Source organism: Streptomyces sp. BRA346 (assembly GCF_052851135.1).
This window is the reverse complement of the sequence record NZ_JAIWIH010000023.1, coordinates 144,847-191,967: the sequence shown is the minus strand read 5'-3', so window position 1 is coordinate 191,967 and position 47,121 is coordinate 144,847. Positions and strand designations below refer to the sequence as shown.

Genomic DNA, 47,121 nt, shown 5'->3' with positions numbered 1-47,121 from the left:
GGGAAACCGGGGCATGGCAGGACTCCTATTCTGCCCCCGCATAACCCACCGGATACGAGCCCTCTGGCTCGGCCCGAAAGGGAGCTGACGTGGGTCAGGTGAGCCTTGAAGACTCACGTGCAAAGAAACCGGAACCGAAGGACAAGTTAGGCGCTGGGGGGAAAGATGGGAACTCAGGCCACGGTCGAGAACCCGAACGCTCCGGTGAACGGACCGGAGGACCAGTCCATCGACTGGCACAGCATCGACTGGGCCAGTTGCGAGGATGAGGTACGGCGACTGAGGCGTAGGATCTTCAGGGCGTCGCAGGAAGGGGACCTCAAGAAGGTCCGCAACCTGCAAAAGCTCATGTTGCGCAGCCGCAGCAACACGCTGGTCAGCGTGAAGCGTGTCGCGCAGCAGAGCGCTGGGCGCAAGACGGCAGGCGTCGATAAGGAAATCGCTCTGACGCCGAAGGCGCGGGGCGAGTTGGCATCCCAGACCCACTGGGCGTCGACTCCTTGGCGGGCAATGCCGGTCAAGCGCGTGTACATTCCGAAGAGCAATGGGAAACAGCGACCACTCGGCATCCCGGTCATCCGTGACCGGGTACTCCAGGCCCGCGTGAAGAACGCGCTGGAACCCGAGTGGGAGGCCCGGTTCGAGGCGAGGTCGTACGGCTTCCGCCCCGGTCGGGGGTGCCACGACGCCATTGAGGCCATCTTCGGCGCGACCGCCCGCAAGGACGCTAAGCGCCTGTGGGTCCTCGACGCGGACCTGGCAGCAGCATTCGACCGCATCAGTCACGACCACCTGCTCGACGCTGTCGGCGAGTTCCCCGGAAGGGAACTCATCCGAGGATGGCTGAAGGCCGGGGTCATGGACTACGGGCGATTCGCTCCTACTGAAGAGGGGACCCCGCAAGGCGGGGTCATCAGTCCCTTGCTGCTGAACATTGCACTGCACGGGATGGAGGAAGCCGCCGGGTGCCGATACCAAAGCGCAGGGAAGGGGAAACCTCCTGTTGCGGCGAAGGGCACTCCCATCCTGATTCGTTACGCGGACGATTTCGTTGCCTTGTGTCATGACGAAAGCGAAGTGGAGCAAGTCAGGAAGGCGCTCGGAAACTGGCTGGCCCCAAGAGGTCTTCGATTCAATGAGGAGAAGACCAGGGTCGTGCACCTCTCGCAGGGGTTCGACTTCCTGGGGTTCAACGTCAGGCGCTACGGGAGCAAGACTCTCGTCAAACCGAGCAAGGACGCGGTCAAGAGGATCCGGGCCAGGATGAAGGCAGAAATCGTGACCCTCAACGGGGCCAACGAACAGGCTGTCGTCCTGAAGCTGACCCCCATCGTGAGAGGGTGGTCGGCTTACTACCGGACGGTGGTGTCCAGCAGGACTTTCGCCTTGCTGGATCATTACGTTTTCAAGCTCACCTACCGGTGGGCGAAACGTCAGCACCCGAAGAAGCCGAAGAATTGGATCGTCAAGAGATACTTCGGCAAGTTCAACAAGTCCAGGAATGACAACTGGGTCTTCGGTGACCGCAGCAGCGGCGCCTACCTGCCCAAGTTCGCCTGGACCGGCATCGTCCGCCACACACTGACCAAGTACCGAGCGTCCCTGGACGACCCGGCGCTGATCGGATATTGGGAGACTCGCCGCCGCAAGAAGACGCCGCCGCCGATGGACAAGGTCAGCCTGTCCCTGGCGTACCGGCAGAAGGGGCTCTGCCCACTCTGCTGTCAGGCGCTCATCCCAGGTGCCGAGTACGAACCGGAGAGCCCACGCGAGTGGATTGCATGGTTCGCCGCCTCCAAGAAGGCGCTGAACAAGCACCATTTCGTCTACCGGCGCGATGGGGGAACGGACGAACGCACGAATCTTCGCCTCGTACACGCCGACTGTCACCGACAGCACCATGCTCATGACGGCAGACGGACCAGACAGCAGGAACCTGCGACGCCCGTAGGGCTTGCTTGAGCCGTGTGCGGTGTGAATCGCATGCACGGTTCTGAGGGGGCCGGGACGCAGCAATGCGTCCCGGCTACCCGACTGTATGTGGAAGACCTCGCGGTGTCCGGTCTCGCGCGGACCCGGCTGGCCAAGTCCGTGCATGACGCCGGATGGTCGGCGTTCGTGAACATGCTGGAATACAAGGCCATCAAGCACGGCCGGTACTTCGGGAAGATCGGACGGTTCGAGCCAACCTCGCAAGTCTGCTCCGAGTGCGGAGTCAAGGACGGCCCCAAACCCCTCCACGTCCGCCAATGGACATGCGCAGGGTGCGGGGCCGTCCACGACCGCGACGACAACGCTTCCCGGAACACCCTGGCCGCCGGACGGGCGGACAGGCCAAACGCCTCGCAGAGCGCAGGTAAGACCAGGGCGAAAGTCCTGGCGCAGCGCGTTGAAGCAGGAAGCCACCCAGACGGTCACCCGACCGTGGCAGGAATTCCCGGACTTCAGGCCGGGGAGCACGTCAATCGTGGGAGCTGATCACGCCGCCGGAGCTGAGCACGATGGAGCTGCCGTTGGCGTCGAGCCCGGCGTCCTTCTTGTTCGCCTCGATCGTGGCGGCCTCGCCCTCGAAGCCGTAGATCTTCGCACGGTAGTGGAGTTCGCCGACCTTCGTGACCTTGGCCGTCCAACCGCCCGCGAGCTTGAAGGTGCCCGGTCCCTGGTGTTCGCCGCCCATCCAGGAGCGGACCTCGCCGCCCGCCGTGAGCACGACGTACATGCCGTTGGCGTCGAGCCCGGCGTCGCCCTCCTTCGCCTCCATCGTGGCCAGTTCGGAGCCATCGTTGACGATCTTGAGGCGGTAGTGCTGTTCGCCGAGCTCGTAGATCTCTGCCGTGCTGCCGTCCACCAGCTTCTGGGTGTGGGACGGCGACGTCGCCTTGCCTGCCTTGGTGTCGACCTTGGCGTCGGAGCCCTGGGCCCCGGCGGAGGCGGACGAGGCGGCGGCTGCGGGCTTCGGGCCGGCGGTGTCCGAGCCCGAGCAGGCGGTCAGGCTGAGGCCGGCGGCGGCGATCAGGGCCGCGGCGGCAACGCGCAGGGTGTGGCGGCGAGTGGTGCGGACGGTGGTGTTGGAGCTCATTTGGGGTCCCCCCGTGGCAGTCGGTGTCGTGGTCTCCTCGGTACGACAACCACTCTGGTCGGGGCCGCTACCGCAAAACTGCCGCCCCGCTAACAGGACTCCCGCCCCTGCTAACTTCCGGCTAACGCGGGTGTGGGCAGTCACGACGACTCCGCCGCCTCCGAGGGCGCAGGATGGCCATGTGGTTCGGTGTCGCCGCCGTCGTCGTACGCGGGCAGGCGCTCGCCCCGGCTCTCGGCGACTCGTAGGACATCGCGTAGCGCCTCGGTCAGCCGGGTGGCCAGGAAGCGCAGTTCCCCGGCGCTCGCCTTTCGGTCGTCGAGTAAAGCGCGCGCATGGGCGAGGAGCTGAGCCCCCATGCTCAGCTGTAGGGCCTCGACTTCGTCGGCCCGTCGGCTCAGAGGGCTATTGCCGTCGCCGGGGGCCAGATAGCACGGCTTGCCGTCCGGGCTGGACCACGGCAGCAGGCGCAGGGCAGTTCCCGCCGGGGTTCCAGGTGACTTGGTGAACACGTCACGGCTCCTTCGATGAAGTTCGGTCCCGTGACGTGACGCCAAGTTCGCTCTGAGTAGCCGATCAATGGCACTTTCGTCTGCGGGGTCGGGGAAGTACCCCCCAGCGTCACAGCGGGACCCCGAGCGCGTCCGCCATGCTCTGCATCTCGGGGGTCATGGTCCTCCGCTTGGCGATGATGTCGCCGAGGATGTCCCGCGCGTAGTGCTGGTTGGGCAGCCATTCCGGGGCATCGGCCCAGACGCCTTGCAGCACCCCGAAGGCATCGGCGTGCCGCCGCTTCATCACGTGAGCCCTGGCCACGTCCAGCAGATGACGGTTTCGGTTGTTCGACGTCGGACGGAGACCTCCGGCGGGGATGCGTGCCGCCAGGCTCAGGACGCGCTCGGGCTCCTCCGCGACCATCGCGTTCTCCGCCCGCTTGAGGGCGACGGTCACAGGGCCGAAAGCTCGGAGGAAGTCCCCGTCGGGGGCGAACTCGCGGCCCATGGCGACGGCGGCCGAGTGGGCGAGCCGCAGAGCGTCCGTAGCGACGTCGGACTCGTTGTCCCGCACCGCGGCGGCGGACGCGCGCAGGAGCAGCCAACCCCAAGCGCTCAGTTCAGCGGGCGTGGCGCGGGACAGGCGCGGCTCCGCGTCGTCTGCCTCGCGCTCGGCCACGGCGCGAGCCTGCGCGAGTTGGCCTTGACGCAGCAGCAGCCAGCAGCGCGTGCTCGCGATGGCGGCACCGTCGAGGCGGTCCGCGGCATCCTCCGCGGCCCGGTCGAGGGCTTTCTCGGCGGCGTCGAACTGGCGCGTCTGCACCATCAGCCACCCGGTGAGCTGCATCAGCCGACCGCGCAGACGTCGACCGCGCGGGTCGAGTTCGGCGAGGGCGTCGACATCGCGCAGCAGCGGGGGGAGAACGGGGCGGAGGTCGGCGAAGCGATCGCCGGAGAAGAACGGAAGGGCGGCCGTGAGGGCCTCGTCGACCCCCTTGAGGGTGGGTTCCTGCCCCGAACCGGCGTGGGGCATCGGGGCGCACAGGGCTTGGCGTACCGGCTCCCAGCGTGCCATCGTCAGGTCGTCCGCGCTGTCCTCGCGGTGCTCGGCGATGAGCCGCGTGGTGGACACCCCCAACGCTGCCGCCAGTTTTCGGGCGGTCTCGAGGCGGGTGTCCTGCTGCTCGCCCTGTTCCAGCTTCCTGATCCACGACAGGGAAACCCCGGACGCCTCCGACAACCCGCGCTGGGTGAGCCGCCGTCGCTTCCGGATTTCGCGCAGTCGCGCGCCGATGTGGTCCTGACCGTTGTCGGGCATACGGAACCCCCTTCTGGCCGTGACACGATGAACGGTACCCCCGGGCAAACCTGCGGAAATCCGGCCTGGTTACCCCGCGGCGGTGCTCGGACTTCGTCCCCATGTCGTGGCCGCCGCTCCGGCCTGTCAAAAATCATGCAAGCATGCTTGATTGTTTCCTGTCGCGCTGCCACGCTCACTCCCGACGCTCCGCACCGCCGCATCACGACCGGGAGTCCCGCGTGTCCGATACGGAAGCCCTGCTCGGCGATCTGCGCGCCGAGAGCGAGGAGTTGGACGGTCTGGTGGCCGGGCTGCCCGCTGAGCAATGGCGTACGCCGACACCGGCCGTCGGGTGGAGCATCGCGCACCAGATCGCCCACCTCGCCTGGACCGACGCGCGGGCGGTGCAGGCGGCCGAGGACCCCGAGGGGTTCGCCGAGGAGGTGCGGAAGGCCTTTGCCGCGCCGGAGCGGTTCGTGGACGAGGGTGCGGAGCGCGGCGCGGCCGAGCCGCCTGCCGTGCTGCTGGAGCGGTGGCGGGAGGGGCGGGAGCGGCTGGTGCGGGTGCTCGCCGCGCAGCCGCCCGGCGCCCGGCTGCCGTGGTACGGGCCGCCGATGAGCGTCATGTCGATGGTGACGGCGCGGCTGATGGAGACCTGGGCGCACGGCCAGGACGTGGCCGACGCGCTGGGCGTGGGCCGCACCCCCACCGCCCGGCTGCGGCACGTGGCCCGCATCGGCGTACGGGCCCGGGGGTACGCCTACGCGGTGCGCGGTCTGGAGCCGCCCGCCGAGGAGTTCCGCGTCGAACTCACCGCACCGGGTGGCGAGGTGTGGACGTACGGCCCCGAGGACGCGGCCCAACGCGTCACGGGCCCCGCGCTCGACTTCTGCCTGCTGGTCACGCAACGCGCCCACCGCGACGACCTGGCCGTACGGGCCGAGGGCCCCGACGCGGACCACTGGCTGGACATCGCCCAGGCCTTCGCGGGCCCCCCGGGGCAAGGGCGACGGCCGGGCGGAGGTGCGGCTGGTGGACCGGCTGTGCCCGGCACGGCCGCCCCGCCCGCTGGCGGAGCCCGCCCTGCCGGTACGGCACCCGCCGACGAGCACGCACCCGGTCAACCGGCCGCGCCCGGCGGTGACGCTACGTCCGGCGGAGGCCCCGCGCCCACCGGGGGCACCCCGCCCGGCGGTGACGCATTCACGGGTGGCCCCGCGCCCACCGGGGGTGTCGCGTCCGCAAGCGGCCCCGCACCCGGTGGGGGCGCGCCCACCGGCGGCCCCGCGTTCGGCGACGGCACCCCGCCCGGTGGCGGTACCGCACCTGCCCGAGGTGCCATGCCCGGCGGGGGCGTCACCGACGGCACCGCACCCACCCGGGGCACCGCGCCCACCGACGGCCCCGCACCCGGCGGGGGTGCCGCGTGACCATCACCGGACCCAACGCGCCGGAACCCCTCCGCATCGGCAACGCCTCCGGGTTCTACGGGGACCGCTTCGACGCGCTGCGCGAGATGCTCACCGACGGGCCGCTCGATGTCCTGACCGGGGACTATCTCGCCGAGTTGACCATGCTGATCCTCGGGCGGGACCGGGCCAAGGATCCCTCCCGCGGTTACGCCGCCACCTTCCTCCGTCAGCTGGAGGACACCCTCGGGCTCGCCGTCGAGCGGGGCGTGCGGATCGTCGCCAACGCGGGTGGGCTGAATCCGGGCGGGTTGGCCGACGCCATCCGGGGGCTCGCGGAGCGGCTCGGGATCGGGTGCCGGGTCGCGCACGTGGAGGGCGACGATCTGCTGGGGGCGCGGGACTGGGGGCCGGGGGTGGTCAGCGCCAACGCGTACCTCGGGGGCGGCGGGATCGCCGCGTGTCTACGAGGCGGGGCGGACGTCGTGGTCACCGGGCGGGTCACCGACGCCGCGCTCGTCACCGGGCCCGCCGCCGCGCACTTCGGGTGGGCGGCGGACGACTGGGACGCGCTGGCCGGGGCCGTGGTCGCCGGGCATGTGCTGGAGTGCGGGACGCAGGCGACCGGCGGGAACTACGCGTTCTTCACCGAGATCGACGACCTGCGCCGCCCCGGCTTCCCGCTCGCCGAGATCCACCCGGACGGGTCGGCCGTCATCACCAAGCACCCGGGTACCGGCGGTGCCGTCACCGTCGGCACCGTCACGGCCCAGCTGCTGTACGAGACGGCGGGCGCCCGCTACCCCGGGCCGGACGTGACGGCCCGGCTGGACTCCGTACGGCTCACCCAGGACGGCACCGACCGGGTGAGGATCCACGGCGTACGGGGCGAGGCGCCGCCGCCGACCCTGAAGGCCGGGCTGACGCGGCTCGGCGGGTACCGCAACGAAATCGTCTTCGTCCTCACCGGGCTCGACATCGATGCCAAGGCCGCCCTCGTACGGGACCAGATGGAGGCGGCCCTCGCCAAGCGCCGCCCCGCCGAGGTCCGCTGGACGCTGGCCCGCACCGACCGCCCCGACGCGGACGTGCAGGAGGAGGCGAGCGCGCTGCTGCGGCTCGTCGTCCGGGACCGCGACCCGGACACCGTGGGGCGGGCGGTCAGCGGCGCGGCCGTGGAACTGGCCCTCGCCAGCCTGCCCGGCTTCCACGTCACCGCCCCGCCCGGCAAGGCCGCCCCGTACGGGGTGTTCGAGGCGGCGTACGTCCCGCACGACGCAGTTCCGCACATCGCCGTCCTGCCGGACGGCACGCGGACCGCGATCGCCCCGGCTCCGGACACCCGGCACCTCATGCCCGTCGACGAGCCCCCGCTGCCGCAGCCGATCAGCGGCCCCACGCGCCGGGCGCCCCTCGGCGCGGTCGCCGGGGCCCGCAGCGGCGACAAGGGCGGGAGCGCCAACATCGGCGTGTGGGTGCGTACCGACGACGCCTGGCGCTGGCTGGTCCACACCCTCACCCCCGCCCGGCTCCGCGAACTCCTCCCGGAGACCGCCGATCTGCCGATCACCCGCCACCAACTCCCGCGTCTGCGCGCCCTCAACTTCACCGTCGACGGCCTGCTCGGCGAGGGCGTCGCGGCGCAGGCCCGCTTCGACCCGCAGGCCAAGGCGGTCGGCGAATGGCTGCGCTCGCGCCACCTCGACATACCGGAGGTACTGCTTTGACCGTGCTCGCGTCCGCGCTCGACCCCGCAGGCGCCGACTACACGGCCCATCGCGAGGCGATGCTCGCCAAGCTGACCGAACTGGAGGCGGAACACGCCAAGGCGCTCGCGGGCGGCGGCGAGAAGTACGTCGAGCGCCACCGCAAGCGCGGGAAGCTCCTCGTCCGGGAGCGCATCGAACTCCTCCTGGACCCCGATACGCCCTTCCTGGAGCTGTCCCCGCTCGCCGCCTGGGGCAGCGACTACCCGGTCGGCGCCTCGGTCGTCACCGGCATCGGCGTGATCTCCGGCGTCGAGTGCCTGATCAGCGCCAACGATCCGACCGTGCGGGGCGGTGCCAGCAATCCGTGGACGCTGAAGAAGATCCTGCGCGCGCATGAGATCGCCCGCGTCAACCGCCTCCCGGTCGTCAGCCTCGTCGAGTCCGGCGGCGCCGATCTCCCCTCCCAGAAGGAGATCTTCATCCCCGGCGGCGCCCTCTTCCGGGACCTCACCCGGCTGTCGGCCGACGGCATCCCCACCGTCGCCGTGGTCTTCGGCAACTCCACCGCCGGAGGCGCGTACATCCCGGGGATGTCCGACCACGTGATCATGGTCAAGGAGCGGTCCAAGGTCTTCCTGGGCGGTCCGCCGCTGGTCAAGATGGCCACCGGCGAGGAGAGCGACGACGAATCCCTCGGCGGCGCCGACATGCACGCCCGCACCTCCGGGCTCGCCGACTACTTCGCCACCGACGAGCCCGACGCCCTCCACCAGGCGCGCCGCGTCGTCGCCCGCCTCAACTGGCGCAAGGCCCACCCCGACCCGGGCCCGGCCGAGCCGCCGAAGTACGACGCCGACGAGCTGCTCGGCATCGTCCCCGGCGACCTCAAGGTGCCCTTCGACCCCCGGGAGGTCATCGCCCGCATCGTCGACGGCTCCGACTTCGACGAGTTCAAGCCGCTGTACGGGGCCAGCCTCGCCACCGGCTGGGCCACCCTCCACGGCTATCCCGTCGGCATCCTGGCCAACGCCCAGGGGGTGCTGTTCAGCGAGGAGTCGCAGAAGGCCGCGCAGTTCATCCAGCTCGCCAACCAGCGCGACATCCCCCTCCTCTTCCTCCACAACACCACCGGCTACATGGTCGGCCGCGCCTACGAACAGGGCGGGATCATCAAGCACGGCGCCATGATGATCAACGCGGTTTCCAACTCCCGCGTCCCCCACCTCTCCGTCCTCATCGGCGCCTCCTACGGCGCGGGCCACTACGGCATGTGCGGCCGCGCGTACGACCCGCGCTTCCTCTTCGCCTGGCCCAGCGCCAAGTCCGCCGTCATGGGCCCGCAGCAGCTCGCCGGGGTGCTGTCGATCGTCGCCCGCCAGTCCGCCGCCGCCAAGGGGCAGCCGTACGACGACGACGGCGACGCCGCCCTGCGCGCCATGGTCGAGCAGCAGATCGAGTCCGAGTCGCTGCCGCACTTCCTCTCCGGGCGGCTGTACGACGACGGCGTCATCGACCCGCGCGACACCCGCACCGTCCTCGGCCTCTGTCTCTCCGCCGTCCACACCGCGCCCGTCGAGGGGGCGCGCGGTGGCTTCGGCGTCTTCCGGATGTGAGGAAAACCCCGCCGTGATGTCCGTGATCCGAACCCTCCTCATCGCCAACCGCGGCGAGATCGCCCGCCGCGTCATCCGCAGTTGCCGGGAACTCGGCATCGCCACCGTCGCCGTCCACTCCGACGCGGACGCCGACGCCCCGCACGTCCGGGAGGCCGACACGGCCGTACGGCTGCCGGGTGACGCCCCCGCCGACACCTACCTCCGCGGCGACGTGCTGACCAAGGCCGCCCTGGCGGCGGGCGCCGACGCCGTCCACCCCGGCTACGGCTTCCTCTCCGAGGACGCCGCCTTCGCCCAGGCCGTACGCGACGCGGGGCTGCTGTGGGTCGGGCCGCCGCCCGCGGCGATGCAGGCCATGGCCTCCAAGACCCGCGCCAAACGGCTCCTGCGCGACGCGGGCGTCCCCCTCCTCGACTCCCTCGACCCCGACCGGGTCGCCGCGGACGACCTGCCCGTCCTCATCAAGGCCGCGGCGGGCGGCGGCGGCCGCGGCATGCGCGTCGTCCGCGAGGCGCCCGCGCTCGCCGCCGAACTGACCTCCGCCCGCGCGGAGGCGGCGTCCGCCTTCGGGGACGGCGAGGTGTTCGTCGAGCCGTACGTCGAGGGCGCCCGCCACGTCGAGGTCCAGGTGCTGGCCGACACCCACGGCACCGTCTGGTCCCTCGGCACCCGCGACTGCTCCCTCCAGCGCCGCCACCAGAAGGTCGTCGAAGAGGCCCCGGCCCCGGGCCTCGGCCACGAACTGCGCGGCCTGCTGGAGGAGTCGGCGGTGAACGCGGCCCGGGCCATCGGGTACGAGGGCGCGGGCACCGTCGAGTTCCTGGTCTCGTCGGCGGGCCGGGCGTACTTCCTGGAGATGAACACCCGCCTCCAGGTCGAGCACCCGGTGACGGAGGAGGTGTACGGGCTGGACCTGGTGGCCCTCCAACTGCGGGTGGCCGAGGGCCGACCCCTGGACCCCGAGCCCCCCTCCCCGCGCGGCCACGCGGTCGAGGCGCGGCTGTACGCGGAGGACCCGGGGCGGGGATGGCAGCCGCAGGCGGGCGTGATGCGGCGGCTGGACCTCCCCGGACTGCGCGTCGACTCCGGCATCGCGGACGGGGACGTGATCGGCGTCCACTACGACCCCCTGCTGGCCAAGGTCATCGCCTGGGCGCCCACCCGCGCCGAGGCGCTGCGGCGGCTGGCCCACGGGCTGGAGCGCGCCCGGATCCACGGCCCGGTCACCAACCGCGACCTGCTGGTACGGGCCCTGCGGCACCCGGAGTTCGAGGCCGGACGCATGGACACCGGTTTCCTCGAACGCCACCTCGACGCCCTCACCGAGGACGACGGGGAGGGCCTGGCCCCGGCCGCCCTCGCCGCCGCGCTGGCCGACGCATCGGATCGGCCCGCGACGGTGGCGGGGCGGCTCGGGGGCTGGCGGAACGTGCCGTCCCAGCCGCAGATCAAGACGTACCGCGCAGCGGACGGCACCGAGCACGAGGTCCGCTACCGGCTCACCCGCGACGGCCTCGTCGCGGAGGGCTTCCCGGACCTCCGGCTGCTCCGGGCGACGCCGCACCATGTCGTCCTCGAAGTCGACGGCATCAGGCGGAAGTTCGACGTTTCACGCCACGACGACCGCATATACGTCGACGCGCCCCTCGGATCGCACACCCTCACCCCCCTGTCCCGCTTCCCCGACCCCACCGCCCGCACCGCGCCGGGCTCCCTGCTGGCCCCCATGCCCGGCACGGTGGTGCGGATCGCCGACGTCGCCGTGGGCGACCCCGTGGAGGCGGGCCGACCGCTGCTGTGGCTGGAGGCGATGAAGATGGAGCACCGCGTCACGGCCCCCACCGCCGGGGTGCTCACCGCGCTGCACGCCGCCGAGGGCCGTCAGGTCGAGGTCGGCGCGCTGCTCGCGGTCGTCACGCCCCACGACGAAACAGGTGCGCACGACGAAACAGCCGCGCACGACGAAACAGCCGCGCACGACGAAACAGCCGCGCACGACGAAACAGCCACCAAAGCCGAGGCAGCCACCCCGCACCAGCCATCCCCCCAGGACGACGGACGGAGCCGCACATGAGCCAGGCCCGGGCGCACACGCCCATCGACACCCCGGAACAGGCCGACCTCCGCGCCGCGGTCGCGTCCTTCGGCCGGGACAACCTCGACACCGCCACCCGCGACCTCTGGGCTGAGGCGGGCAAGCTCGGCTACCTCGGCGTCAACCTCCCCGAGGCGTACGGCGGCGGTGGGGGCGGCATAGCCGAGTTGTCCATCGTGCTCGAAGAGCTGGGCGCGGCGGGCTGTCCGCTGCTGATGCTCGTCGTGTCGCCCGCGATCTGCGGCACGGTGATCGCCCGGTACGGCACGGACGCGCAGAAGTCCCGCTGGCTGCCGGGGTTGGCGGACGGCAGCGTGACGATGGCGTTCGGCATCACGGAGCCGGACGCCGGATCGAACTCGCACCGCATCACCACCACCGCGCGCCGCGAGGGCACGGAGTGGGTGCTCACCGGCCGCAAGGTCTTCATCTCCGGCGTGGACATCGCCGACGCGACCCTGATCGTGGGCCGCACGGAGGACGCGCGTACGGGGAAGCTCAAGCCCTGCCTGTTCATCGTCCCGGGCGGCACCCCCGGCTTCTCGTACCACCACATCCCCATGGAACTGGCCGCGAACGAGAAGCAGTTCGAGGTCGTCATGGACGACGTACGGCTCCCGGCGGACGCGCTGGTGGGGGACGAGGACGCGGGTCTTGCGCAGCTGTTCGCGGGGCTCAACCCTGAGCGCATCATGACGGCGGCGTTCGCCCTCGGGATGGGCCGTCACGCGCTGGCGAAGGCGGTGGACTACGCGCGCACCCGCCAGGTGTGGAAGGAGCCGATCGGCGCGCACCAGGCGATCGCACACCCCCTCGCCCAGGCGCACATCGAGGTGGAGCTGGCCCGGCTGATGATGGCGAAGGCGGCGTACCTGTACGACGCGGGGGAGGACGCGGCCGCGGGGGAGGCGGCCAACATGGCGAAGTACGCGGCCGGGGAGGCGGCCGTGAAGGCGGTGGACCAGGCGGTGCACACGCTGGGCGGGAACGGCCTGACGGAGGAATACGGGCTGGCGAAGCTGATCACGGCGGCGCGGGTGGCGCGGATCGCGCCGGTCAGCCGGGAGATGATCCTCAACTTTGTCTCGCATCAGACGCTGGGGCTGCCGAAGTCGTACTGACGGTCGTACCGACGCGACGAGCGGGGCAGAACGGACGGGAAGGCGCACAGGCAAGGCAACTGGCAGGCACAGTGACCCGAGGGGAGCGGCCATGGCGCTGCGCAGCGAGTTTCCCGATGTCCCGCCCGTCGATCTGCCCATTCACGACGCGGTGCTGGGCCGCGCGGCGAAGGAGTTCGGGGACCGTACGGCGCTGATCGACGGCGTGACGGGGGAGAGCGTCGGCTACGCGGCGCTGGACCACGCCTCGCGCCGGATCGCCGCGGAGCTGGCGGCGGCGGGGGTGCACAAGGGGGAGGTGGTGGCGCTGCACAGCCCCAACTCGCTGATGTATCCCATGGCGTTCTACGGGGTGACGCGCACGGGCGCGGCGGTCACCACGGTGCATCCCCTGTCGACGGCCGAGGAGTTCGCCCAGCAGCTGCGGGACGCGGCGGCGACGTGGATCGTGACGGTATCGCCGCTGCTGGGAGTGGCGCGGCAGGCGGCGGAGCAGGCGGGCGGGGTGCGGGAGATCTTCGTGTGCGACGAGGCGGGCGGGCATCGTTCGCTGCGCGACATGCTGGAGGGCACGGCGCCGGAGCCGGCGGTGGAGATCGACCCGGCGGAGGACGTGGCGGTGCTGCCGTACTCGTCGGGGACGACGGGCAGCCCGAAGGGCGTGATGCTGACGCACCGCAGCGTCGCGACCAATCTGGCGCAGGTCGAGGCGCTGGTCCCGGCGCGGCCGGGCGAACGGGTGCTCGCGGTGCTGCCGTTCTTCCACGCGTACGGGCTGACGGCGCTCATGAACGCCCCGCTGCGGGCCGGTGCCACGGTGATCGTGCTGCCGCGCTTCGATCTGGACCAGTTTCTGACCGCGATCGAGCGGTACGAGGCGCAGGCGCTGTACGTGGCGCCGCCGATCGTGCTGGCGCTCGCCAAGCACCCGGCGGTGGCGGAGCACGACCTGTCGTCGGTGCGGTACGTGCTGAGCGCGGCGGCGCCGCTGGACACGCGGCTGGCGGAGGCGTGCGCGCGGCGGCTGGGCGTACCGCCGCTGCTCCAGGGGTTCGGGATGACGGAGCTGTCACCGTGCTGCCATCTGGTGCCCCGGGAGGCGGAGGGCGTTCCGCCGGGGACGGTGGGGAAGCTGCTGCCGAGCACCGAGATGCGCATCGTGGGGAGGGACGGCGGCTCTCGTGACGGCCGGGATGTGGGGCCCGGCGAGGACGGGGAGATCCTGATCCGGGGCCCGCAGGTGATGAAGGGCTACCTGGGGCGGCCCGACGACACGGCGGCCATGGTCGACGCGGACGGCTGGCTGCACACCGGCGACATCGGCCATGTGGACGCGGACGGCTGGCTGTTCGTGGTGGACCGGCTGAAGGAGCTGATCAAGTACAAGGGCTACCAGGTCGCCCCGGCCGATCTGGAGGCCGTGCTGATCGCGCACGAGGCCGTCGCCGACGCCGCCGTGATCGGCGTGACGGACGGGGACGGCAACGAGATCCCGAAGGCGTACGTGGTGCGCGGGCCCGGTGCCCGGATCTCGGAGGACGAGCTGATCGCGTACGTTGCCGGGCAGGTGGCCCCGTACAAGAAGGTCCGCCGCGTGGAGTTCACGGAGAGCGTGCCGCGCTCGGCCGCCGGGAAGATCCTGCGCCGCGAACTGCGCGCCAGGGAGAGGAGTTCGACCACCCCATGACCGACAACCACGCCGACGCTCCCTTGGTGCGCTCGTCCGACGACCACGGCATCAGGACGCTCACGCTGGACTCGCCGCACAACCGCAACGCCCTCTCCGCCCGCCTGGTCGCCGAGCTGCGCGCCGGGCTGGCGGCGGCCGAGGCGGACCCGGAGGTCCGGGCGGTGCTGCTCGCGCACACCGGCAACACGTTCTGCGCGGGCGCGGATCTGCGCGAACCCCCGGCCGTGTCGGGCGCGCAGGGGCTGGTCGCGCTGTTGCGCGCCCTCGTGGAGCTGCCCAAGCCGGTGGTCGCGCGGGTCACCGGGCATGTGCGGGCCGGTGGTCTCGGGCTGCTCGGGGCGTGCGACATCTCGGCGGCGGGGCGGGGCGCGAGCTTCGCGTTCACCGAGGCGCGGCTCGGGCTGGCCCCGGCGGTCATATCGATGCCGCTGCTGCCCCGCCTGGACGCCCGCGCGGCGGCCCGCTACTACCTCACGGGGGAACGGTTCGACGCCGCCGAGGCGGCCCGGATCGGCCTGGTGACGGTGGCGGACCCGGAGGGCGAAGCGGACGGGGTGCTCGCGCCCGTACTGGACGGGCTGCGCCGCGGTTCCCCGCAGGGCCTGGCGGAGTCCAAGCGGCTGGTGACGGCCGAGGTGCGGCGGGCGTTCGACCGGGACGGGGAGGGGCTCGCGGAGCTGTCGGCGCGGCTGTTCGCGTCGGCGGAGGCACGGGAGGGGATGACGGCGTTCCGGGAGCGGCGGGATCCGGCGTGGGTGACGGGGGCCGGGAAGTGAGCCCGGGTACCCGTACGCCTCCGCGCGACCCCAAGCAGGACCGCAGCCGCGCGACCCGGCAGCGGCTGCTGGAGGCCGCCGTGGCGTGCCTGGCCGAGTACGGCTGGGCGGGGTCGACGGTGTCGGTGGTCGCGGAGCGCGCCGGGGTGTCCCGGGGCGCGGCCCAGCATCACTTCCCGACCCGGGAGGACCTGTTCACGGCCGCGGTCGAGCACGTCGCGGACCAGCGTTCGGCGGAGCTGCGGACCCTCGCCCCGGCGGGCGAGGGCACGGCCCGCACCCACGCGGTCGTCACCGAGCTGGTCGACCTGTACACCGGCCCGCTGTTCCGGGCCGCGCTCCAGCTGTGGGTCGCGGCGTCGTACGAACCCCAGCTGGGCGCCCGGGTGACCGTCCTGGAGTCCCGCATCGGCCGCGAGACGCACCGCATGGCGGTGGAGCTGCTGGGCGCCGACGAGACGGTGCCGGGGGTCCGGGAGGCCATTCAGGGGTTCCTCGACATGGGCCGCGGCCTGGGCCTGGCCAATCTGCTGACGGACGACAGCGCGCGCCGGGAGCGGGTGGTGGCGCAGTGGGCGCGGATCCTGGACGGGGCGCTGGGCGCGGACGGCGGGTAGGGAGCGGGGGCGGCCCAGGTAGGGAGCGGGGGCGGCCCGCCCCCGCTCGCGCTGCCCGCTACCGCGAGATGTCCCCGTACCCGTCGATCTCCTGCGGGCCGCGGGTGCCCGGCCCGACGTAGCGCGCCGAGGGGCGGACGAGGCGGCCCGTCCGCTTCTGCTCCAGGATGTGCGCGCTCCACCCGGCGGTCCGCGCGCAGGTGAACATCGACGTGAACATGGGCGCGGGGACCTCCGCGAAGTCCAGCGTGATCGCCGCCCAGAACTCGACGTTGGTGGCCAGCACCCGGTCCGGCCGCCGGTTGTGCAGCTCCTCCAGGGCGGCACGCTCCAGCGCCTCCGCGACCTCGTAGCGCGGCGCGCCCAGCTCCTTGGCGGTGCGCCGCAGCACCCGCGCCCGCGGGTCCTCGGCGCGGTAGACCCGGTGCCCGAAGCCCATCAGCCGCTCGCCCCGGTCGAGGGCCTTCTTGACGTACGCCGTGGCGTCGCCGGTGCGCTCGATCTCCTCGATCATGCCCAGCACCCGCGAGGGCGCGCCCCCGTGCAGCGGCCCGGACATGGCCCCGACCGCGCCGGAGAGCGCGGCGGCGACGTCGGCGCCGGTGGAGGCGATGACGCGGGCGGTGAAGGTGGAGGCGTTCATGCCGTGCTCGGCGGCGGAGGTCCAGTACGCGTCGACGGCGGCGACGTGCTTGGGGTCGGGCTCGCCCCGCCAGCGGCGCATGAAGCGCTCGACGATGGTCTCGGCCTTGTCGATCTCCCGCTGCGGCACCATCGGGCGGCCCTGGCCGCGCGCCGACTGGGCGACGTACGACAGCGCCATGACGGCCGCGCGGGCGAGGTCGTCGCGGGCCTGGGCCTCGTCGATGTCGAGGAGCGGTTCGAGGCCCCAGACGGGCGCGAGCATGGCCAGCGCGGACTGCACGTCGACCCGGACGTCGCCGGAGTGCACCGGGATGGGGAAGGGCTCGGCGGCGGGCAGCCCAGGGTTGAAGGCGCCGTCGACCAGCAGGCCCCAGACGTTCCCGAAGGACACATGGCCCACCAGGTCCTCGATGTCGACGCCGCGGTAGCGGAGCGCGCCGCCCTCCTTGTCGGGTTCGGCGATCTCCGTCTCGAACGCGACGACTCCCTCGAGTCCGGGTACGAAGTCGGACATCGGGCGGCTCCTCATGTGTGGGCGACGGGTGGACGAACGGCTGGTGCGGCTGGTGCGGGGCGGTGCGGAAGGTGCGGGCTGGTGCGGGAGGTGCGGTGTGGTGCGGAACGTACGGGCTGGTGCGGATGAAACGTCAGAGGGGCGGAGAACGGTGTCATCGGGGGTCGTCCGGCCCCGGGACGGCTCCACGGCCGACGGCTCGCGGTCCGTACCGATACCCGGTGGTGTGCCCCGTGCGCGCGGTGGTCACCCAGCGGGGGCGAAAACCGGTGCCGGGGCACCGCGCTGACAGGCGCATGTTCGGCCACGGCGCGGTGGCCGCGCCAGTCACGGGAGCGCGTGAGAAGTGGCACACCCCTTGTGCGGCGGGGGAGGGTTACGGACCCCCGACGCGGGGGAGGGGGAGCATCGCTCTTTCGGGGTAACCCGTGCGGTGGACCGATGATGTTGCAAGATATGCGCGTGCCTCACGTTGACCCGGAGCCCCCGGCTTCCCCCTCGGCTTACTCCGCGCGCACGTACGACCCGGCCGCCATGCGCGAGCACTACCGCGCGGTGGGCGTTGACGAGGCGGCCCTCGGGAGCACCCCGTTCCAGCAGTTCACGCGGTGGTTCGAGGAGGCGGTGGGCAGCGGTATCTACGAGCCGAACGCGATGGTCGTCGCCACGGCGGACGCGGCCGGGCGCCCCAGCTCCCGTACGGTCCTGATGAAGAGCTTCGACGAGCGCGGCTTCGTCTTCTACACCAACTACGGGTCGCGGAAGGGCCGGGAACTGGCCGAGAACCCCCAGGTCTCGCTGCTCTTCCCCTGGCACCCCATCGCCCGCCAGGTGATCGTGACGGGTGTCGCGCATCGCACCGGGCGGGACGAGACGGCCGCGTACTTCCGGACCCGCCCGCACGGCTCGCAGCTGGGGGCATGGGCCAGCGCGCAGTCGTCGGTGGTCGGCGCGCGGGAGGAGCTGGACCGGGCGTACGCGGAGCTGGCGGACCGCTATCCGCCGGGGGAGCAGGTGCCGGCGCCGCCGGAGTGGGGCGGGTTCCGGGTGGTGCCGGAGGCGGTGGAGTTCTGGCAGGGCCGGGAGAACCGGCTGCACGACCGGCTGCGGTACGTGCGGACGCCGGGCGAGGAGGGCTGGCGGATCGAGCGCCTGTCGCCGTGAGGCGTGCGGGACGTCCGGCGGCCCCTCGGCGCCCGGTCCCGGCGCGGGGAGCGCAGAGCACTCGGGGCCTCGGCACACAGCCGGAGACGCAGACGACCCGCGGGTCTGTCCCCTGGCGCCGGTGAGGGCGCCTGGGGGCCGGTCGGACGTACCGGCGACCCGCGGGCCGGGTGACTGCTTGGGATTGGCCGGCTGCGCACATCTTGCGTGCGCCAGTCCGGCGAATGCGCAGAGCGCGACGACGGACTGCTAGCCCGCAGCCACCTCACGCGTCCGGATTTGATACATCTGCCGAACCACCTCCCTTCTCGTGTGCTCCACACCTTAGGAACGCCCTCGCGCCGCACACAAGCAAATTTCCGAGAGGCAACGATTTCGCGGAATCCGGTGTGGCGCGCGTCACGTTCGAGTTCAATGTTCCGACGTGCACCACCACAGGCAGCCACGTCCGCCACGTCCCGCAGGGGGTGTCCGGTGACCGCTCCGCAGCGCTCCGAACCCGCGCGTCCCGCACGTCCCGTCCCGGCGCAGTCGGCGGCCGTGCCCGCGCCCGCGACCAGTCCCGGCCGGGATGACTCCGACCTGCTCGCCGCGCTCCTCGACGGCATGGACGCCGCGCTGTGCGCGTTCGATGCCGACGGCACCGTCACCCACTGGAACCGCGAGGCCGAGCGCATCCTCGGCTGGCCCGCGGCCGAGGCCGTGGGGCGCAAGGGGCTGGCGGGCTGGGCGACCCGCGCGGAGGACGCGCGGGACGTCGAGGCGCGGCTGATGGAGGCCCTGGACGCCACCGGGCGCCGGGTGCACGAGTTCGCGCTGCTGACCAAGGACGGCGGCCGGGTCCTGGTCCGCACCCAGTCGTCCGCCGTGCTGGGCGCGGACGGCCGCCCGGCCGGGGTGTACTGCGCGTTCAGCGAGGTGCACGCGCAGCTGGACCTGGAGCGGTCGATCGCGCTGAGCGAAGCGCTGCTGGCGGACGCGTCCTGGAGCGTCGTCCTCGTCGACGCCGACCTGCGGGTGGCGATCCTCAACGGCAACGCGGCGGGCGCCCTGCGCACCGGCCGCACCGCCGCGCTCGGGCGGCCGCTGGGCGAGTTCCTCGAGCAGGGCGTGGACGAGGCCGAGAACGCGCTCCAGCACGTCCTCGCCGAGGGCGCGCCCCCGGCGCCCACCGAACTGTGGGTGACGCTGCGCGAGGCGGCCGACGAGGCCCCGGAGGACGGGCCCCCGGCCCGCCGCTGCTGGCGCAGCGGCTTCCTGCGGCTGGCCTCGCCGCTCACCGAGGAGCCGGTGCCGCTCGGGGTGGCCTGGATCTTCCAGGACGTGACGGAGACGAAGGAGCACGAGCAGGAGAGCGCGCGGCTCCGCTTCCGCGGCAACCAGCTGCACCGGGCGGCACGGGCGGCGGCCGAGTGCGAGGACCCGATGGAGGCGGCCTCGGTCCACCTGGACTTCGCGCTCGCGGGCTTCGCCGACCACGCCCTGATCGACCTGGTCGTGGAGCGCCGTACGGAGGCGGCGCCGCCGGAGGCGCTGTCGTCCGGCGCTCCGGAGCCGATCCGGCTCTTCCGGGCGGCGGCCACGCCGTGCGGCACCGCGGGCCCGTGCTCCCCGATCGCCCCGGGCGGCATCCCGGTGACCTATCTGGAGGGCCACCCGGCGCTCCAGGCGGCCGAGCGCAGCGGTTCGGTGCGGGCGAGTGCGACGCGTACGGACGAGAAGGCGGCGGCGCGGTGGGCGGCGGCCCGCAAGTGGCCGGAGGGCTCGGTGCACGCCCTGTGCGCGGTGCTGCGCAGCCGCGGCCGCACCCTGGGCGTCCTGACGTTCCTCCGCGGCCCGGCCCGCCGCCCCTTCGACCGCCAGGACACGGCGTACGCGGAGGACGTGGCGGCCCGGGTCGCGGCCGCGGTGGACCTGGCCCGCTGACAACGGGACCGGATCTCCTACCGCCGGTAGAAGATCCGGTCCCCGTACTCCGTCATCACCTGGCTGTTCCACTCGTGGCCGCCGTCCACGTTGCCCGACCGCAGCAGGGGCGGCCGTACGCCGCGGGCCACCAGCTCCTCCACCCCCGCCGCCACCACGGCCTGCATCAGCGCGCTCGTCACCACGGTCGACGCGGGGGCGAAGGGCGCCCCGACGCCCTCCGCCGTCAGCTCCGCGTCGCCGACCGCGACCTTGCTGTCGAGGACCAGATCGCAATGGTCCTTGAGGAAGGTCCCCGACGCGTTACGGGACCTGGTCGTCGCCGCGTACGCCACGGAGGTCACGCCGACCACCGTGGCCCCGCGCTCCCGCGCGCCCGTCGCCATCTCCACCGGCAGCGTGTTCCGGCCGGACAGCGAGATGATGAACAGCAGATCGCCGGTGCGCAGCGGCCCCGTCTCCAGGACGGCCGTGGCCAGTCCCTCGACCCCCTCCAGCGCGCTGCCCAGCGTCGCGGGCACGATGTCCACGCCGACCACCCCCGGCACCGGGAGCAGGTTCACCAGGGCCAGCCCGCCCGCGCGATACACGACGTCCTGGGCGGGCAGGGAGGAGTGGCCCGCGCCGAAGACGAAGATCCGGCCGCCGCCGGTGACCGCGTCCGCGATCAGGCCGCCCGCCGCGGCGATGCGGTCGGCCTCCTCGTCCCGCACCCTGTGCAGCAGCCCGATCGCGGCGTCGATAAAGCGCCCTGCCGGCTTGCTCTGGCTCATCGCCGAGGCCCTTCGTGTCGGTGTTAACTTGGGTCCACATCCCCGTGGCGCGGATCACGTTGCGTTGTGGATCATGAAGCTGTCAATACCACCTCCGCCCAGCGCTACGGCAGTGGCCGATCCGGCTCTCTTGTCGGTGGGATGCGTCAGAATTGGGTTCAGGGCCACCGCACGACACCTCAAGGGGCACGCATGTCCGGATTGATCGACACCACGGAGATGTATCTCCGCACCATCCTCGAACTCGAGGAGGAGGGCGTGGTCCCCATGCGCGCCCGGATCGCGGAGCGGCTCGATCAGAGCGGCCCCACCGTCAGCCAGACCGTCGCGCGCATGGAGCGCGACGGGCTGGTGACGGTCGCGGGCGACCGTCACCTGGAGCTGACGGAGGAGGGCCGCCGGCTGGCCACGCGCGTGATGCGCAAGCACCGGCTCGCCGAATGCCTGCTCGTCGATGTGATCGGCCTGGAGTGGGAGCAGGTCCACGCCGAGGCGTGCCGCTGGGAGCACGTGATGAGCGAGGCGGTGGAGCGCCGGGTGCTCGACCTGCTGCGCCACCCCACCGAGTCGCCGTACGGCAACCCGATCCCCGGCCTGGACGAGCTGGGCGAGAAGGGCGAGGCCGACCCGTTCCTTGACGACAGCATGGTGAGCCTGCGCGAGCTGGCGCCCGGCACCGAGGGCAAGACGGTGGTCGTGCGCCGCATCGGCGAGCCGATCCAGATGGACGCCCAGCTGATGTACACGCTGCGCAGGGCCGGGGTCCAGCCGGGCTCGGTGGTGAGCGTGACGGAGTCCCCGGGCGGCGTCCTGGTGGGCAGCAGCGGCGAAGCGGCCGAGCTGGAGGCGGACATCGCCTCCCACGTCTTCGTGGGCTCCCGACGCCGCGGTGACATCAGCCGCTGCCGCGGCGGGCGGCATCTCGCGGCCCCGCGCTCGTCGCTCCCCCAGCTACCGCTGGGCGGTGCCCCCTGCGCCCCAGCTACCGCTGGGCGGTGCCCCCTGACGCCGCTCGCTGATCCGGCCTGATCGACAAGACACCCCTGGGCGCTTCTCACACCTCCTCCCACACCCTCCTGCGGCGTGTGCGCTACCTGCGGTGACGGTTTTTGTCTGGACCGGAGTTCGGGGAAATCGAGCGGGCGGGGGCGACCCGTGCAACCCTGTCGCTGACGCATATGCACAAGCGTGCTCGCGGTCAGGGGAGGGGGCTCCTATGGGCCCGGCGGGCGGCAGCGATGCCGAGCGGGCGTTCGCATACGAGGGCCCCGGTGCCATGAGGCGCCGGGGCCCTGCTTCCCCATGTCCCCCCGAAGGGCCCCGGGTCGTACGGGCCGCGCGAACGCGGCCGTTACGACCCGGGGCCGTAGCGACCCGGAGCCCCGAGCTCCCAGGGTCATCCCCCGCGGACTTCCTTCCCCGAGTAGTCCGCCTCCCGCTAGCTGTCTCCCCTCGGCGGAGGCGACCAATCCTTGAGGGCGGTCACTCGAATGAGGGGTGTTGCCCGGCACTTGCGGTGCGTTCGAATATGAGTTCGATACTGTGGGGTGGTGGGGGTTGCTCGGGAGAGGGATGGAGGTGCCAGACGACATGGTGCGACGCATCGACGTGACCGGAGCCGGCGGTGTGCGGCTCGCGGCCTGGGAGTTCACGGACCCGCCCAAGGCCGGAGGCCACGCGGGGGCGCGCGGCGGCCCCGGGGTGCTGCTGCTCCACGGGCTGATGGGCCGCGCCGCGCACTGGGCGGAGACCGCCCGCTGGCTCGCCACCCGGCACCGGGCCGTCGCCCTCGACCAGCGCGGCCACGGCCGCAGCGAGAAGCCCGCCGAAGGGCCGTTCGACCGCGGCACGTACGTGGACGACGCCGAGGCGGCCATCGAGCAGCTCGGATTGGGCCCGGTCGCCCTCATCGGCCACTCCATGGGCGCCCTGACGGCCTGGCAGCTGGCCGCCCGCCGCCCCGACTTGGTGCGGGCCCTCGTCATCTGCGACATGCGGGCCTCGGCGCTCGGCGGTGCCTCCCAGCGCGAATGGAGCGACTGGTTCCGGTCCTGGCCGGTGCCGTTCGCGACCCTGGCGGACGTCCGTCGGTGGTTCGGCGAGGACGATCCGCTGCTGGAGCGCCCGAACCCCGCCCGGGGGGACTTCTTCGCCGAGGTCATGGCCGAGCGTTCGGACGGCTGGCGCCCCGTCTTCTCCCGCCGCCAGATGCTGAAGGCGCGTGCGGCCTGGGCGCATGACGCGCACTGGGAGGAGCTGGCCCTGGTGGAGTGCCCGACCCTGGTCGTCCGCGGGCTGGACGGCGAGCTGGGCCGCGCCGAGGCCCAGGAGATGGTCCGCGTCCTCCCCCGCGGTGAGTACGCGGAGGTGGCCGACGCGGGCCACCTGGTCCACTACGACCGGCCGGACGGCTGGCGCCGCGCGGTGGAGCCGTTCCTCGCGGCGGCCCTCCCCGCGCAGCCCGGACCGGTGTAGTCCGGACGAGCTGGGAGTAGTTCGCGGATCAGCGGCGCGCGGGGAACTTCCAGACGAACGGCTTGCCGCCGATCTCGGTCCAGGCGATCTCCAGCCGCTTCGTGTCCGCCGGGATGAGGAAGGTGTTGCAGAGGGTGTAGCTCTGGCCGTCCTTCCAGTTCTTGATGTCGTCCGAGTCGGCGCAGCCCTTCGGTGCGTCACCGCCGATGACCTTCGCGCCGCGCTGCCCGTCCGCGTACACATCCGCGTAGTCGCCGACCCGCGGCCATTCCTCGACGGTGTCACCGGCCATATGCCGGTACGTCACATAACCGGTTGCGGGGACCTTGCCCCGGGCGTCCTTCGGGTTGGAGACCAGGGACTTGGCGTCGTCGGCGGTTCCGACGTCGACGCGCCGCGCGGTGATCGAGTAATACGGCTTGACGCCGGTGTCCTCTTTGAATGCCCGTGACGCGGACTGCCCGGGTTTCAGCACGGCCTTCGCCGCCGTACTCGCACCGCGCTCGCCGTTCTTGTGCGCGCTGAAGCGGGAATGCGGCTTGTTCTTATGGGACGTGGACGTGTGGCTCTTTTTCCCAGGAGATCCGCAGGCGGTGAGAGCCAGGGCCAGTACGGCAACGGGCGTAGCGATGCGCGGCCACGTTGTCTTGTTCAGCAAGTCGATCTCCCCAGCGTGATCCTTCTCGGATCGATGATCCTAGGGGCTCGAATTCCGTATCCGGGTCGTCAACTGTGTGCGTACTGTGACGGCCTGAGTGCGAGTGTGTGGAAGTAGCGGGGCGATGGAGGAGGGCGGGCTGCGGGGGGTGGCGGATGCCGCCACGGCGGGCGGCGGTGGCCGGATCCGGGCCCTGCCGCGGTGCGGACGAAAGTATTCCCATCCGGAATTCAACCTTCGTGGCATCAATGGCGTCTCCCGGTACGGCGCTTGCGGATTGGCTGCTGCTACGCTCAGCAACGCGCCATCGCGCATTAGCACAAGAACTAGGGGAATCACTGATCTCGGGGGGAGATCGCGTGAAACGTAAACATCAAGCCTCGATGGTCGTGCTCTCGGCGGTGCTCATGCTGGGCGGCTCGATCGCGATGGCACCCACGGCATCCGCCGTGGGTTCGTCGGCATGCCGGTTCAATTCGCCGGACGTCAATTTCAAGGTCGTCACGAGTGGTGCGAGATTCCGTTCCGGACCGGGAAGCAGGTACCACGCGAAAGGGACGCTGTACCGGGGAGACTCCTTCCGGTACTTCTGCCGTACCGGCGGTCTGGGCGGATTCATGAAGAGCTGGTCCTACGGAAAGATCCTCAAGCGGACCACCTCGGGCATCAAGCCCGGGACCCGGGGCTGGGTCTACAGCAAGTACCTGGACTAGCCGCCGAAGGCGCGCGAAGACGTGCAGATACGTTCCGTCAAGACGTACGGCGCACGAGGGGGGAACGGCGCGGGAGCGGGACCTGACCAGTCCCGCTCCCGCGCCGCTCGTTCAGCTCATGCGGAGGGGCGCTCAGCCCTTGCTCACCGCCGCCAGGATCTCCGGCAGCCGCCCCGCCGTCCGCGGCGCGGCCAGTCGCAGACCGGTCTCCGCGATCGCCGCGCCGTACACCACGCCCAGCGGCAGCAGCACCCACAGCAGGCTGTGCATCCCGCTCGTGTGCAGCCAGATCGTCAGGCCCAGCAGCGGCGCGCACAGCAGGGTGCCCGCGATCATGCCGCCGAAGAGGCTCATCCAGGCGAGCGAACCCTGCCCCGGTGCCACGTTCTTGGCGCTGTCCTGCGGGATGGAGTACGGGCGCAGCGCCGAGGCCATCGCGCCGGTCGCCAGCAGCGTGCCGAGCAGGCCGAAGGCGAGCCCGAGCGCTTCGGGGACGGCCGCCGGCTTCTTCAGGAAGGCGGCCGAGCCCACCACCGCCAGGAGCACGTACGGCACCCCGACCAGCGCCACCGCGAACGCCCGTCCGCGCAGTTCCAGATAGGCGTCACGCGGGGAGGAGATGGTCTGCGCGACCATCCAGAAGGCGGAGGAGTCCTGCCCGAATTGGTTGTACATCTGCATGCCCAGCATCCCGGCGGCCCAGCACGACCAGTAGATGCTGCCGTTGCCCTGGACGGAGGTGAGGAACGGCATCAGCAGGCCGACCCCCAGCGAGCTGACCCAGCTGGCCTTGGCCTTGGGGTCGCGCACCGCGTACCGCAGGGTCCGCAGCATGACCGTGCCGGTGCGCCCCGCGGGCAGCAGTCGGCCGAGCGCACCGCGCTCGGCGGCGGACGAGCCCGCCGCGTCGTCGCCCCGCCGGGGCTTCTCCTGCTGGATCGTGGAGCTGTCCGGCGCGGTCATCAGATGCGTCAGGCTGCGCGACCACCACCACATCAGCAGCGCCAGCGCGACCGCGCTCAGGGCGAACTGGGCGGCGGCGGGCCCGTACGCGCCCTCGCTCACGCCCCGCACGGCGTCGATCGCCGACGCGGGCGGCACCCAGCGCAGGATGTCCGCGGTGGGCCGCAGCACGCCGAGCCCGCCCTGGCCGGACAGCTTCTGCACGCCCATGTTCACGAACTGCACGCCGATCGCCACGAACAGACCGCTCAGCAGCGCCAGATCGCGGCCCTTGCGGCTGCTCAGCAGCCGGGTGTTGGCGGTCGCGACCGCCCGCGCCAGCGCCACGCACGTCAGCACGGCCAGCACGCCCGCCAGGACGGCGGCCGCCGCGGCGGCCGCCCCGTGCGCGATCGCGACCAGCGAACCCACCACCAGGGTCAGCGTGAACAGCGGGCCGACGCCGATCAGCGAGGACACCAGCAGTGCGCCGATCAGCGGCCGGGGCCGCAGCGGCAGCATCACCAGCCGGGTGGGGTCCAGGGTTTCGTCACCGCTGGGGAAGAAGAGCGGCATCACGGCCCAGCCCAGCGCGAGGACCGCGGTGAGCACGGTGACCAGCGCGTCCGCGTCGTCGACCCCGCGCAGCAGCACCAGGCCGAGCAGTTGGAGGGCGGCGAAGAGGACGGTGATGACGAGCGAGGTGATGTACGCGGCGCGGCGGCCCGCGGACTGCCGCAGCCCGTTGCGCATCAGCGACAGCTTCAGCTGGACGAAGACGGGCAGCAGCGAGCCGGTGGGCACCGGCGGGGGAGCGGGCGCCGTGGTGTCGAGCGGGCCCTTGGCGTCGAGGGGGTCGGTGAGCGTCATCGGGCGCCGCCGCCGAGCCAGTCGAGGTTGTCCCCGGAGCCCTGCTCGCGGGCGCCCACCAGCTCCAGGAACGCGTTCTGGAGGGACGGCGCGTCGCCCCGTACGTCGGCCAGCGCACCCTGCGCCCGGATCTTGCCGCGCGCCATCACCGCGACCCAGTCGCACAGCGACTCGACCAGCTCCATGACATGGCTGGAGAAGACGACCGTCGCGCCGGAGCGGGTGTAGCGCTCCAGCACGCCGCGGATGGTCTGCGCGGAGACCGGGTCGACGCCCTCGAAGGGCTCGTCGAGGAAGAGGACTTCCGGGTTGTGGAGCAGCGCGGCGGCCAGGCCGATCTTCTTCCGCATACCGGTCGAGTAGTCCACGACCAGCTTGTTCTGCGCACCGGCCAGGTCCAGGACGTCCAGCAGCTGGGTCGCGCGCTTGTCGACCTCGTCGCCGGGCAGTCCGCGCAGCCGCCCGGTGTACGCGAGGAGTTCGCGTCCCGAGAGCCGCTCGAACAGCCGCAGCCCCTCCGGCAGTACGCCGATCCGCGCCTTGACCTCGGCCGGGTCCTGCCAGACGTCGTGCCCGCCGATCTCGACGGTGCCGGAGTCGGGGCGCAGCAGACCGGTGATCATCGAGAGGGTCGTGGTCTTGCCCGCGCCGTTGGGGCCGACGAGCCCGATGAACTGCCCGGCGGGCAGTTCGAGATCGATGCCCTGGACCGCGATCTGCTCCCCGTACCGCTTCCACAGACCCCGCACCTGCACGGCCGGCCGCCGATGTGGCGCGGCGGGATCGGCCACCGCCTCGGCGGGTGTGTGTACGTCTGCGTCCGTGTGTGCGTCCGGCACTGGAATCCCCGTCTCCCGACATCAGGCTCGTCCGGGGACTGGTCGTGTCCCCGTCCGCGCCCACGATACGGGGGGCCTGTGACGGCGCCCAGAGGCGTCAGGCGCGCCGTGGCGCGTCAGCGCCCCGGGACGACCGGGGCGCGCGCCCGCGGGGCTCCCGGCCGCCGCGTCCCTGGGTCTCGCGTCCGCCGGTGTGGCGGCCGGGGGTCTCGCGTCCACCGGACTCCCGCCCACCGGTGTCGCGTCCGCGGGTCTCCCGCCCGCACGCGTAGGCGAGCGTGCTCACCAGCTCCTCGGCGTCCGGCAGCCAGCGGTTGGCGGCGGTCGGCCGACGGGCCCACTGGGTCGGGCCGTGCCGTCCGACCCGGGTCGGGGGCGCGACCACGTAGTCCCCGTCGCCGCGGGCGGCCAGGTCGACCGAGGACGGCGGCCAGCCCAGGTTCCGCAGCAGGTCCGGGATCTTCGCGGCGGCGCCGGGGAGCACGAAGAAGAGCATCCTGCGGTCCGGGGTGGAAGTGACCGGGCCGAGGTCGACGTTGCGGCGCTCCATCCGGGCCAGCGCCAGACAGCCCGCCGACTCCGGTACGTCCAGGGCGTCGAAGGTGCGGCCGGTCGGCAGCAGGATCGACGCGCCCGGGGTGCGGGCCCACATCCGCCGGACCACGACCGGGCTGCCGGTCGCCTGGTTCACCCAGTCCGGGGCGGTCGGATGGGCGCCGGGGGCCGGGCAGTCGGCCTGTCCGCAGGAGCAGCGCTGGAGGCCCTTCACGGTGTCCAGCCAGGCGCCGGCGAGCACGTCCCAGTGCCGTTCCTCCGCGTAGCGCACCGCGGCGTCGAGCAGCCGTTCCCCGCGCTGCTTCGGAATATGTGGTGTGCCTGTCACGTCCATGGTCTCTTCCACGACCAAGACAACTTCCGGCGTCAACAAGGGTTACGGCCGAGGCCACGGACCCGCGCGCATGGCCGCGCCCCAGGGCGCGCGGTGACGGCACGCCGGGGCGCATGGGTGCATGACCGGGGGCGCGTATGGGGTTCCGGCTGTGTAAGCGGGTAGCCACCATGCGTGACAGGCGTACGAGGGCGTTTTGGCGCGGCCGTACGCACGTACGTGAACCAAGCGGTCTATGTGGTCAATACGGGCAAGTTCCGCATTCGCCGTATACCTGCGATACCCGCGGGGAACTGATCAACAGGGACGGCATCCGCCGAGAACGCACAGCAGTCACTGGGGGTAAAACCATGGCCGCTAGGCCGCTTGTGGCGCGACAGCCGAACGAACGGCTGCAAGCGCTCATTCAGGAAGCCGCGTGCTCCAATGCCGGTTTGGCCCGCAGGGTCAACATGTGCGGTGCCGAGCACGGTCTCGATCTGCGCTACGACAAGACGTCGGTCGCCCGGTGGCTGCGCGGTCAGCAGCCCCGGGGCCGCGCACCGGGCATCATCGCCGAGGCGCTCGGCCGCAAGCTCGGTCGTACGGTCACGATCGACGAGATCGGCATGGCCAACGGCAAGAACCTGGCGTCGGGCGTGGGGCTTCAGTTCTCGCCGACCGTCCTCGGCGCGATAGAGCAGGTCTGCGAGTTGTGGCGCAGCGATGTCGGCCGCCGCGACTTCCTGACCGGCTCGACGGTCGCCGCCTCTGCGCTCGTCGAGCCCAGCCGCGACTGGCTGATCACCGGCGCGGACGCGCAGGTCGCGCGCACCGCCGGGGCCCGCGTCGGGCGCTCCGACGTCGCCGCGGTGCGGGCCACCACGGACGCGCTGGTCGAGCTGGACCACCGCTACGGGAGCGGCCATGTGCGGCCCGTCGTCGTCCACTACCTCAACAGCGTGGTCTCCGGGCTGCTCGCCGGGTCCTACCGGGAGTCGGTCGGGCGCGAACTGTTCGCGGCGGTCGCCCGCTTGACGGAGCTGGCCGGGTACATGGCGATCGATACCGGCCAGTCCGGGCTCGCCCAGCGCTACTACATCCAGGCGCTCCGGCTCGCCCAGGCCGCCGGGGACCGGGGATACGGCGGGTACGTGCTGGCCGCCAGCATGAGCCATCTCGCCGCCCAGCTGGGCAACCCCCGGGAGATCGCGCAGCTGGCCAAGGCCGCGCAGGAAGGCTCGCGCGGCCAGGTGCCGCCGCGCGCCGAGTCGATGTTCCTGGCCGCAGAGGCGCGCGGGCACGCGCTGATGGGGGACGCCCCGGCCTGTCAGCACGCGGCCGGGCGCGCCCTGGACGCGATGGAGCGGGCGCTGGGCAGCGGCGGTCCTTCCGGGGACGAGCCGCCGTGGATCCAGCACTTCGACCACGCCTATCTGGCCGACGAACTCGCCCACTGCCACCGCGATCTGGGCCAGGCCGAGCCCGCCCGGCGGCGTGCCGAAGAGGCCCTGGCGGGCCACCCGGAGGGCCGGGTGCGGCGCCGCGCCATCGGGCTGCTGCTGCTGGCCACGGCGCACGTCCAGGGCCGCGAGGTGGAGCAGGCGTGCCACGTCGGCGGCCAGGCGGTGGATCTGCTCCAGACGCTGCGCTCCAACCGGGGGGCGGAGTATCTGGACGACTTCCAGCAGCGGTTGGAGCCGTACCGGGACGAGCCGGTGGTACGGGAGTTCGGGGCGAGGCTGGAGGTGCAGGCGGCCTGAGCCCCTCCTGACGCCCCTGCCGCCGGTGACCAGTCTCTCCCTCCGGCGGGCTCATACCCCTGCGGGTAACCGGTAGCGTGAGCCGACGATTCGGTAATCGCTTCTTCAAGGAGACCCGGTGACGCAGAGCGGACAGGGGAACGAGCCGCAGCTGCCTGCGGTCCGTGAGGGCGTCGTACTGCCCGCTCAGGGCGGCCAGTGGCCCTCGGAGCCCTCGGAGCCCTCGGAGCCCTCGGAGCCCTCGGAGTCCACGCCGCCCTCGGGACAGCAGCACGGCGCCCCCGCCGGTGGGCAGGCGTGGGGCCAGCCCTGGGGGCCCCAGGACGCACCGCAGGGGCCGCCCGCCCCCGCTCCCGCCGCGCCTGCCGGGCCCGGCTCACCGCCCGCGCCCGCCGGGCCTCCCGCGGGCGCGGGCCCGCTGCCGCCCGAGGGCGCGCCGTACGGTCAGCCGGGGCAGTCCTTCGGCCCGCCGCAGGGGCCGGAGCAGTCGTTCGGGGCGCCGCAGCAGGCGCTGGGGGAGCCGTACGGGCCGCCGCCGGGCCCGGATCAGCCGTTCGGGTCCCCGGACCAGTCGTTCGGGGCGCCGCAGCCGGGGCCGGAGCAGTCGTACGGCCCGCCGCAAGCGCGGCCGGACCAGTCCGCCGGGACGCCGCAGGGTTGGGCGCCGCAACAGCCGCTGCCGCCACAGCAGCATCAGCCGCCCGCGTACGCACAGCCCCAGCCGCCGCAGCAGTCGCAGGCCTCGCAGCCGCCCGCGTACCAGCAGCCGCAGCAGCCGCAGCAGCCGCAGCAGCCNCAGCTGCCGCAGCCGCCGCAGCCCGCCGCGTACGCACAGCCGCAGGCGTCACCGCAGCCGCTGCCGGACAGACAGCCGCAGCCGCAGCCGTACGCCGGTGCCGCCGACGAGACGCAGATGCTGCCGCCGCAGCCCGCGGGCGACGCCGAGGCGACCCAGTACCTGCCCCCCGTGCCCGGCGCCGGGCAGGCCGCGCCCCCGCAGCCCCCGCCCCCGCAGTCCCCGCAGCAGCCGTCCGCCCGCGCGCCGCTGCCGCCCGAGAACCAGCCCGCCAAGGCCGAGGCGCCCGGCGAGTCCACCACCCAGCTGCGCACGGTGCGCCCCGGCCGGGGCGCCCACCGGGGCCGCGGACAGCAGCCCCCGCCCGCCGCACCGGCGGGGGCCGCCGAGGAGACCGCCGTCCTGCCGAGCCCGGTCCCGGCCGCCGCGCCGCCGCAGGCCGCTCGGTCCCGGCGCGGTCGGCAGCAACAGCAACAACAGCAGCAGCCGCCGAAGCCCACCGCCTCCCCCTTCGCGATCCGCCCCGGCCGTCCGGGCGACCGGCCGCCGCCCTCCGAGTTCGACGGGCTGTTCCGGGCCGAGGGCGCCGCGGGCGCCGGTGCCGATTCCCCCGGCGAGACGCAGCAGCTGCCGCAGTTCACCGCCCCGGCCCCGGCGGACAGCGGCGGCGGGCACGGTGGCCGGGGCGCCCGCGCCGGGCGCCGTCGCCGGATGTCGCCCGCCGTGCTCATCGGCATCGTGATCGCGGGCTGCGGGATCGCCGGGCTCGCCGCCGGAGCCGCGCTCAGCGCGGGCGGTGACGACGAGAAGAAGGACGACAACACGACGCTGGGCAGCTCGGAGCCGAGCGCCGCCGAGGACGAGCCGTCCAAGACGGCCGATCCCGCGGAGCCGCAGGCGAAGGCGCTGGACGCGTTGCTCAAGGACAGCAACAACAGCCGCTCGGCGGTGATCAACGCCGTGAACAACATCAAGTCCTGCAAGGCCCTGCCCAAGGCCGCCTCGGACCTGCGGACGGCCGCCCGTCAGCGCAACGACCTGGTGACCCGGCTGGGCAAGTTGACCGTCGACAAGCTGCCGAACCATGCCCAGCTGACCGCGTCGCTGACCACGGCGTGGAAGTCCTCCGCGCAGGCCGACAACCAGTACGCGGCGTGGGCCGATCAGGCCCGCGGCAAGAAGGGCTGTGCCAAGGGCCAGGCCCGCCGGACCGGGCGGGTCGGGGCGGCCGAGCGGGCCAGCGGCGAGGCGACCGCGGCCAAGCGGAAGGCGGCCGAGCTGTGGAACCCGCTCGCGGGGAAGTACGGCCTCACCAAGCACGAGGCCACCCAGCTGTGAGCGGAGACGGGCCGGTCCCCGCGGTGATCACTCCACGGTGATCAGTCCCGGGGGCCGTACCGCTCCAGCGTCTTCGCCACGTCGACGAACCCCTTGCGCACCGCGACCAGCCGCCCGTCGCGCACCACCTGGTAGGTGACGTCGGCGTTCACGATGCGCGGGTAGTCCGGCACGTTCAGCGGGTCGTCGTATCCCCAGCGCAGCGGGGGCGTCAGCCCGCCCGTGTCGACCTTGTGGCCGTGGTCCAGCGCGTTGCGCACGGTGCGCGCGCTGATGCCGTCCGGGCTCAGGGACATCAGCACGGAGCGCAGCGCGGTGTACGCGATCCAGGTGGTCTGGGTTCCGGCGTCGTCGGGGTCGATGCGGTTGTCGTCGAAGGCGTACTTGTTGATGACCTTCTTCATGGGGCCCCAGCGCGGATCGTCCGGGGCCGGGTACCAGCCCGTGGCGTACGTCCCCTCCAGCGGGCTGTTGCTGCCGCCCGTACTGTCGATGAGGGACTGCCGCACGCTGCCCATGATGGAGGCGATCCGCACCTTCGGGTGGTCCTCCTGGACGCGCCGGAAGGAGTCGAAGAAGGTGCCGGTGCGCTTGCCGAGCGCGGCGGTGACGCAGGAGTTCTCCAGCTTCGCGCCCGCGGCGGCGGAGCCCAGGGAGCTGTCGGCGCCGACGTCCTCCAGGGCGGTGGTGGCCTGCGAGCTGTAGTCGCCCGCGTCCTCGGGGGCGCGTATGTCGTGGGCGGGCTTGCGGCCCGCTGCCTTGAGCCCGGCGTCGAGGAGTTCGGGGAGTTCGTCACCCGCGATGGTGTCGGGGCGTACCAGCGAGACGCGTTCGCAGCGGGAGCCGAGCTGGCGGCCGTTGCCCGCGAGCAGCGTGGCCTGGCCTCCGTTGACCGGGTAGGAGTACGGGCTGTTGAACTCCTCCTGGGTCAGCCCGAAGCCGCCGATGTACGGGATTCCGGCGACCTCCAGCGGGGAGGTGAAGGAGCGGCCGTGCTGGCTGTACGAGCCGACGACCGCGACGGCCTTCGCCTTGCCCGCCTCCTGGGCGCAGCGCGCGGCCTGGACCGAGTCGTTGCGCTCGTTGCAGGTGATCACCTTGAGCTTGCGGCCGTGGATGCCGCCGCTGGCGTTGACCCAGCGGGCGTACGCCTGCGCCATGGCGGGCATTCCCGGCATATTGGTCGCCTTGGTGCCCTCGGGGGCCCATGTCATCACGACGATGGGCTTGTTGTCGGACCCCTTCGCCATCCCTGGCAGCGAGCCGCAGCCGGTCAGCGAGGAGGCGCCGGCAGCGGTGCACAGTACGGTGACGGCGGCTGCTCGGAGGGGGCGGGAGAAGGGGCGTCGCCGTCGGCTCATGGTAAGGGAGCTTGGTGCTCCGGGCGGAACACCTCCGCTCCGCCGGGGAACGCGCGGGTATCGGGAAGGTGAACACCCGGGGGTCGATGCGTCCCCGTGTGTGAAGAACGTACGATCGATCACTGTGCAAGGTTCGGAGAAGTCTTCCCGTCGCGGCCATCGCTCGACCACCATGGGCGGTATGCCTGTCAACGACATGCCGTGGTGGCGCTGGCGTACCAATGTGCGCTCGGGGCTGCACATGCTCTCTGACCCGGTCTTCCAGCAGGAGTGCTGGCTGGCCGGGCAATCCGGATACGGCGACGTCACCGACGCGGTCTACCGGCTGGTCGAGGACACCTGGCTGGACAACTGGTCCGCCGAGAAGTACGTCGGAACGATCTTCCGCGACTCCCAGGAGGCGGCGCTCGTCGACGTCGCCGTGCTGCGGGTCCTGAGGATCCTGCACCAGGTCGGCGCGGACGCGCCGGTCTCGGCGTACCTCGAACACCACGCCTGGCCGGAGGCGGTGCGGGCGGCCCGCGACGCCCATGTGCGGCTGGCCACCAACGACGGCGAGGACCCGGATGTGCCGCCGCGCACCCTGGAGGTGCTGTCGATCATGACGCGGGTCGCCTAGGGGGCAAGGCGCCCCCCTGGCGGCGACGGTCCTGAGGGGTGTCGCGGGTGTGCGACGCTATGGAGTCATGAGCGAGTCGCATTCTGTTCCCGACCAGTACATCCTCACGCTGTCCTGCCCGGACAAGCAGGGCATCGTGCACGCCGTGTCGAGCTTCCTCTTCATGACCGGCTGCAACATCGAGGACAGCCAGCAGTTCGGGGACCGCGACACGGGGCTCTTCTTCATGCGGGTGCACTTCCGCGCCGTCTCCCCGGTGAAGGTGGCGGACCTGCGGGCGAGCTTCGCGGCGGTCGGGGAGTCCTTCGGGATGGACTGGCAGATCCACCGGGCGGACCAGAAGATGCGCGTCGTGCTGATGGTCAGCAAGTTCGGGCACTGCCTGAACGACCTGCTCTTCCGCTCCCGGATCGGCGCGCTCCCGGTGGAGATCGCGGCGGTGGTCTCCAACCACACCGACTTCCAGGAGCTGGTGGGCTCGTACGGGATCCCGTTCCGGCACATCCCGGTGACGAAGGACACCAAGGCGCAGGCCGAGGCCGAGCTGCTGGAGCTGGTGCGGGCGGAGAACGTCGAGCTGGTGGTGCTGGCCCGCTACATGCAGGTGCTCTCGGACGACCTGTGCAAGCAGCTGTCCGGCCGGATCATCAACATCCACCACTCCTTCCTCCCGAGCTTCAAGGGGGCCAAGCCGTACCACCAGGCCCATGCGCGCGGGGTGAAGCTGATCGGTGCGACGGCGCACTACGTGACGGCCGACCTGGACGAGGGCCCGATCATCGAGCAGGAGGTCGAGCGCGTCGGCCACGAGCTGACCCCGGACCAGCTGGTCGCGGTCGGTCGCGACGTGGAGTGCCAGGCACTGGCCCGCGCGGTGAAGTGGCACAGCGAGCGCCGCGTGCTGCTGAACGGCCACCGGACGGTCGTCTTCGGCTGATCACGCCGGATACGGCTGATTACAGCCGTGAGAGCGAGGCCGTCGCGAACAGCACGTCGCGGATCGCCTCCACGTCCCCCAGCTGCCCCACCGCCGCCTCCTGTGGCGGCACATGTCCGGCGGCCAGCTGGTAGAACGTCTCCGGGTCGAGCGCGATGTGGGCCACCGCCTCCTCCGCGGTGCCCACGGCGGCCGGGGAGTCCAGCGGGATGTACCAGTTGCCGCCGCCGGTGCCCTCGACCTCCAGATGGAGCGTACGGCCCGGGGCTCCCGCCTCGACCAGACGGCGCGGCGGGGCGGCGAGCCCGGCGCGGCGCCGCTGGGCCAGCGCCTCGGGCAGCAGCCGGACGCATAGGTCGATCATGGCCTTGAGGTGGGCGGAGCCGGGGAGTTCATACGGGTAGTCGACGGCCTCGGCGATGTCCCCGGCGTGCACCCAGCACTCGAAGGCGCGGTCCAGGAACGCGTCGCGGACCGGCAGGGTGAAGTCCCCGAACGGGACGGAGAGATCGGAGGCCCCGCGCCCGGCGAACGACACCGTACGGACCAGCGCGTGCCCCTGCTCCCGCCACAACTCCCGCAGCAGGGTGGACGGCCCGGTCCCGCCCGCGGCGTCGGGCTCCGCGTGCCAGTACGCCTCCGTACGGGCCGCGGGCGAGCCGGGGGCGTGGTCGCCGAGCGGATCGGGCAGCCCGAGGGACGCGGCGACGACGCCGTCCACCACCATCAGGTGCCCGATCACTCCGGCGACGGTGGTGTCCCGGCCGGTGAGCCGCCGGCCGTCGTACCACGTGAGCCGCACCGGAGCGCGCCATTCGGCCTCGCCCATGTCCCGCAGCAGCGCGTCCAGCCGGGCGGCCTCCGCGTCGTACGCGGCGGCCCAGCCGGGCACCGGTATCCGCGCGGGGCGGCGGCCGAGGCACCCGGCCAGCACCCGGGAGCGGAGCAGCGGGTCGAGGTCGAGGTTGTGCTCGGCGTGCAGCAGCCCGACGGCCTCGCGCAGCCGCAGGGCCTCCTCGGCGCAGGAGGTGCAGTGGTTGAGGTGGGCCTCGACGGCGGCCGTCTCGTCGGGGGAGCAGGCGGTGAGCGCCCAGGCGCCGAGGAGCGACCGCAGGACGTCATGGGAGGGCGGTCGGTGCGTGTCGGTTTGCCGCGGCACCGCAGATGTCCCGGCGGGATTTTCCGGACTATGCGGTTCTTCGGGGCTTTCCGCCTCTTCCGGAAGTTCCCGGCCTTCCGGTTCCTCCGGGCTCTCCGGGCTCTCCGGGGGCTCCGGTTCGGGCAGCAGCGGCAGGAGGCCCGGCCAGCCGCTGGTGTCCTCGGCGGCGTTGCGCGGAGTCGGGATGCGGGGCGGCCCGGCCGGTTCGGATGGGGTGCCCGACGGGTTGCCGGGCCCGTCCCTGCCATCTCCGGACCCGTCTCCGGACCCGTCTCCGGAGCCCTCGCCGCGGTGGCCACCGTGGCCGTACTCGGGAATGTCGCCGGGGTCGTACCGCTCCGGGCCGCCCGCGCCGCTCACAGCGCCCGCCCGTAACCGGGAGGCGCCATGGCGCGCGGGGGCGGGACGTAGGCCGTGGACAGCAGTTGGAGTCCGAGCCGCAGGCGGCGCCTGGCCTCGTCCTCGGTCACGCCGAGTGCGGCGGCGGCCTGGCGGTAGTCGCGGCGGTCGAAGTAGGCCAGCTCCAGGGCGGCGCGCAGCGGGGCGGGCATGGAGGTGACGATGTAGTCGGCGCGGGCCGCGACGGAGGCGTCGCGGATGCGCTCCTCGACGGCGACGTCGTCGCCGCCCTCGCCGTCCCCGGCGGTCTGCGACCGGAGCCGGTGCACCGCCTGACGGTGGGCGAGCGTGGCGATCCAGGAGCGCAGGGAGCCCTGTTTGGGGTCGTACGCGTCCGGGTTCTCCCAGACGTAGGCGTACACCTCGCGCGTGATGCGGTCCGCCGCGTCCTCGTCCTCCAGGACGCGATGGGCGAGATGGTGGACGAGGGAGGCGAAGCGGTCGTACAGCTCGCCGAGCGCGGCGGCTTCGCCGCGCGCCAGCCGCTGTTGCATCCTGCGGTCCCAGCGGGGCGGTGCGTCGTTCGCCATGCGGCCCCCATCCCTGTTCGTCGGCCGGGTCTCCTGGCACTATGCCCACCTTCATATCGAATGTAGTGCCGGGGGCTGACACAGCGCGCCTCCATGCGGCAAAGTGCGGCACGACGCGGCTGCGGATGGTATTGGGCCGGTCACGGTGTGCAGGAGCGGTGGGACGAAACGCTTCGGCGGGGCATAGGCTCGTTCCTATGGCGTGAGACAGGGGGAGTTTTATGCGGTGCCGGGCGGGCAGCCGCCCTGGAACAGCAAATTCCGGTTAGCTGCGAGCGAAGGGCTTCGAGCGCGTGACGTTGAAGGTGATGGAGGACGGACGGGGGGAGTGGGTCGTCCTACAGGTCTCCGGCGAGATGGACCTCGTGACCTCGCCCGCAGTCCGGCAGCACGTCCACGACGCGGTCGCCGAGGGCCGCCACTCACTGGTGCTCGACCTCTCCGAGGTTCGCTTCTGCGATTCCAGCGGTGTCGGCGTCCTGATCGCCGCGCGCCGCCTGATGCGGTCGTGTTCGGGCAAGCTCAGACTGATCCTCCCGCCGCAGGACGCCGCCCACGGCTCCCATGTGCACCGCGTCCTCGCGGCCCTGGGCGTCCGCCGCCTGTTCGACGTCTATCCCAACCTGATGGTGGCGACGGAACCGGACGACGGCGAGCGGAACACCGCCGACTCCCTCTCGGCGTAGCGGCGTAGCCGCCCGACAACTCCGACGTCGGCTCTTCCTGTCCGAAGCCGACCGTTCCGGTTCCGGCCGGGTGCCAGGGCGCGGGGGTTCGTTCCCCACCCCACCCCGCCCCTTCCCGAACCGGGGCAAGTCCCGGACCCCGGACGCCCTTCGGGCGTGGCCTCGAACGCCGGCCGGGTTGGAGGGCTACGCCCGCGGTGGCACCTTCGGAAAGTCCGCCAGTACCACGAAGCCCCCCTCCTCCGTCGGCTCCGCCCGCAGCGTGCCGCCCAGCAGCACCGCCCGTTCCCGCAGCCCCACCAGCCCGTGGCCGCCGCCCGGCAGACCCGGCGCCACGGCGGAGGCGTCCGGCGGGCCGTTCCGGACCTCCACCCGCAGGCCCCGCCCCTCGGCGGCCGCCTCCATGACCCGTACCGTCACCCGTGCTCCCGGCGCGTGCTTGCGCACGTTGGTCAACGCCTCCTGCACGATGCGGAACGCGGCCCGCTCCACCGCCTCCGGCCGACCCGTGCGCCGTGCGTCGTCGGCCTCCTCGTACGCCACGTCCAGCGCGCTCAGCTCGATCAGCCGCGGCAGGTCCGCCAGCCGGGGCTGTGGGGTGAGCTGTTCGAGGTCGCCGCCCGCGGCGCGCAGGATGCCGACCATGTGGCGCAGTTCGTCCAGCGTCCGTACGGACAGCTCGCGGATCGTCCGCGCCCCCTCCCGCGCCTGCGCGTCGTCCGCGCTGATCTGCACCGCCCCGGCCTGGAGGCTGATCAGGCTGACCTGGTGGGCCACGACGTCGTGCATCTCGCGGGCGAGCCGGGCGCGTTCGGTGCTCAGCACCTGCTCGGCGATCAGTTCGTCGGCGCGGCGGCGGCTGCGGGTCAGGTCGTCGAGGCGGGCGGCGAGTTCGCCCCGGGTACGCACCAGCAGGCCCAGGGCGATGGGGCCGACGGAGGTGATGCACGCGTCGATGAGCGTGAGCGTGTTCTCCCGGTACGCGGTCGGCTCGAAGTCGGAGACCGGCCACGGGACGAAGTGCGCGGCGGCCAGCAGCAGCGCCGAGACACCGAGCAGCCGTGGACCGGGGCGGCGTTCGGCCACCGTGTAGAGCGCGATCATCGGCGCGAACCAGATGTAGCCGATCAGGATGCCGGGCAGGGTGACCAGGAAGACCGGCGCCGGGAAGCGGCGGCGCAGCAGCAGGGCGGCCGCCGCGACCAGGGAGACGTTCAGCTCCAGGCCGGGGGTGACGCCGTTGACGAGCAGCGCGTCGGCCACGGCGAACACGACGGGTATCAGCAGCGGCCCCCACCGCTGCGCCCACCCCGGCAGCCTCCGCCGCCAGGACGCGGGTGACGCGGGCGGGGCGGGCGGGGCGGGTGAGGCCGCGGTCACCGGGGTCCGCCCGCCCCCGGGCGGCTGGTGATCAGCCCGGCCCGGTCGGCGACGATGGCGGCCTGCACCCGGTTGAGCCCGCCCAGCTTGCCGAGCACGGCCCGCACATGGTCCTTGACGGTGCTGGGCGCGAGCCCCATCCGTTCGGCGATCTGCGGGTTGGCCAGCCCCTCGCCCAGCAGCGCGAGCACTTCGCGTTCGCGCGGGGTGAGGGCGTCGACGGCGGTGGCGGCGGTGGCCTCGGCCTCGGCAGCGAGGTAGCCGCCGATGACGGCCCCGGTGACGCCCGGGTCGAGGACGCTGCCGCCCTGGGCGAGGGTGCGTACGGCGCGGACGAGTTGCTCCGGGTCGGTGTCCTTGAGGAGGAATCCGGCCGCCCCGGCGCGCAGCGCGGCGGTCAGGTATTCCTGGGCGTCGAAGGTGGTCAGCATGGCGACGGTGGGGGAGCGGGGCGCGGCCCGCAACTGCCCGAGTACGGTGAGCCCGTCGGCGTCGGGCATGCGGATGTCGAGGAGCACCACGTCGGCCTCGCTGCCGAGCACGGTCTCGACCGCCGTTCCGCCGGAGCAGTCGGCGACCACGTCGATGTCCGGGGCTGTGCCCAGGATCAGCCGCAGGCCGGATCGTACGAGCGCCTCGTCGTCGACCACCGCAACACGGATCACCGGCCGCTCCCTCCCGTAGCTGTCATGCGCATTGTTCGCACAGCCTGCCGCATCGGCGCACCGTTATGGAGTGGTCTCCTCCGCCCTGTTGGGGGGATCACCCCTCCGATCGGCGGGGGGCGAGGGAAGACCAGGGACGGATGTCCACCGCGTCCGCGGCCGGGCACAGTGGATCACATGCCGCACCACTCCGCGGGGTACACCCGACCCCTCGCCCCCTCAGCGCGTCATACGGCCTCTCGGCGCGCCGTGACCGCCGTGGCCGAAACCGGCCGCGGTACGGGGCTCGAAGCGGGGCGTTACGGCGCTCGACAGGCCGCCGCGACCCCCACACGCGGCGGCCTGTTCACCCCTTGACCCGCCCGCCGTGCCGTGCCGACCGGCCCTCGCTGGGGGAGGACCGGCCCGTCGGGGCCTGACCAACCCCGAGCGGCCCCGGCCCGGCGGGCGCACCAACCGCCCCACCCGCGATCGGTGCCCGCCTGCGCTTCAGTGCCCGATGGGCGGTTCGGCCGGGGCCGGGCCCAGCGTGGTGGTGCCCGGGGCGGCCCGGTGGCCGAGGCCCGTGCGGTACGCGTCCATGGCGGCCTCCAACCGCCCCTCGCGCCGCAGCAGATCGCCCAGCAACCGGCACAGGTCGGCCAGGTCACCGGCGGCGCCGGTGCGTTCCAGCAGCGACAGGGCCGCGCAGTAGTGCTCCTCCGCCCCCTCCGCGTCGCCGCGCTCGTCGGCTATCAGCCCGAGCAGCCGGTGGGCGCCGCCCGCGTGCACCGCGCCGCGCTCCGCGGTGAGTTCGACCGTCTCCCGGGAGGCCCCTTGATCGCCGTCGGGCCTGTGATCGCCGTCGGATGCCGTCAGCAGGGGCCGCAGCAGTGCCTCCGCTTCGGCGGTGCGGCAGCGCCGTCGCAGCACGTCCGCCAGTTCCACTTCCACCTGCATGGTGAACAGCGCGGCCCGCTTGGACGCCAGCATGTCGCGGGCGATGCGCAGTTCGCTCTCCGCGCGCTCCAGGTCGCCGTCCTGCGCGTGGACGTAGCCGCGCATCCAGTGGCAGTGCGCCAGGTCGGTGCGCAGCCGCAGCTGTTCGTACAGCTCCTGCGCCTTGGCCAGCGACGCGTCGGCCTCCGCGGTGCGGCCCTCCGCTATCAGGGTGCGGGCCACCCCGCGGTGCATCTGGGCGACCAGTTCCGGGTTGTCCACGCTGGGCGCCAGCGCGAGCGAGAGTTCGGCGGCGCGCACCGCACGGGCGTGCGCCCCCATGTCCATGTACGGGGCGATGGAGGCGGTGTAGAGCAGCAGCAGGGCGTTCGGGTCGTGCAGCCCGCAGGCGTTCAGCTCGTCGATGGCGCTCTCCAGCAGATAGCAGGAGTAGCGCAGTTCGCCCGCCAGCAGATGGGCCACGGCGCGGCCGCGGATCGCCGGGACGCGGCGCGGCAGCGGTTCGTCGGCGAGCAGCTTCTCGGCGGCCTCGAAGTGGTCCCGGGCGGTGGTCAGTTCGCCGGTCTCCATGGCGCAGTCGCCGAGCCCCAGCAGGGCCGCGGCCCGCTCGTCGGGGAAGCCGAGCCGGGCGGCCTCGGTGCTCAGCGCCGCGAAGCGGGCGGCCGCGTCCTCGGTGTCGCCGGTGGCCAGCGTCCGCCGGGCGTCGGTGAGTCCGGCGCGCAGCCGGGTGGCGTCCTGCGGGGAACGGCCGGTGGCCAGCTCCTCGTACGTGACCCCGAGGCGGTCGGCGAGGTGGCGCAGGGCGACCTCGGAGGGGCGGACCTTCCCGGATTCCAGCGTCGAGACATACGCCGCGGTGTACGCGGGTTCGGCCAGCTGCCGCTGGGTGAATCCGCGTTCCGTGCGCAGCCTGAGCACCCGGCGCCCGATCTCCGCCGTACCCTCCGCCCCCGCCGCCCGACCGTCTCCGGCGCTCTTTTCGGCCACCGTGCCCTCTTCTCCCCGGCGGTAACTTAAGCGCCGGGCTAAGTCCATTTACGTGAGGATTAAAAAGATGCAGCAGGCGATGGATACAGCACCGGAAGGGCCGGGCGCCACGGCGACCGTCCGTCAGCCGGGACTGCTCCTCACCGACCACCATTTCGACGTACCGCTCGACCATAAGGCTCCTGGAGGCGATCGGATCCGGCTTTACGGCCGAGAGGTTGTCGCCGCGGACGTCTCGGACGCCGAGCGCGAGCGGATGCCGTGGCTGCTCTACCTCCAGGGCGGACCCGGTTTCGGCGCCGACCGTCCGGTGGGCCGCTCCGGCTGGCTCGACCGCGCGCTCGACGAATACCGGGTGCTGCTCCTCGACCAGCGCGGCACCGGCCGGTCCACCCCCGCCACCCGCCAGACCCTGCCGCTGCGCGGCACCCCCGAGCAGCAGGCCGACTACCTGGCCCATTTCCGAGCCGACTCGATCGTCCGCGACTGCGAGCTGATCCGGTCCCGGCTGACCGGCGGCCGCCCCTGGACCGTCCTCGGCCAGAGCTTCGGCGGCTTCTGCGCCGTCACCTACCTGTCGTACGCGCCCGAAGGGCTCGACACGGTGCTCATCACCGGCGGGCTGCCCGGGCTCGGCACCGGCGCGGACGAGGTGTACCGGGCCGCCTATCCGCGGATGGAACGCAAGACCCTGGCCCACTACGACCGTTACCCCGGCGACGCGGACACCGTCCGCCGCATCGTCCGCCACCTCGCCGCGCACGACGAGGTGCTGCCGGAGGGCACCCGGCTGACCCCGGAGGCGTTCCAGCAGCTCGGCATCCTGCTCGGCACCGGCGACGGATCGCACCGTCTCCACCACCTCCTGGAGGACGCCTTCGTGGAGACCACCTCCGGGCCGCGCCTCGCCGACGCGTTCGCCGAGCGGGTCGCCGGCGTGCTCTCCCGCGCCGGAAGCCCGCTGTACACCCTGCTCCACGAGTCCATCTACGCCCAGGACGGCCGCGCCACCGCCTGGTCCGCGCACCGCGTACGGGACGCCTTCCCGCGCTTCGACGCCGTACGGGCGGCCGCCGAGGACCGTCCCGTCCTGCTGACGGGAGAGACCGTCCACCCCTGGATGTTGGACACCCACGCCGCGCTGCGCCCGCTGCGCCGCACCGCCGAACTGCTCGCCGAACGCACCGGCTGGGGCCCGCTGTACGACCCGGAGCGGCTCGCCCGCAACACCGTCCCGGTGGCCGCCGCGATCTACCACGACGACCTGTACGTGGACACCGCGCACGCGCTGGCCACCGCCCGCGCGATCCGGGGGCTGCGGACCTGGGTGACGGACGAGTTCGAGCACGACGGGGTACGGGCGGGCGGCCGCCGGGTCATGGACCGGCTGCTGGGGCTCGCCCGGGACGCAGCGGCGTGACGGGGTGACCCAGTGGCGCGCCGGGGTGACGAAGCGTCACCCCGGTGTGGGCGGTGGGCCCGCATATAGGGCCCGATGGTCGATTTCTTTAGCGATTTTCCTGGTTCCCGTTGCTTGGGGCTTCCTTTGGCCTTAGGTTGAGCCGCGAATTAATCGTGTTTAACAGGCCGCTTACGGAGCACACGTCGGGAGCCCCCGTGCGCAGAGGGATATGGCGACGCCGCCACAGACCCTTACGCTCCGCTGTCGTCGCCGGAGGTGTGGCGCTGACGGCGGTGGTCGCCGCGGCCATGAGCGCCGCCGCGGCCACCGCGTCCGCCGCGCCTCCGGCGTCTGCTGATGCCCCTTCGGCGGCCGCCCCTTCGGCGTCCGCCGCTTCCGGGCGGGCCGAGCGCACCCATGAGGTGGAGTACTTCACCGGCCCCGGCGCCCACCCCCGGCACACCGAGGTTCCGGCCGCCACCCCCGCCCGGCTCACCCGTGGCGACCGCGCGCTCTCCGCCGCCGAGACGGCCGCCGACGGCGACGTCGGCTCCGTCATCGAGAACGGCCCGTCGGCCGACAAGGTCGACGTCGTCTTCGTCGGCGACGGCTACACCGCCGCCCAGCAGGACGACTTCCACGCCGACGTGCGCTCCAAATGGGCGCAGATCTCCGCCGTCGAGCCGTACGCCGCCTACCGGAACCTCTTCAACGTCTGGTCCGTGGACGCCGTCTCCAACCAGTCCGGCGTCTCCGGCGATCCGTCCAAGGGCGTCGTCAAGGACACCGCCCTCGACTCCTACTTCTGGTGCGACGGCACCGAGCGGCTGCTGTGCGTCGACACCGGCAAGGTCGCGTCGTACGCCGCGAAGGCGCCGGAGGCCGACCTGGTGGTCGTGCTGTCCAACTCCGCCAAGTACGGCGGCGCGGGCTACGCGGTCAGCTCCGGCGCCGGCTACGACGGCATCGCCACCGCCTCCTCCGACCACCCCGACTCCGACCAGGTCGCCGTCCACGAGACCGGTCACTCGGTCGGCGGCCTGGCCGACGAGTACGTGTACGCCGCGAACGGCACCTACACCGGCGCCGAACCCGACGAGCCCAACGCCACCAAGCTGACCGCCGCCCAGCTCACCGCGGAGAAGCGGAAGTGGTACCGCTGGATCGGCCAGACCTCACCGGACGGCGGCACGGTCGGCGCGTACGAGGGCAGCCGCTACTACCCCAAGGGCCTCAACCGCCCCACCGAAAACTCGATCATGCGCACGCTCGGCCGCGAGTACAGCCTCCCCGGGCGCGAGGCGATGATCGCGGGCTTCTACCGTCACGCCAGCGTGCTCAGCAGCCGCACCCCCACCGGCGCGTCGGTCGCCCGGGCGGCGGACCTCAAGGTGAGCGTGCCGAAGGGCGCCTCGGTGAAGTGGTACGTGGACGGGGCCGAAGTCACCGCGGCCCGCGGCAAGAAGACCGTCACCCCGGCGTCGCTCGGCGTCCCGTCCGACGGCAGGCCCCACACCGTCACCGCCAAGGCCGCGGACACCACCCGCGCGGTGAAGGATCCCGCGCTGCGCAAGCTGCTGACCGCCTCCCGCACCTGGAAGGTCCGCGTCACCAGCTGACGTCCGCCGCCCCCTAGAACCGCCGCCCCGTGGACCCCCGCCGCGGGGCGGCCCCTTTTTTTCGAGGCTCGGTTCGCCTCCGGGGCGCAACAGCCCCTGTCGACGGTCGACGTGCTCGGTCGCTCGTACCTCGCTCCCTGCGCGCGTCTCCCTTTCGACAGCGGCGCGCCCCTTCGGCTCGCCCCCAGCTACCGCTGGGAGGTGCCCCCGGCCGGAAGAACGGGGGCACCCGAGCGCCGGACGCACGCAAGGGTGGTGCTGGCTCGTCGATGCGGGGCGGCCGCGGTCCGCCCCTGTAACATCGGCACGCTCCACGATCCCCGATCCGCCCCCTCCGCTCAATCGCCCCCAAGGGCGAGCGCGCACGCTCGCGTTCCCCCGGCGCGCGGCTCATCCCACAAGGCGCCGGAGGCGCCTACCGGGGGAAGGGCTGCCGAAACCGTGAGGCAAGATGAGCCCATGGGTAACTCCGGGGGAATCACCGGCCTGCTGGCCGGGCGTTATCGGCTGGTCTCGCGGCTCGGCCGCGGCGGCATGGGCACGGTCTGGCGGGCCGTCGACGAATTGCTGGGCCGCGATGTCGCGGTCAAGGAACTCCACGTGGACGAGGGCTCCGGGCCCGACAACCGGCTACGGGGCGAACGCGCGCTGCGCGAGGCCCGTACGGTCGCGCAGATCAAGCACCCCAACGTGATCGTCCTGCACGACGTCGTGGAGCAGGACGGCCATCCGTGGATCGTCATGGAGCTGGTCGACGGCGCCTCGCTCGCCGACCGGCTGGGCGCGCAGGGCCCGCTCGCGCCGCACGAGGCGGGCCGGGTGGCGGCGGCGCTGCTGGACGCGCTGCGGGTGGCGCATGCGCGCGGGGTGCTGCACCGGGACATCAAACCGGCGAACGTGCTGGTCGAGGCGGGCACCGAGCGGGTCGTGCTGACGGACTTCGGGATCGCGCAGGTCGACGGGGCGACGACGCTCACCGAGACCGGTGCGTTCGTGGGCTCGCCGGAGTACACGGCGCCGGAGCGGATGTCGGGCCGCCGTACCGGGCCCGAGTCGGACCTGTGGTCGCTCGGCGTGCTGCTGTGCACGCTGGTCGGCGGCGCGTCGCCGTTCCACCGGGACTCCGTGGCGGGGGTGCTGCACGCCGTCGTCTACGAGGACATCCACATACCCGAGGCCGCCGGTCCGCTGCGGCCGCTCATCGAGGGGCTGTTGCGGCGCGATACGGACACGCGGCTGACCGCCGACGAGGCGACGCGGACGCTGCGCACGTACCTGGGCTCGGGGGACACCTCGGGGTTCCGCGTGGAGCGCACCCCGACGCAGTCGAACACGCCGCTCGCGCCCCCGGCGGGCAGCCAGGGCACCCCGGTCGCCCCGACCGTCCCCACCAAGCCTTCCCCCAAGCGCCGTACGGTGCTGATCGCCGTGGCCGCCGTCGTGGCCCTCGCCGGGCTGGGCGCGGGCACGATGGCGCTGATGGACGGCGGCGGCAAGGGCGCGACGGCCGGTGACGGCGGCGCGTCGCAGGTCGCGGAGAAGGACCCCGGCAAGGACACGAACGCGGAACCAGCCGCGCGGGAAACCGACCGGACGGCGTCCCCGAAGGCGTCCGACGACCCGAAGTCGTCCACCGGTCCGAAGGCGTCCACGTCCCCCGAGTCGGACGCGAGCCCGTCGGGCGGGGTGCCCGAGGGGTACGAACTGGTCCATGACCCGGCCGGGTTCTCGCTCGCCGTGCCGAAGGGCTTCGCCCGCCAGGACAAGTCGCCCCGGGTCTACTACAACTCGCCCGGCCTGGAGTTCCGCATCGGCATCCACCCCCAGGAGCCGGACCCGAGGGGCCCGCTGGCGGTGAGCCGGGAGGCGGACGCCCAGGGGCCGAGCGACTACCCGGGCTACCGCAACGGGCAGGTCATCCAGACCACACAGAACGGGCACCCGGCGGCGCTGTGGGCGTTCGTCTGGGACGGTTCGGCCGATGACGGCGGCTCGCGCCAGACCTTCGATCTGAGCTGGAACGAGGGCGGCAAGATGTACGACCTGTGGCTTTCCGTCCCGGTGGAGAAGAAGGTCGAGGGGAAACGTTACTTCGATACGGCCGTCGCCACGTTCACCCGGACCGGCGGCTAGGCACCCCCAGGGGGTGCCTAGTGCCGCGTCAGTCAAGGTTTGCCCGGTAGCGAGGCGTCCTGGTGCGGTCAGATGCAAGGCGCCGGATCGGCCTCGTAGTGGGCCTACTCGGTCG

33 protein-coding genes and 4 pseudogenes are annotated in these 47,121 nt (G+C 72.6%); 22 read left to right on the top strand and 15 right to left on the bottom strand.

The window, feature by feature from the left end:
* Nucleotides 1–165: 165 nt before the first annotated feature.
* On the top strand, nt 166–1,962 hold the full coding sequence (gene ltrA / locus LCH29_RS26640) for a group II intron reverse transcriptase/maturase (RefSeq protein ID WP_446464243.1): 1,797 nt from the start codon (nt 166–168) through the stop codon (nt 1,960–1,962).
* 72 nt (nt 1,963–2,034) lie between these two features.
* A pseudogene (locus LCH29_RS26635) lies at nt 2,035–2,478 on the top strand (RNA-guided endonuclease InsQ/TnpB family protein); the annotation flags it as partial.
* Here the strand turns inward: LCH29_RS26635 and LCH29_RS26630 are convergent.
* From LCH29_RS26630 to LCH29_RS26620, 3 genes are all read right to left on the bottom strand, one after another.
* Nucleotides 2,462–3,079 carry a hypothetical protein gene (locus LCH29_RS26630; RefSeq protein WP_446464242.1) on the bottom strand — a complete coding sequence of 206 codons (618 nt, stop codon included), beginning with the start codon at nt 3,077–3,079 and terminating at the stop codon, nt 2,462–2,464. The pseudogene LCH29_RS26635 and the gene LCH29_RS26630 sit on opposite strands and share 17 nt — an antisense overlap.
* Before the next feature lie 140 nt (nt 3,080–3,219).
* On the bottom strand, nt 3,220–3,591 hold the full coding sequence (locus tag LCH29_RS26625) for a hypothetical protein (RefSeq protein ID WP_446464241.1): 372 nt from the start codon (nt 3,589–3,591) through the stop codon (nt 3,220–3,222).
* Between the two features lie 109 nt (nt 3,592–3,700).
* Complete coding sequence (locus tag LCH29_RS26620; RefSeq protein WP_446464240.1) at nt 3,701–4,891, bottom strand: helix-turn-helix domain-containing protein; 1,191 nt, start codon at nt 4,889–4,891, stop codon at nt 3,701–3,703.
* Nucleotides 4,892–5,112: 221 nt separating this feature from the next.
* Here LCH29_RS26620 and LCH29_RS26615 point away from each other — a divergent pair.
* The 8 genes and pseudogenes from LCH29_RS26615 to LCH29_RS26580 form a co-directional block, all read left to right on the top strand.
* A pseudogene (locus LCH29_RS26615) lies at nt 5,113–5,910 on the top strand (TIGR03084 family metal-binding protein); the annotation flags it as partial.
* Nucleotides 5,911–6,305: 395 nt separating this feature from the next.
* Complete coding sequence (locus LCH29_RS26610; RefSeq protein ID WP_446464260.1) at nt 6,306–8,009, top strand: acyclic terpene utilization AtuA family protein; 1,704 nt, start codon at nt 6,306–6,308, stop codon at nt 8,007–8,009.
* Entirely contained in the window at nt 8,006–9,604 is a 1,599-nt protein-coding gene (locus LCH29_RS26605) for an acyl-CoA carboxylase subunit beta (RefSeq protein WP_446464239.1), read from the top strand. The genes LCH29_RS26610 and LCH29_RS26605 overlap by 4 nt, the downstream gene beginning before the upstream one ends.
* A 16-nt stretch (nt 9,605–9,620) precedes the next feature.
* Complete coding sequence (locus LCH29_RS26600) at nt 9,621–11,681, top strand: acetyl/propionyl/methylcrotonyl-CoA carboxylase subunit alpha (RefSeq protein WP_446464238.1); 2,061 nt, start codon at nt 9,621–9,623, stop codon at nt 11,679–11,681.
* Nucleotides 11,678–12,823, top strand: a complete 1,146-nt coding sequence (locus LCH29_RS26595; protein ID WP_446464237.1) for an acyl-CoA dehydrogenase family protein — start codon at nt 11,678–11,680, stop codon at nt 12,821–12,823. Before LCH29_RS26600 ends, LCH29_RS26595 begins: the two co-directional genes overlap by 4 nt.
* 91 nt (nt 12,824–12,914) lie before the next feature.
* Complete coding sequence (locus LCH29_RS26590; RefSeq protein ID WP_446464236.1) at nt 12,915–14,510, top strand: 4-coumarate--CoA ligase family protein; 1,596 nt, start codon at nt 12,915–12,917, stop codon at nt 14,508–14,510.
* The gene (locus LCH29_RS26585; protein WP_446464235.1) at nt 14,507–15,289 is read left to right on the top strand and encodes an enoyl-CoA hydratase family protein; all 783 of its coding nucleotides are present in this window, start codon (nt 14,507–14,509) and stop codon (nt 15,287–15,289) included. Before LCH29_RS26590 ends, LCH29_RS26585 begins: the two co-directional genes overlap by 4 nt.
* Nucleotides 15,286–15,906, top strand: a complete 621-nt coding sequence (locus LCH29_RS26580) for a TetR/AcrR family transcriptional regulator (RefSeq protein ID WP_446464234.1) — start codon at nt 15,286–15,288, stop codon at nt 15,904–15,906. Before LCH29_RS26585 ends, LCH29_RS26580 begins: the two co-directional genes overlap by 4 nt.
* A 58-nt stretch (nt 15,907–15,964) precedes the next feature.
* Here LCH29_RS26580 and LCH29_RS26575 read toward each other — a convergent pair whose 3' ends face one another.
* Nucleotides 15,965–17,065, bottom strand: coding sequence for a citrate synthase 2 (locus tag LCH29_RS26575; RefSeq protein WP_446464233.1), 1,101 nt, complete (start codon nt 17,063–17,065; stop codon nt 15,965–15,967).
* A 534-nt stretch (nt 17,066–17,599) separates the two neighbouring features.
* Between LCH29_RS26575 and pdxH the strand changes: the two genes are divergently transcribed.
* Nucleotides 17,600–18,229: a pyridoxamine 5'-phosphate oxidase gene (pdxH, locus tag LCH29_RS26570; RefSeq protein WP_446464259.1), complete on the top strand. Its 630-nt coding sequence runs from the start codon at nt 17,600–17,602 to the stop codon at nt 18,227–18,229.
* Between the two features lie 414 nt (nt 18,230–18,643).
* Nucleotides 18,644–20,155, top strand: coding sequence for a PAS domain-containing protein (locus LCH29_RS26565; protein ID WP_446464232.1), 1,512 nt, complete (start codon nt 18,644–18,646; stop codon nt 20,153–20,155).
* 17 nt (nt 20,156–20,172) lie between these two features.
* On the opposite strand, the gene LCH29_RS26560 is transcribed toward LCH29_RS26565, so the two are convergent.
* Nucleotides 20,173–20,928, bottom strand: coding sequence for an SIS domain-containing protein (locus LCH29_RS26560; protein WP_446464231.1), 756 nt, complete (start codon nt 20,926–20,928; stop codon nt 20,173–20,175).
* 192 nt (nt 20,929–21,120) lie between these two features.
* Between LCH29_RS26560 and LCH29_RS26555 the strand changes: the two are divergent.
* Nucleotides 21,121–21,810 (top strand): annotated as a pseudogene (locus LCH29_RS26555) (metal-dependent transcriptional regulator); the annotation flags it as partial.
* Between the two features lie 708 nt (nt 21,811–22,518).
* Complete coding sequence (locus LCH29_RS26550; RefSeq protein ID WP_446464230.1) at nt 22,519–23,403, top strand: alpha/beta fold hydrolase; 885 nt, start codon at nt 22,519–22,521, stop codon at nt 23,401–23,403.
* A 28-nt stretch (nt 23,404–23,431) separates the two neighbouring features.
* On the opposite strand, the gene LCH29_RS26545 is transcribed toward LCH29_RS26550, so the two are convergent.
* Entirely contained in the window at nt 23,432–24,061 is a 630-nt protein-coding gene (locus LCH29_RS26545; protein WP_446464229.1) for a hypothetical protein, read from the bottom strand.
* 359 nt (nt 24,062–24,420) lie between these two features.
* On the opposite strand from LCH29_RS26545, the gene LCH29_RS26540 reads away from it, so the two are divergent.
* The gene (locus LCH29_RS26540) at nt 24,421–24,774 is read left to right on the top strand and encodes an SH3 domain-containing protein (RefSeq protein WP_446464228.1); all 354 of its coding nucleotides are present in this window, start codon (nt 24,421–24,423) and stop codon (nt 24,772–24,774) included.
* Nucleotides 24,775–24,906: 132 nt separating this feature from the next.
* Here LCH29_RS26540 and LCH29_RS26535 read toward each other — a convergent pair whose 3' ends face one another.
* The 3 genes and pseudogenes from LCH29_RS26535 to LCH29_RS26525 all read right to left on the bottom strand — a co-directional run.
* Nucleotides 24,907–26,586 (bottom strand): transporter, encoded by a 1,680-nt coding sequence (locus tag LCH29_RS26535; RefSeq protein WP_446464227.1) that lies wholly within the window; start codon nt 26,584–26,586, stop codon nt 24,907–24,909.
* Nucleotides 26,583–27,377, bottom strand: a complete 795-nt coding sequence (locus tag LCH29_RS26530; protein ID WP_446464258.1) for an ABC transporter ATP-binding protein — start codon at nt 27,375–27,377, stop codon at nt 26,583–26,585. The genes LCH29_RS26535 and LCH29_RS26530 overlap by 4 nt, the downstream gene beginning before the upstream one ends.
* 295 nt (nt 27,378–27,672) lie before the next feature.
* Nucleotides 27,673–28,314 (bottom strand): annotated as a pseudogene (locus tag LCH29_RS26525) (bifunctional DNA primase/polymerase); the annotation flags it as partial.
* Between the two features lie 350 nt (nt 28,315–28,664).
* On the opposite strand from LCH29_RS26525, the gene LCH29_RS26520 reads away from it, so the two are divergent.
* Nucleotides 28,665–30,056 (top strand): transcriptional regulator, encoded by a 1,392-nt coding sequence (locus LCH29_RS26520; RefSeq protein ID WP_446464226.1) that lies wholly within the window; start codon nt 28,665–28,667, stop codon nt 30,054–30,056.
* A gap of 2,175 nt (nt 30,057–32,231) precedes the next feature.
* On the opposite strand, the gene LCH29_RS26515 is transcribed toward LCH29_RS26520, so the two are convergent.
* Nucleotides 32,232–33,551, bottom strand: a complete 1,320-nt coding sequence (locus LCH29_RS26515) for an ABC transporter substrate-binding protein (protein ID WP_446464225.1) — start codon at nt 33,549–33,551, stop codon at nt 32,232–32,234.
* Between the two features lie 118 nt (nt 33,552–33,669).
* On the opposite strand from LCH29_RS26515, the gene LCH29_RS26510 reads away from it, so the two are divergent.
* On the top strand, nt 33,670–34,170 hold the full coding sequence (locus tag LCH29_RS26510) for an SCO4402 family protein (RefSeq protein WP_446464257.1): 501 nt from the start codon (nt 33,670–33,672) through the stop codon (nt 34,168–34,170).
* 67 nt (nt 34,171–34,237) lie between these two features.
* Nucleotides 34,238–35,107: a formyltetrahydrofolate deformylase gene (purU, locus tag LCH29_RS26505; protein WP_446464224.1), complete on the top strand. Its 870-nt coding sequence runs from the start codon at nt 34,238–34,240 to the stop codon at nt 35,105–35,107.
* 19 nt (nt 35,108–35,126) lie between these two features.
* Here the strand turns inward: purU and LCH29_RS26500 are convergent, their stop codons facing one another.
* Nucleotides 35,127–36,626: a zf-HC2 domain-containing protein gene (locus tag LCH29_RS26500; RefSeq protein ID WP_446464223.1), complete on the bottom strand. Its 1,500-nt coding sequence runs from the start codon at nt 36,624–36,626 to the stop codon at nt 35,127–35,129.
* Complete coding sequence (locus tag LCH29_RS26495) at nt 36,623–37,195, bottom strand: sigma-70 family RNA polymerase sigma factor (protein WP_446464222.1); 573 nt, start codon at nt 37,193–37,195, stop codon at nt 36,623–36,625. Before LCH29_RS26495 ends, LCH29_RS26500 begins: the two co-directional genes overlap by 4 nt.
* Before the next feature lie 308 nt (nt 37,196–37,503).
* Here LCH29_RS26495 and LCH29_RS26490 point away from each other — a divergent pair, with 308 nt between their 5' ends.
* Nucleotides 37,504–37,881, top strand: coding sequence for an STAS domain-containing protein (locus LCH29_RS26490; protein ID WP_039938647.1), 378 nt, complete (start codon nt 37,504–37,506; stop codon nt 37,879–37,881).
* A 186-nt stretch (nt 37,882–38,067) separates the two neighbouring features.
* Here LCH29_RS26490 and LCH29_RS26485 read toward each other — a convergent pair whose 3' ends face one another.
* The 3 genes from LCH29_RS26485 to LCH29_RS26475 form a co-directional block, all read right to left on the bottom strand.
* Nucleotides 38,068–39,261 (bottom strand): sensor histidine kinase, encoded by a 1,194-nt coding sequence (locus LCH29_RS26485; RefSeq protein WP_446464221.1) that lies wholly within the window; start codon nt 39,259–39,261, stop codon nt 38,068–38,070.
* Entirely contained in the window at nt 39,258–39,926 is a 669-nt protein-coding gene (locus tag LCH29_RS26480) for a response regulator (RefSeq protein WP_446464220.1), read from the bottom strand. The genes LCH29_RS26485 and LCH29_RS26480 overlap by 4 nt, the downstream gene beginning before the upstream one ends.
* 489 nt (nt 39,927–40,415) lie before the next feature.
* Nucleotides 40,416–41,852 carry a helix-turn-helix domain-containing protein gene (locus LCH29_RS26475; RefSeq protein ID WP_446464256.1) on the bottom strand — a complete coding sequence of 479 codons (1,437 nt, stop codon included), beginning with the start codon at nt 41,850–41,852 and terminating at the stop codon, nt 40,416–40,418.
* Between the two features lie 79 nt (nt 41,853–41,931).
* Between LCH29_RS26475 and LCH29_RS26470 the strand changes: the two genes are divergently transcribed.
* From LCH29_RS26470 to LCH29_RS26460, 3 genes are all read left to right on the top strand, one after another.
* A complete protein-coding gene (locus LCH29_RS26470) occupies nt 41,932–43,272 on the top strand; it encodes an alpha/beta fold hydrolase (protein ID WP_446464219.1) in 1,341 nt (446 codons plus the stop codon).
* Nucleotides 43,273–43,532: 260 nt separating this feature from the next.
* Nucleotides 43,533–44,873, top strand: coding sequence for a M64 family metallopeptidase (locus tag LCH29_RS26465; protein WP_446464218.1), 1,341 nt, complete (start codon nt 43,533–43,535; stop codon nt 44,871–44,873).
* A gap of 459 nt (nt 44,874–45,332) precedes the next feature.
* Nucleotides 45,333–47,006, top strand: a complete 1,674-nt coding sequence (locus LCH29_RS26460) for a serine/threonine-protein kinase (protein WP_446464217.1) — start codon at nt 45,333–45,335, stop codon at nt 47,004–47,006.
* Nucleotides 47,007–47,121: the final 115 nt, after the last annotated feature.

Bases quoted from the DNA above. Each gene is read 5' to 3' on its own strand.
- ltrA (WP_446464243.1), top strand. From the start codon at position 166: ATGGGAACTCAGGCCACGGTCGAGAACCCGAACGCTCCGGTGAACGGA.
- LCH29_RS26630 (WP_446464242.1), bottom strand. From the start codon at position 3,079: ATGAGCTCCAACACCACCGTCCGCACCACTCGCCGCCACACCCTGCGC.
- LCH29_RS26620 (WP_446464240.1), bottom strand. From the start codon at position 4,891: ATGCCCGACAACGGTCAGGACCACATCGGCGCGCGACTGCGCGAAATC.
- LCH29_RS26600 (WP_446464238.1), top strand. From the start codon at position 9,621: ATGTCCGTGATCCGAACCCTCCTCATCGCCAACCGCGGCGAGATCGCC.
- LCH29_RS26595 (WP_446464237.1), top strand. From the start codon at position 11,678: ATGAGCCAGGCCCGGGCGCACACGCCCATCGACACCCCGGAACAGGCC.
- LCH29_RS26590 (WP_446464236.1), top strand. From the start codon at position 12,915: ATGGCGCTGCGCAGCGAGTTTCCCGATGTCCCGCCCGTCGATCTGCCC.
- LCH29_RS26585 (WP_446464235.1), top strand. From the start codon at position 14,507: ATGACCGACAACCACGCCGACGCTCCCTTGGTGCGCTCGTCCGACGAC.
- LCH29_RS26575 (WP_446464233.1), bottom strand. From the start codon at position 17,065: ATGTCCGACTTCGTACCCGGACTCGAGGGAGTCGTCGCGTTCGAGACG.
- pdxH (WP_446464259.1), top strand. From the start codon at position 17,600: ATGCGCGAGCACTACCGCGCGGTGGGCGTTGACGAGGCGGCCCTCGGG.
- LCH29_RS26565 (WP_446464232.1), top strand. From the start codon at position 18,644: ATGTTCCGACGTGCACCACCACAGGCAGCCACGTCCGCCACGTCCCGC.
- LCH29_RS26560 (WP_446464231.1), bottom strand. From the start codon at position 20,928: ATGAGCCAGAGCAAGCCGGCAGGGCGCTTTATCGACGCCGCGATCGGG.
- LCH29_RS26550 (WP_446464230.1), top strand. From the start codon at position 22,519: ATGGTGCGACGCATCGACGTGACCGGAGCCGGCGGTGTGCGGCTCGCG.
- LCH29_RS26535 (WP_446464227.1), bottom strand. From the start codon at position 26,586: ATGACGCTCACCGACCCCCTCGACGCCAAGGGCCCGCTCGACACCACG.
- LCH29_RS26520 (WP_446464226.1), top strand. From the start codon at position 28,665: ATGGCCGCTAGGCCGCTTGTGGCGCGACAGCCGAACGAACGGCTGCAA.
- LCH29_RS26515 (WP_446464225.1), bottom strand. From the start codon at position 33,551: ATGAGCCGACGGCGACGCCCCTTCTCCCGCCCCCTCCGAGCAGCCGCC.
- purU (WP_446464224.1), top strand. From the start codon at position 34,238: ATGAGCGAGTCGCATTCTGTTCCCGACCAGTACATCCTCACGCTGTCC.
- LCH29_RS26495 (WP_446464222.1), bottom strand. From the start codon at position 37,195: ATGGCGAACGACGCACCGCCCCGCTGGGACCGCAGGATGCAACAGCGG.
- LCH29_RS26490 (WP_039938647.1), top strand. From the start codon at position 37,504: ATGGAGGACGGACGGGGGGAGTGGGTCGTCCTACAGGTCTCCGGCGAG.
- LCH29_RS26470 (WP_446464219.1), top strand. From the start codon at position 41,932: ATGGATACAGCACCGGAAGGGCCGGGCGCCACGGCGACCGTCCGTCAG.
- LCH29_RS26460 (WP_446464217.1), top strand. From the start codon at position 45,333: ATGGGTAACTCCGGGGGAATCACCGGCCTGCTGGCCGGGCGTTATCGG.